We start from the raw sequence: 57,671 nt of genomic DNA on the forward strand, positions 1-57,671 counted from the left end.
GCGTGAACGGCAGCCGCAGATGCGCGGTCGCCAGCACCTTGCCCGAGGAATAGCCGTGGTCGCTATAGTGACGACGCCGGCATCCTCGCCGTCGGCCAGAACCCGCGCATTCGCCGCGGCCGGCATGCCGATGCGCGCTGTGGTGAACGACCAGCGTTTCAGCCCATCCAGATCAGCGTCCTGCACCAGCACCTTCAAAAACTCGCGCGAGCGCGGCCCGCCAACCTAAATTCATCCCGCTCTAGGAAACAGCAACGAGATGACCGTTGCCAAGATCCTTCAGGGCCAGTTTCGGCGGGTGTTCGCCGATTTTTCGAGTCGGGCTCGGGATCTCCTGGTCGAGACGCGCGAAACGCGGCCGGCGCTTTGCCGGATCGGGCACCGGCACGGCCTCGATCAAGCGCTTCGTGTAGGGATGGCGCGGGTTCGAAAAGACCTGGTCGCGGGTGCCCATTTCGACGATCTGGCCGAGATACATGACGGCGACACGATCGGAAATGTTCTCGACCACCGCCATGTCGTGCGAGATAAAGAGATAGGCGATGCCGAATTCGCGCTGCAGTTCCTTCAGCAGGTCGAGCACGCGGGCCTGCACCGACACGTCGAGCGCCGAAACGCTCTCGTCGGCGATGATGAGTTTGGGCCTGAGTGCCAGAGCGCGCGCGATGCAGATGCGCTGGCGCTGGCCGCCCGAGAATTCGTGCGGATAGAGCTCCATCTGGTCGGCCGACAGGCCGACGCGCTCGAACAGCGCCGCCACAAGCTGGCCGCGCTCTTCCTTCGAGGCAATGCCATGGATCAACAGCGGCTCGGCAACGAGGTCGCCGACGCGCATGCGCGGGTCAAGCGAGGCATAGGGATCCTGGAAAATCATCTGCACGTCGCGGCGAACCGCCTTGCGCTGGTCACGGCCAAGGCCCGCCAGATTGCGCCCGCCGATCACGATATCGCCGTGGTAGGGCACAAGCCCGGCCAACGCCTTGGCGGTGGTCGACTTGCCGCAGCCGGATTCGCCGACCAGCGCCAGCGTCTCGTGCGGCGCGATCGAAAAGTTGACGCCTTCGACGGCGTGGACACGGCGGTTCACTTGGCCGAAGAAGCCACCGCGCAGGTCGAAATGGACATGGAGATCGTTGACCACCGCCACGCTTCCGGGCATTTCCACTTCGACGGATTTTTGTTCGGCGGACTTTTGGCGGCCGACGCCGGTTCCGATGCGCGGCACGGCAGCGAGCAGCTCGCGCGTATAGTCGGCTTGCGGCCTGGCGAAAATATCGGCGGCTGTTCCCTGCTCGACCATGCGGCCGTGCCGCATGATGACAACGCGATCGGCCATTTCGGCCACCACGCCCATGTCGTGGGTGATGAGGATGATGCTGGTGCCGTGTTCGCGCTGCAGATCGCGCAGCAGTTCCAGCACCTCGCCTTGCACGGTGACGTCGAGCGCCGTCGTCGGCTCGTCGGCGATCAGCACATCCGGTTTCAGCGCCACCGCCATGGCGATCATCACGCGCTGGCGCATACCGCCGGACAGTTCGTGCGGAAACTGTTTTAGCCGGCTTTCGGCTTCCGGGATGCGGACGGCCTTCAGCGCCTCGATGGCGCGCCGGCGCGCCTCGGCGCGTGACAGGCCGGTATGGGCCTCGATGGATTCGACCAGCTGCCGGCCGATCGACAGCACCGGATTGAGCGATGTCATCGGCTCCTGGAAGATCATCGCGATGCGGTCGCCGCGAATGCCGCGCATCCGACGCTCATCGAGCCCAGCCAGATCGATGTCACCTCGATCGATATCGCGAAGCCGGATCGTGCCGGATTCTATCCGGGCGGCCGGCTGCGGCAGCAACTGCATGATCGCCAGCGCCGTCATCGATTTGCCGGAACCGGATTCACCGGCAATGCAAAGCGTCTCGCCGCGCGAAAGCGAGAACGATAGCTCTGATACCACCGGCCGCTCGCCATCTTCGCCACGCACGCTGACGGTCAGGCCGGAGATTTCCAGCACCGGTCCGGCCGTGACCGAAACGGCCGGGGCAAAAGCCCCGGTCCGCTTGCTGGTTGCGCCTTTGCTCATTCGAAGACGCAGCGCGGGAAGTAGAACGACACCACCCAGTTCGGCATGTCGACAATCTCGCTGATCCGGAGATCGCCGCAGACCGAAACCAGCATGTAGGCCTCGACCGGGTCCATTGCGTAGCGGCCGGCAAGCAGGTCGATCATCTGGGAGACCGCTTCCCTGGCGCCCGTCATCAGGTCCGGTCCGATGCCGGTCGTCACCTCATAGCCCTTGGCATCGAGATGGCGCGTCACCGGGCCAGGCGTGGTGAAGCGCGGTGTCTTCAGCCTGATATCCTTAATCAGGTCGAGCTTGAGCACGACATCCATCGGGCTTTCGATCGCCGTGCCGCACACTTCGCCGTCGCCCTGCGCGGCATGCGTGTCGCCAACCGAAAACAGCGCACCGGCCACCTCCACCGGCAGATAGAGCGTGGTCCCGGCCGCGAGATCGCGGATGTCGAGATTGCCACCGACGCGCCTTGGCGGCACCACCGAGTGGAGGCCCATTTCAGCCGGCGCGTTGCCGATGGTGCCGGCAAACGGTTTTAGCGGCACCCGCGCATGTTTGCCGAACAGTGCCGGCTCGAGCGAGACGGCGTCGTATGTCCAGATGTTCAGCGCCGGCTCCGAAAAATTGTCGGCGAGCAGCCCGAACCCCGGAATGTTCGCCGTCCAGCCGAAGCCGGACGGCTTGAACATCTCGATCGTCACCTTCAGTGCATCGCCCGGCTCGGCACCTTCGACATAGATGGGCCCGGTGACGGGGTTCACCTTGGCGAAGTCGAGCAAAGCGACGTCGGCAACGGTGCTGTCGGCCTGAAGCTGGCCACCCGACGAATCGAGGCACTGGAACTCGATCGTCGAACCGGGCGCCACCCGCTCAGTCGGGACAAAGGAATTGTCCCAGCCGAAATGGTGATGGCGCCCATGGATGGTGTAGTCGCAGTTATTGCACATCGGTCACATACACATTGTCATAATTGATCGGGATATGGACGGGATCGACATAGAGATTGTCGGCGCCACCCATCCGGGCCGATTTCATGGTGAAACGCTGCTCGTTGAAGACCGGCGCCCAGGGCGCGTCTTCCATGATCTTGCCGTAGATCGCGCTCCACATCTTGGCACGTTCGCCTGATTTGGCCGGATCGACGATCGAGTCGGCCTCCGCCGCCTTGGCGTCGAGATCCTTGTTGCAGTACCACGACCAGTTCCAGCCGCCCGGAACCGCGCCGGCGCAGCCGAGGATCGGCCCGTAGAAGTTCGACGGATCGGGGAAATCGGCGATCCAGGCCATGCCGCCGGACCAGATCATCGGCGCGCCGGCCTTGTCGCCGCCCGCCGCGATGACATTGGCCTGCGCGAGCGACTGGATGCTGGCCTTGATGCCGATCGCCGCCAGATCCTGCTGGATCGCCTGGGCGATGCGCGGGTTGGGATCGGTGTTCATGGCGAACAGCTGCGTGTCGAAACCATCGGGATGACCGGCCTCGGCAAGCAATGCCTTGGCCTTGGCCACGTCATAGGGATAGCCCTTGAATTCCTTGTCGTAGCCGGGCATCGACGGCGGCAGCGGCTGGTTGGCCGGCACCGCACGGTTGTTGATCAACTGGACGATACGGTCCTTGTTGATCGCCATGTTGACCGCTTGCCGTACCTTCACATTGTCGAAGGGCGCCATGGTGGTGTTCATTGTGATGTAGCCGGTGTGCAACTGGCCGCCCTCGACGACGCGGGCCTTCTGCTCGGGATCGGCCATCACCTCCTGGAACTTGGCCGGCGGAATGCCGTCGCCGGGAATGTCGATCTCGCCCTTCTGCAGCCGCAGCAGCGCCACGATCGGCTCCTGCCCGATCTCGAAGGTGACTTTGTCGAGATGCGGCAGGCCCTTGTGCCAGTAATCCGGGTTGCGCTCGAAGACGACGCGCTGGCCGAGCGTCCATTCGGCGAGCTTGAAAGCCCCGGTGCCGACCGGATGCTTGCCGAAGTCCGCGCCGTATTTCTCGACCTCCTCCTTCGGCACGACATGCGAGAAGTTGATGGCCATGACATGCAGGAAGGTGGCGTCGGGCCGGGTCAGTTCGAACTTGACCGTGTAGGGATCGACGACGGTGACGCCCGCCAGGCTTTCCGCCTTGCCTGCAGCGACTTCGTCATGGCCCTTGATCGAGCCGAAGAAGCCGGCGCCGGGGCTCTGCGTCTTCGGATTGGCGACGCGATCGAGCGAATATTTCACGTCGTCGGCGGTCATCTCGCGGCCATTGTGGAATTTCACCCCTTGGCGCAGCTTGAAAGTGAAGGTCTTGCCGTCGGGCGCTATCTCATAGCTCTCGGCGAGGTCGGGCCGCAGGTTGGTGGTGCCCGGCTCGTAGTCCATCAGCCCGTCGAACAGGCTCTTGATCATCGACCAGTTCTGCCAGTCATAGCCGATGGCCGGATCGAGCGTGGCGACGTCGTCCTTGTAGGTGATGGTGATCGCGCCGCCCTGCTTGGCGTTCGGGTCGACGGCGTCCTCGGCGCGTACGCTTGTCATGCCGAGCATCAGCGCGAGCGCCGATACCGCAAGGGTGGATGTCAAGAATTTCTTCATCTCATGTTCCCTTTCTCTGGTTGTTACCGGTCTTTTTTGGTTTTCATCTAAGCTTGATGCGCGGATCGATGAACGGTGCGACCGTGTCGGCCAGGAGATTGCCGAGCACGATGGCCAAGGCTGAAACCAGGGTGACGCCCATGATGATCGGAATGTCGACGCGCTGGATGGCCTGCCAGGCAAGCTGGCCGATGCCGGGCCAGCCGAACACGCTTTCGACCACCACAATGCCGCCCATGAAGATGCCGATGTCGATGCCGATCATGGCGATGACCGGCAGGATGGCGTTGGGCAGGGCGTGGCGGAAAATGATGGCGCCGCGCGCAAGGCCCTTGGCACGGGCGGTCCGCATATAGTCCTGGCGCAGCACGTCGATCATCGACGAGCGCATCATGCGGGCGTACCAGCCGGCGCCGAGGATCCCCATGGTCAGCGAGGGCAACACCAGATGGCGCCAGGTGCCGTAGCCGCCGATCGGAAACCAGCCGAGCCGCACGGCGAATACATAGAGGAGCAGCAGGCCGACGACGAATTGCGGCGCCGAGACGCCGACAAAGGACGCGACCATCAGCGTCTGGTCGGTGGCGGTGCCGCGCCTGACGGCGGCAAGCAGGCCCATCGTCAGGCCGATCGCCAGCTCGCAAAGGATGGCGCCGACCATCAAAAGCAGGCTTGCCGGGAGCCGCGAGACGATGAGCTCCGTGACCTCGGAACGCTGGATGTAGGAGCGACCAAGATCGCCGCTGAGCAGGCTGGTCAGATAGTGCCAGTACTGGATGAAGAAGGGCTGATCGAGGCCGAGCTGCCGGCGGATGTTCTCGACCGTCTCGGGCGTGGCGCTACGGCCGGCGATCTGTCGGACGGGATCGGCGGGCAGCAGGTAGAGCAACGCAAAGGTGATCAGCGAGACGCCGAGCAGGATGAGCAGCGATTGAATGACGCGGCGGCCGAGATAGGCGATCATGCCCGCCCCCTTTGCGTCGGATCGAGGATGTCGCGCAGCGCATCGCCAATGAGATTGAAGGCCAGCGCCAGCGCCAGGATCGCCGCACCCGGAAAGAAGACCAGCCAGGGCGCTGCCTGGAAATAGGTTTGGTTCTCGAAAATGATGTTGCCCCAGGATGCGGTCGGCGGCTGCACGCCGATGCCGAGATAACTGAGCGTTGCTTCGAGCAGCACCGTGGTCGAGATGCCGAGCGTGCCCCAGACGATGATCGTCGGCAGCAGATGCGGCAGGATATGGCGAAACAGGATGCGTGATGCGCTGGCCCCGATCGTACGCTCGGCGTCGATGAACTCGCGCTCGGCGAGCGAGCTGGTCTCGGTATAGATGACCCGCGCGGTCTGCACCCAGTTCACCAGTGCGATCACCATGGCAACGATCCACAGGCTCGGCTGGAGCACCGCCGCCAGGCAGATGGCGAGCAGCAGCGCCGGAAAGGCCATCATCAGATCGGTGAAGCGCATCAGCGCGCTGCCGATCCAGCCGCGGAAATAACCCGCGGTGACGCCGACCAGCGTGCCGATCAGAAGCGCCACGCCGTTGGCGACGATGCCGATGATCAGCGAGGTGCGTGCGCCGAAAAGGATGCGGGTCAGGAGATCGCGGCCGAGCAGATCCGTGCCCAGCCAGAAGCTGGCATTCGGCGGCAACGGCGCGCCTTCAAGCGTCAGTCCGTCGAACATCTGCTCGTTCGGATCGTAGCCGGTCAACCACGGCGCCAGGACGGCGCCAGCCACGACGATGGCAACGATCACCAGGCCGAGCAGCGCCAGAGGGCGCTTGACCAGGCGCCGCCAGACGCCAGCGCGTGGCTTGACCGGCATGCGCCCGGTTGCCGGAAGATCAGGCGCGATGGGACTGGTCATCGCCGCCTTCTTCCGTCATCGCCACGATCCTGCGCGCGGCCTCCTCGACGCTGATCTGCCAGCTCATCGCCAGCGACCGGAGCTGCGCATAGGCGCGGCCGTCCTCGGCGCCTTTCGACAAGGCCTCCACCGCGCGCACGATGGTCTGGCGCTCCGCGACGCGCAGGCGAAGCGACGATATCTCGCTTGCCAAGAGCTTGCGCGCCTCGAAACTCTGCCGGGCGATCAACAGGGCGCTGTAGACGCCGGCATTGCCGACCGGCTTCAGCAACTGGGCGTCGGCGTTGTGCGACAGCGCCCACTCGATGCGGCCCGGCGCTTCGGAGCCGATCAGCGCCACCAACGGCATCGGCGCCTCACCCGGCGCCCATGGGAATTGTTCGTCGAAGCCGAGATCGGCATCGAAGAAGACGAAGTCCGCCGCCAGCGCCTCGGCCGGCAGTTCCGGCCAGCAGCCGATCGCCTCGAGGCCGATGGCCGACAATTGCCGCGTGATCGCCTGCACCGTCGGATGCGGACGATGCAGGACAAAGGCCCTGGCGCCGCCGAGATTCGGGATGCGCGGGACCTTGCTCACGAGACAACCCTCAAGCGTGGGCGGCCGAACGTCTCGGTCCGGTCATAGCGGGACAGATAGGGATCGGGCGCGACACCCTTGGTCATCGTGACGGTCTTGAACGCGGTGCCCTCGATGCGCCCGATCTGCACCGGCAAGGTGGCGTGCTGGGTTTGCGGATCGATGGAGATGTCGCCGAGCGGGGTTCGAAACGAGGTTCCGGCAAAAGCCTTGGGAAGGTCCGGCCATTGTGCGCCGGGATTGCGGGCGAGGATTTCGGCAAGCGTCCGCACCGAGGCATAGGCGGCCGCCTCGAAGGACGAGGCAGGCATGACAGAGGGCGCCGAAACGCCCTGGCGATCCGCTGCCGAGATATCGTGAAAGTAGGGCCCGACGGAAAGATGGCCATTGCCTGCATCATTGAGCGCCGGCAACTCGCATTCGGTGAGATTGCAGGACAGGATGGGGCAGCGCTCCGGCCTGAAATGCGGGTCGCGTTCGGCGAGTTCGGCATAGGCCGCGATGAAGGCATAGGACGAGGAGCCGATCAGGTTGTTCAGGATGAAATCCGGCCGGGTCGCCTGGATCTCGGCGATCAGCCTGGAGACATCGGCCTCGCCGAGCGGCAGATAGCGCTCGCCCAAAACCTTGCCGCCGGCGTCGGCGATCAGGTCGCGGGCGACACGGTTAGTCTCCCAGCCCCAGATATAGTTGGAGCCGAGCAGGAAGCCATTGGCGCCGAAGCGCGGCACGACATGGGCCAGCAGCGGGACGAGATGCTGGTTTGGGCAAGCGTGCATGTAGACGACATGCTCGTTCGCTTCGAAGCCCTCATAGGGACAGGCATACCAGAGCGTGCCGCCGGCGCGCTCGAGGATCGGAATGACCTCCTTGCGGCTCCATGACGTGATGCAGCCAATGATGTGGCGCGCGCCGCTGTTGGCCAGAATGTCGGCGCAGCCCGTCGCGTAGCCATCGATATTGCCTTGCGGGTCGCGCTCCACCGGAACGAATTCGATCGGGATGGCGGGATCGGCGTTGATGTCGGCGATGGCCGTCATCGCACCGGAACGGCAGGATTCGGACAGCAGGCGGTAGTTGCCCGACCGCGAGTAAAGGATGCCGATCTCGATACGCCGTCCCAAGCAAATCCCCAAAAATAACAATGCCCCGCAGCCGCCGCCGCGGAAGGCGAGGCATACGAGGCATTTTTGCCGCCCGGCGGTCGGAGCCGGTATTTTCCCCAATAGCGTATTCGGTACGGCTGGTCAGTCAAGCGGGAAAGTGAGGGCCGGGAAAGTGACCTGGTTGCGTCTGGTTGCGCGAGCGGCCTCGCCGAGAATTCGTCCTATCTCAGCGGTGGGCGCGTTTCTCGTCCGTCGCCGCCCGGTCGATCGCCAGCCCATCCATCGACAGGGAGACACCAAATTTTTCGCCAGCGTCCTCGGGCGTGTAGTAACCCAAGGCGACATCCCTCAGCACCAGTTCCGGATCGCGCGCCAGGGGATCGCCATAGCCGCCGCCGCCCGGCGTGCCGACGCGCACGCGGTCGCCGGCCTTTAGGGCGATGTCCTGCTCCTTGGAAAGGTGCGGCGGCACATGTTCCTTGCCATCGCGGAACACGGTAACCGTGTTGACCGCGCCGTCCTTGCCGCCGAGCGCGCCCTGCGGGCCGAAACGGCCATGATCCATGACGAAGGAGGCGCGGGCATCGCCGCGCAGGATCTCAACCTCGTAGGCGAGGCCAAAACCGCCGCGATGCTTGCCGGCGCCGCCCGAGCCTTCGCGCAAGGCATAATGGCGGTAGAGCACCGGAAAAGCCTGCTCCATGATTTCGACCGGCGGCGATTTTGAAATGCCGATGGTCGAGCAGCCATTGGTCAGGCCGTCATGATCGGCATTGCCGCCATAGCCGCCGCCGGAGATCTGGTACATGACGTAATCGCGACCGCGCGCCGGATCGTTGCCGCCGAGCGCGAAATTGCCGCTGGAGCCGGCCGGGGCCGCCGTCACCTTGTCCGGCAAAGCTTGCACCATCGCTGCGAACACCGCCTCGGCGATGCGCTGCGAAACCTCGGCCGCACAGCCCGATACCGGGCGCGGATATTTTGCGTCGAGGAAGGTGCCTTCCGGCCGCTTGACGATCAGCGGCTCGAAGGCGCCGGCGCTGATCGGCACATCAGGGAAAATATGGCGCATGGCGAGGTAAACCGAGGACAAGGTCGTCGCCAAGACGCTGTTCATCGGCCCGGCGCAAGGTTTTGACGAGCCTGAGAAATCGAAGTTGAGCGTGTCGCCGTGTTTCTCGACGGCAAGCGCGATGGTCAGCGGCTCGTTCACCACCCCGTCGGAATCGACGAAGGCCTTGGAATGGTAAACGCCGTCGCGAATGGCTGATATGTTGGCGCGCATCTGCTCGGCCGCGCGGCGGCGCAGTTCGGCGATCGCTTCGACAACTGTTTCGCTGCCGTAACGATCCAAGATTCCGTTGAGCCGGTCCTGACCGATCAGCAGGGCCGCTGCCTGCGCACGGATGTCGCCGATGCGCTGGTCGGCGACCCTGATGTTAGAGCAGATGATGGCGTAGATCTCCGGGTCAAGCACGCCCTTCTTGAACAGTTTCACCGGCGGCAGCCGAAGGCCCTCCTGCTCGACCGCCGTTGCCGAGGCGGAAAAGCCGCCCGGCACCGAGCCGCCGATATCGGGCCAGTGGCCGGTGTTCGACAGCCAGCAGAAAATCGTTCCGTCCCGGTAGACCGGCATGGCGAAGCGCACATCCATCAGATGGGTGCCACCGAGATAGGGGTCGTTGACGATGTAGATGTCGCCGGGCTCGGGCGGCAGGCAGCTTCCGTCGGCGATCATCTCGATCACCTTTTTGGTCGAATACTGCATCACGCCGACGAACACCGGCAGACCTTGGCTGCCCTGCGCGATCAGCGACCCATCGACGGCCGAATAGATGCCGTCGGAGCGGTCGTTGGCCTCGGCGATGACGGGCGAAAAAGCGGCGCGCGAAAAGGTCAGGTCCATCTCGTCGCAGACCTGCTGCAGCGCCGCCTGGATGACCGAAAGCGTAATGGTGTCGAGTTTTGCCATCTCAGGCCTCACCGATGTCGATGATGATGTTGCCGTCGGCGTCCGAGCGCGCCCGGTCGCCGGGCTCGAGCACGGTGGTCGCGTCCATCTGTTCGAGAATCGCCGGCCCCTCGATGACCGCGTCGAGCGGCAGCTTCTCCCTGCTGTAGACCGGCGTGTCGTGCCAGCGCCCGCCAAACCAGACCGGCCGGATTTCGCGCCGCGCTTCGGCCAGCGTTTCGGCGCGCCCTGCCGGGTCGATCAATCGTGACAGATCGATCGCCGGCCGCACGCCGGTCACCGAGGTGTTGAGGTTGACCAGATTGGCGCGGATTTCAGGCAGCTCGACCTTGAAGCGGGCGAAATAGGCCTTTTCAAGCAGTTGCTGCAATGTTTCGCGTGTCACCGCCGACGAAGGCAGCGGCACGTTGATGATGTGGGTCTGGCCGACGAACTGCATGTCGGCGGAATGCGTGACGCAGATCGTCTCCGGCTTTACCGCTTCCTTGCCGATCAGCTCTTCGCCTTCGTTTCGGTGCCGTTCCAATACCGCATGCAGCTGGGCTTCGTCGAGCCCTGCCACCGGCTGGTTGACCGTGTTGACGAAATCGTGCCTGAGATCGGCGACGACGCAACCGAGCGCATTGGTGATGCCCGGCCGCGCCGGCACCAGCACTTTGGGCAGACCGAGCTCGCGCGCCAGCGCCGTCGCATGCAGGGGCCCGGCGCCGCCGAAGGCGAACAGCGCGAAATCGCGAGGGTCGTGGCCGCGCGACACCGAGACCATGCGGATGGCGCCGGCCATCTTGATGTTGCCGAGCCGCAGCACGGCGCCCGCCGCCTCGACGCCGGACAGGCCGGTGGGACGGCCGATCCTGTCCTCGAATATCCCGGTGACGTGTTCGACGGTGACCGGATTTTCGACCGCGAGCAGCTTTTTCGGCGCCAGCCGGCCGAGCACCAGATTGGCATCGGTGATGGTCGGCTCGCTGCCGCCGCGCCCGTAGCAGATCGGGCCGGGATTGGCGCCGGCGCTTTCCGGGCCGATCTGGATCAGGCCGGCCGCATCGACGCGAGCGATCGAGCCGCCGCCGGCGCCGACCGTATGCACCGCCACCATCGGCACATGGATCGGCATCGCATATTCGATCTCGATCTCGTTCGACACCGCCGGTTCGGCATTGCGGATCAGCGCCACGTCGGTCGAGGTGCCGCCCATGTCGTAGGTGACCAGGTTTTTGAAGCCGGCGCGCTTCCCGGTATAGGCGGCGGCGATGACACCGGAGGCCGGGCCGGACATGACGGTCTTGGCCGACTCACGTGTGACAAAGCGGGCCGAGATCATGCCGCCATTGCCGTTCATGATCAGGAAGTCGCGGGCGTAGCCTTTTGATCCCAATTCCTTGCGCAGCCGTTCGACATAGCGTTCGAGGATCGGCTGCACCGAGGCGTTGACCGAAGCGGTCACGCCGCGCTCGAATTCGCGTGCTTCCGACAGCAGCGCATGGCCTGTCGTGATGTAGCTATTCGGCCAAAGCTCGGCGGCGATCTCGGCAGCGCGCCGTTCATGCACGGGGTTGGCGTAGGAATGCAGGAAATGGATGACGAGGGATTCGCAGCCGGCCTCGATCAACTGGGAAATCGCCGCGCGCATCTCGGCTTCGTCGAGCGGGATGCGCACTGCGCCCGAGGCTTCGATGCGCTCCGACACTTCGAGCCGCAGATTTCGCGGAATGATCGGGACGAAGCTGCCTGTCATGCCATAGGGCTGCGGCCGCGTTCGCCGGCCAAGCTCGATGACATCGCGAAAGCCGCGGGTGGTGATCATCCCGGTTTTGGCCAGCCGGCGTTCGAGCACTGCGTTGGTGGTGGTGGTCGTGCCGTGCACGATGAGGTCGATGCCGCGGATGGGGAAACCGGTGGCACCGAGCGCCGAAACGACGCCGAAGGCCTGGTTGTCGATGGTGGTCGGGGTCTTGGCGATATGCACCCGGCCGCCGTCCCGGCCGTCGATCAGAAGCAGGTCGGTAAAGGTTCCGCCGACATCGATGCCGGCGACGACGCTGCCGAGGGAATCCAGCGTCTGCGCCGAAAAATTCTCTTTCATTGTCGAAACCCGAAATATCAGGACTACCGATATGTGCCAGTTTGGAAAGGTGTTTCACGCTGGCGTCTTGACGCAAATATCATTTGTATACTAATAAATTCGGGACACAAGAGCTTACCGCTTGGCAGTGTGCAAACGGGCACGCCGGGACCTGATCGGTTCGGGCGCGCAGGAGAAGGTTTGGCGTCAGCGCCCTCGGGTTGGCCAGAAGGTTAGATTTGATGAACACCACATCCGCGCTCAACACCGCCGGCGCCCGGCCGCAGCAGTTCCCAATTCCGGCCAATGTCTATGCCGAAACCGTCGTCTCGGTGAAGCACTATACCGACCGGCTGTTTTCGTTCCGCATCACCCGGCCGCAGTCGCTGCGTTTCCGCTCCGGCGAATTCGTCATGATCGGCCTGCCAAATGCCGAGAAACCGGTGTTCCGCGCCTATTCGATCGCCAGCCCTGCGTGGGACGACGAACTGGAATTCTTCTCGATCAAGGTGCCGGACGGCCCGCTGACCTCGCAACTGCAGAAGATTCAGATCGGCGACACCGTCATCATGCGGCAGAAGTCGACCGGCACGCTGGTGGTCGACGCGCTGACCCCGGCCAAGCGCCTGTTCATGATCTCGACAGGCACCGGCATAGCGCCCTTCGCCAGCCTGCTGCGCGATCCAGACACCTATGAAAAATTCGAGCAGGTGATCCTGACCCACACTTGCCGCGACAATGCCGAACTCACCTACGGCCAGGAGCTGGTTGCGGAGCTGGAGAACGACCCGCTGATCGGCGAGCTGACCGGTGGCCGCGTCACGCTCTACAATTCGACGACGCGCGAAACCTCCAAGCGCATGGGCCGCATCACCGCGCTGATCGGTTCGGGAAAATTCTATACCGATCTCGGCATCGACAAGCTCGACCCCGAGACCGACCGCATCATGATCTGCGGCTCGATGCATATGCTGAAGGACGTCAAGGAACTGGCCGAAAACCTCGGCTTCCAGGAAGGCTCGCTGCATCATCCGGCGAGCTTCGTCGTCGAGCGCGCCTTCGTCGGCTGAGACGGCGGGGCGCTTCGGCGCCCGCCTCAAGCGGGTTTGACCATACGGTCAAAAATCTGCTGCTTTCGCGGCCTTTTTCAACTATGACCGCTTGAAGGACTCGTGAAGCGCTGCTTCGCGGGCTATTCTCGGTGGACGTCGCTGAACAAAGGGGCAGGAGATGAGCAGCACAATCCGCGAGGCCGGTCTCGGTGCCGACAGGTTGGGCGCGCCCAAGGTCACGCCGCTGCCGGCGCGCACTGCCGCCAACGCGCCGGTGTCGCAAGCGCACGGCATTGCCCGCAACCCCGGCATGAAGCTCGATCTCGGCTTCATGGAATCGATGCGCAGCGTCAACCGCTCGGCGCTGGAACGGCGTGTCGCCAGTCTGACCAAACGACGCTCGATCAAGGCCGACAACCAGGCCGCCTGGCTGCTGCGCGCCGTCGCCTGCATGGACCTGACCACGCTGAACTCGAACGACACCGACGAGCGCGTGCGCCGGCTCTGCGCCAAGGCGGTCAATCCGTTCCGCCGCGACATCGTCGAAGGCCTCGGCATTACAGGTGAAAAGATCCGCCCGGCGGCGGTCTGCGTCTATCATCCCTTCGTCGCCACCGCCGTCGATGCGCTGCGCGGCAGCGGTATCCATGTCGCCGCCGTATCCACTGCGTTCCCGCACGGCCTCACCCCGCTGTCGACGCGTCTGCAGGAGATCGAAGCTTCGGTGAGCGAGGGCGCCGACGAGATCGACGTCGTCATCGCGCGCGGCCTGGTCTTCGGAGCGAAATGGCAGGAACTCTATAACGAGATCGTTGCGATGCGCGCCGCCTGCGGCGAGGCGCATCTCAAGGTCATTCTCGGTACCGGCGATCTCGCCACGCTGCGGAACGTCATGCTGGCGTCGATGGTGGCGATGATGGCGGGCGCCGATTTCATCAAAACCTCGACCGGCAAGGAAAGCGTCAACGCGACATTGCCCGTCGGCCTTGCCATGGTGCGCGCCATCCGCGCCTATTTCGAGGAGACCGGCTATCTCATCGGCTTCAAGCCGGCCGGCGGCATATCCACGGCAAAGGCGTCGCTCGATTGGCTGGTGCTGATGAAGGAAGAACTGGGACGGCGATGGCTGGAGCCGGACCTGTTCCGCTTCGGCGCGTCGAGCCTTTTGACCGACATCGAGCGCCAGCTCGAACACCATCTGACCGGCCACTATTCGGCCAATCATCGCCACGCGATGGCGTGAGCGCCCCACTCTCCCCCCTTGTGGGGCGGGTCGCGGCGAAGCGGCGGGGTGGGGGTCAAAGGAATAGGTCAGCCCGTGCAATGAACCAAACCATCAGCCATTTACCCCCACCCCGATCGGCTTTGCCGATCGACCCTCCCCACAAGGGGGAGGGTAAAGGAGGCGCTCCATGAACATTCTCGAACGCTATCACGCCATGGACTACGGCCCGGCGCCGGAGGCCCGCAACGGGGCCGACGCGTGGCTTGCTGCGCGCGATTTTTCCAAAGCGCTGTTCATCGGCGGCGACTGGAAGGCGGCCAGCGGCGGCAAGACTTTCGACACCAGCGATCCCGCCTCCGGCAAACTGTTGGCCAAGGTCTCGGATGCCGGTGCTGCCGATATCGATGCGGCGGTTTCGGCCGCCACAAAAGCGCTGCCTAGATGGAGCGCCAGCTCCGGCTACAGCCGAGCCAAAGCGCTCTACGCCATCGGTCGCGCCATGCAGCGCCACCAGCGGCTGTTCGCGGTGCTGGAATCGATCGACAACGGCAAACCGATCCGCGAAAGCCGCGACATCGACGTGCCGCTGGCCATCCGCCATTTCATCCACCATGCCGGCTGGGCGCAGGCGCTGGACAAGGATTTTCCGGATCAGAAGGGCGTCGGCGTCGTCGGCCAGATCATCCCGTGGAATTTCCCGCTCTTGATGCTGGCCTGGAAGATCGCGCCGGCGCTGGCCGCCGGTTGCACCGTGGTGCTCAAGCCGGCCGAGTTCACCCCGCTCACCGCCATCCTGTTCGCCGAGATCTGCGAACGATCAGGCGTGCCGAAGGGCGTCGTCAACATCGTCCACGGCGGGCCGGAGGCGGGTGCGGCAATCGTTAATCATCCCGGCATCCAGAAGATCGCCTTCACCGGCTCGTCCGAGGTCGGCAAGATCATCCGCAAAGCCACTGCCGGGTCGGGCAAGAAATTGTCGCTGGAACTTGGCGGCAAGTCGGCCTTCGTCGTCTTCGAGGACGCCGATCTCGACAGCGCCGTCGAGGGACTGGTCGACGGCATCTGGTTCAACCAGGGCCAGGTCTGCTGTGCCGGCTCGCGCCTTTTGGTGCAGGAAGGCGTCGCCGAAGCCTTCATCGCCAAGGTCAAGACCCGGATGAGCCGGCTGCGCGTCGGCAGCCCGCTCGACAAGAACACCGATATCGGCCCGCTGGTCGACCTGACCCAGCTCGATCGCGTCAAGGGCCTGGTCGCCGAAGGCGCCAAGCAAGGCGCCGTCTGCTGGCAGCCGGACGTGGCGCTGCCGTCCTCCGGCTATTACCATCTGCCGACGTTGGCGACAGGCGTTTCGCCGGCCAACATCCTGGCGCAGGAGGAGGTGTTCGGCCCGGTGCTGGCGACCATGACCTTCCGCAACACCGAGGAAGCGATCGAGCTCGCCAACAACACGCGCTACGGCCTGGCCGCCTCGGTGTGGAGCGAGAACGTCAACCTTGCGCTGCACGTCGCGCCGCAATTGAAGGCCGGCGTCGTCTGGGTCAACGGCACCAACATGTTCGACGCCGCCTGCGGCTTCGGCGGCTACCGCGAGAGCGGTTTTGGCCGCGAAGGCGGGCGCGAGGGCATGTTCGAATATCTCTCGGCAAAACTGCCGCTCGGCGCGGCCATCAAGCCGGCAATGGCTACGACACAGCCTGTCGAGCAGGCGGAAGGCGACACTATCGATCGCACGGCAAAGCTGTTCATCGGCGGCAAGCAGGTCAGGCCGGACGGCAATTATTCGCTTGCCGTCGCCACCGCCAAGGGCAAGCTTGCCGGCGAGGTCGGTCTCGGCAGCCGCAAGGATATCCGCGACGCCGTCGCGGCTGCACGTGCCTGCAAGGGCTGGCCGGAGGCGACCGCCTACAACCGCAGCCAGGTGCTTTACTATCTGGCCGAAAACCTGTCCGGCCGTGCCGACGAGTTTGCGGCGCGTCTCACAGAGCTGACCGGCGCCACCGCGAAGGCGGCGCGCGGAGAGGTCGACCAGTCGATCGAGCGGCTGTTCCTCTATGCCGGCCTAGCCGACAAGTTCGAGGCCCGCGTCCACCAGCCGCCGGCCCGCGCCGTCACTTTGGCACTGCATGAGCCGGTCGGCGTCGTCGGCATCGTGGCACCCGACAATGCGCCCCTGCTCGGCCTGATCTCGCTGGCGGCGCCGGCGCTCGCCATGGGCAACACCGTCGTCGCGGTGCCATCGGAAAAATATCCGCTGCTTGCCACCGATCTCTATCAGATCATCGAATATTCCGACGTTCCGGCCGGCGCCATCAACATCGTCACCGGCCGTAGCGCCGAGCTCACCGGCGTGCTGGCCAAGCACGACGATGTCGACGGGCTCTGGGTGTTCGCCGATGCAGAGACCTGCGCCAAGACCGAAGCCGACTCTGTCGGCAATCTCAAGCGCGTCTGGACCGGCAACGGCCGCAGCCTCGACTGGGCGTCGACCGAGGCCGCCGGCGATGCCTTCCTGCGCCGTGCCGTCGAGGTTAAAAACGTCTGGGTGCCCTACGGCGATTGAACCCGTGTGTAGATTGCGATTGTCGACGTCGGCGCCGCCCCTCATTGCCCTGCCGGGCATTTCTCCCCGTATAGTGACGGGGAGAAAGAAGCTGGGCGCAGCCTCGGCGCACATTCTGCAACATTAGAATTTGGCGAACCATCGATGACAGCGCTCCTCTCCCCGTCACTATACGGGGAGAGGATGCCGGCAGGCAGGTGAGGGGCAGCGCCAATGCCGGAAAAGGTGAGGGGTAAATTCAAACCTGAATCGATTGCCCTGGCCCAAGAGATCTCCGGGCTTGACGGCAGAAAAGATGTTCTTTACCGAGAAAAAACATTTGCCCCTAAGCGAACAGCAATACAGGCGGCATGATAGTGCCCATCTGGCACATTGCGCCTTGGCCGCGTGCCAGTAAGAACCGGCGGCCACAGAGGAGAAAAGCATGGCGGATCTGGCAGGCAAGATCGTTGTCGTCACGGCGGCGGCACAGGGCATCGGCCGGGCGAGCGCGCTGGCTTTCGCCAGGGCGGGCGCTGTCGTCCATGCCACCGACATCAATGAGGTGATGCTAGCCGAACTTGGCAAGACGGCTGGCATCAAGACCCGCAAGCTCGACGTGCTGAACGACGAGGCCGTGACGTCGGCCTTCGCCGAGATCGGCGCCGTCGATGTGCTGTTCAACTGCGCCGGCTTCGTCCATTCGGGCTCGATCCTCGAGATGAAGGACGCCGATCTCGACTTTGCTTTGGATCTCAATGTCCGCTCGATGATCCGCACCATCCGCGCCGTGCTGCCCGGCATGCTGGAGCGCGGCGACGGCTCGATCATCAACATGGCGTCGTTGGCGGGCTCGACCAAGGGCGTGCCCAACCGCTTCGTCTACGGCCTGACCAAGGCGGCCGTCATCGGCCTGACCAAATCGATTGCCGCCGATTATGTCGGCAAGGGCATACGCTGCAACGCCATCTGCCCGGGCACGGTCGAAAGCCCGTCGCTGCAGGACCGCATGCACGCGCAGGGCGACTACGAGGCGGCCCGCGCTGCCTTCATCGCCCGCCAGCCCATGGGCCGCCTCGGCACGCCCGAGGAAATCGCCGATCTCGCCGTCTATCTGGCCGGCGCCACCTATACGTCGGGGCAGGCTTATAATATCGACGGTGGCTGGTCGATTTAAGCTCACCTCAATCAAGGAGAGAATTCTATGAAACTGCTGCGCTATGGCGAGGCGGGGAGCGAACGCCCCGGCCTGCTCGATGCGGATGGGACGATCCGTGACCTCTCCGCCCATGTCACCGACATTGCCGGCAAGGCGCTCGACCCGGCATCGCTTGAGACATTGTCGAAGCTCGATCCGAAATCGCTGCCGGCGGTTCCCGGCAAGCCGCGCATCGGCGCCTGCGTCGCTGGGACCGGCAAGTTCATCTGCATCGGCCTGAACTATTCCGACCATGCCGCCGAGACCGGTGCCACGGTGCCGCCGGAGCCGATCATCTTCATGAAGGCGAGCTCGGCCATCGTTGGACCGGACGACGACGTGCTGATCCCGCGCGGCTCGGTGAAGACCGATTGGGAGGTCGAGCTTGGCGTGGTTATCGGCAAGACCGCGAAATATGTCACCGAGGCCGAGGCGCTGGACTATGTCGCCGGCTACTGCGTCGCGCACGACGTTTCCGAACGCGCCTTCCAGGCCGAGCGTCAGGGCCAATGGACCAAGGGCAAGTCCTGCGACACCTTCGGGCCGATCGGCCCGTGGCTGGTGACCAAGGACGAAGTGAAAGACCCGCAGAACATCCCGATGTGGCTGAAGGTCAACGGCAAGACGATGCAGAACGGCTCGACCAAGACCATGGTCTATGGCGTCGCCTATCTCGTCTCCTATCTCAGCCAGTTCATGTCGCTGCATCCGGGCGACATCATCTCGACCGGCACGCCGCCCGGCGTCGGCCTCGGCATGAAGCCACCGGTCTTCCTGAAGCCCGGCGACGTTGTGGAGCTCGGCATCGAAGGGCTGGGCATGCAGAGGCAGACGTTCAAGGCGGATTTATAGGGGCTCTTCCTTCTCCCCTTGTTGTGGGAGAAGGTGGATCGGCGCGCAGCGCCGAGACGGATGAGGGGTGCTGAAAGAAACGCGGCGAGAAAACATCGAAGGATTTTTAGTCGCTTACGCCTTCAGCGTAGCGATCCTTCCAACACCCATCATCCGACCGAGCTTCGCTCGGCCACCTTCTCCCAAAGGGGAGAAGCGGAGTCGGCACCAGCTACTTCAACACCTTCCCATCCGCCCCGAACCGGTACGTCTTTGCCGGATCCGGCGTCGCATAAAGCGTGGCTCCCGGTTCGGCGTTGTAGACGCCGAAGATGCGCACGGTGATCAGCCCGGCCTTCTCGCAGTCGAGATAGAGGTTGGTGTCGGCGCCGAGATGCTCGGCATGGACGACCGTGCCTTTCCAGGCGCCGGATTTCGCATCGACGGTCAGGTGCTCGGGACGGACGCCGATGGTCTTCGCCGTCTCACCAAGCCTGGCGCCGTCGACGAAATTCATCTTCGGTGAGCCGATGAAGCCGGCGACAAACTCATTCGCCGGCGAATTATAGAGCTCCATCGGTCCGCCGATCTGCTCGATCTTTCCGGCGTTGAGCACGACGATCTTGTCGGCCAGCGTCATCGCCTCGACCTGGTCGTGGGTGACATAGATCATCGTCGCCTTCAGCCGGCGGTGCAATTGCGCGATCTCCAGCCTGGTGTTGACGCGCAGTGCTGCATCGAGGTTCGACAAAGGCTCGTCGAACAGGAAAAGCTTGGGCTCGCGCACCACGGCGCGGCCGATGGCGACCCGCTGGCGCTGGCCGCCTGACAGCTCGGCCGGCCGCCTCGAGAGATAGGGTTCCAGCGACAGCATCGAGGAGGCGATGCCGATGCGGCGGTCGATCTCGGCCGCCGGCGTGCCCGCCTGCTTGAGGCCGAGGCCCATATTGTTCTTCACCGTCAGATGCGGGTAGAGCGCGTAGGTCTGGAACACCATGGCGATGCCGCGTTTGGCCGGCGGGCTTGCGGAGATGTCCGCCCCGTCGATGACCACGCGGCCCGAGGTCGAATCCTCCAGCCCGGCGATGACCCTGAGCAGCGTCGACTTGCCACAGCCGGAGGGGCCGACGAAGACGACGAATTCGCCATCGGTCACTTCGAGGTTGATGCCCTTCAGCACCTCCACCGGCCCAAAAGCCTTCTTCACATTCTCGATGTTCAGCGAGCCCACGGCTTCGTTCCTGTACTAGAGTTTGACTGGTCTAGAGTCTGATTGGGGCGCCGCTGCGAACGCTCTCGTCGGCGGCAAGGCAGACGGCGAGCGACTTCACCGCGTCGTCCATATGGCGGGTGAGGTCCAGATCCTCGCGGACCGCTCTGAGCAGAAAAGCCTGTTCGAGGTCGCAGAGATCCTGATGGCCGGGTTCGCCTTCCATCGACAGTATCTCATCCGGCTTGGCGAACTTGCCGTCCGCGCCGGTCGCCGCACTGTGCAGGCGGATGGTCGAGGTCTTGGTATGGGTGTCGATGTCGTCGGATTTAACGCCCTCTTTCATGACGATCGACACGCAGCCATTTGGCGAGATCACGTCCTTCACGAAGAAGGCTGTCTCCGAGATCATCGGCCCCCAGCCGGCCTCGTACCAGCCGACCGAGCCGTCGTCGAACAGCACCTGCAGGTGACCGTAATTGTACATCGTGGGCGCTATCTCGTTGGTCAGCCTCAGCCCCATGCCGCGCACCTCGACCGGCCGGGCGTCGGTGATCTGCAGCATGACGTCGAGATAATGGACGCCGCAATCGACGATCGGCGACGTCGTCTGCATCAACTGCTTGTGCGTCTCCCAGCCATGGCCGGAGGATTGCTGGTTGAGGTTCATGCGGAACACGTAGGGGCCGCCGAGCTTTCGCGCTTCGGCGATCAGCCTGACCCAGGACGGGTGATGGCGCAGGATGTAGCCGATCACGAGTTTTTTGCCATTGGCCTTGGCTGCTGCAACCACGCGTTTCGCATCCGCCACCGTCGTCGCCAGCGGCTTTTCGACAAAGACATGGCAGCCGGCCTCGAACGCCTTGACCGCATAGTCGGCATGGCTGTCGGAATAGGTGGCGATGCAGGCGACATCGGGGCTTTCGTCGCGCAGCGCCTCGTCGAAGGAACGCCTGATATCATACGCGGAAAGCCCGGCCGGCAGCGGCACGTCCGAACGGTTGATCAGCGCCGCGATCTCAAACCCCGGATTGGTGTGATAGGCCAGCGCATGGCTGCGGCCCATATTGCCAAGCCCGGCAACGACGACGCGAAGAGGTTTTTCGGCGCTCACTTGACCGCTCCCGAAGTAATGCCGCGGATCAGTTGCCGCGAGAAGATGACGTAGAGGATCAGCACCGGCATGATCGCCAGCGACAACGCGGCCAGGATAGCGTTCCAGTTGGTGACGAACTGGCCGAGGAACAGCTGGGCGCCGAGCGTGACCGTCTTGGTCTCCTCCGACGGCGCCAGGATCAGCGGGAACCACAGATCGTTCCAGATCGGGATCATGGTGAAGACTGCGACCGTTGCCATCGATGGCCTCACCAGGGGCAGCACCAGCCGGAAGAAGATGGTGTATTCGGACAGGCCGTCGATGCGCCCGGCATTCTTCAGATCGTCGGACACCTGCTTCATGAATTCCGACAGGATGAAGACGGCGAGCGGCAGGCCTTGCGCCGTATAAACCAGGATCAGCGCGGTCAGCGTGTTGACCAGCCCGCTCGCCACCATCAGCTGCAGGATGGCGACGGTGCCGAGGCGGATCGGGATCATGATGCCGAGCGCCAGGTAAAGTCCCATCAGCGAATTGCCGCGGAAGCGGTACTCCGACAGCGCGAACGCGGCCATCGCGCCGAACAGTAGCACGAAGAACAGCGAGGCGACGGTGACGACAAGACTGTTCTGGAAATAGTGGATGAAATCACCCTGCCCGATCACCGTGGTGTAGCCGATCAGGTCGAAGGTTTTCGGGGTTGGCGGCGCCAGCGGTGTACCGAAGATCGCGCCGCGCGACTTGAACGAATTGACGATGACGATGATCACCGGAAACAGTGCGATCACCGTATAGGTCAGCAGCACCGCATGAGCGCCGATGGTGCGGGGCAGGGAATGGGTTGCGGTGCTCATCTCGACCCCTCAGAACTGGTAGCGACGCAGGCGCGTCTGGACGAGGAACAGGTAGACGCAGACACCGCCCAGGATGATCAGGAACATCATCGTGGCGATCGCCGCGCCCATATTGGGATCGCCGACTTGCAGCTGGAAGCCGAAGAAGGCACGGTACAGGAAGGTCCCGAGGATATCGGTCGAATAATTCGGCCCGGCCAGCGCGCCTTGCGCGGTGTAGATCAGGTCAAAGGCGTTGAAATTGCCGACGAAGGTCAGGATCGAGATGATGCCGATCGACGGCAGGATCAGCGGCAGCTTGATCTTCCAGAACTGAGACATGCCGGTGACGCCGTCGCATTCGGCCGCTTCGATCACCTCCTCGGGAATGGACAGCAGTGCCGCATAGATCAGCATCATCGGGATGCCGACGAACTGCCACACCGAGATCAGGCTGAGCGTGGTCAACGCATATTGCTCCTTGCCCAGCCACGGCGTGAACAGGCTTTTGAGGCCGACGAGATCCATCAGGTTCGGCGCCACGCCCCACAGCGGCGACAGGATCAGCTTCCAGGCGAAGCCGACGATGACGAAGGACAGGATCGTCGGCACGAAGATGGCTGTACGGTAGAAGGCGGAGAATCTCAGCCGCGGGCTGGACAGCAGTGCGGCCAGCAGGACGCCGATCGGATTCTGCACGACCATGTGGATGATGAAGAACCAGACGTTATTCCGCAGTGCGTTCCAAAAATTGACCGACCAGTTGGGATCGCCGAACAGCCTGCGGAAATTTTCCAACCCGACGAAGACCTGAGCCTGGTCGATGTTGCGAAACAGCGAGAGCTGCAGCGTACCGGCCAGCGGCAGGATCATGATCGCCGTATAGACCAGCACCGCCGGCGCCAGGAAGACGACGATATGCCAGCGGAACGGTCGTTTCGGTGCTGCGGCCATGCGTTCGGTCCCCGCCGATCAGGTTCTTGCGATTGCTATCAACGGCAGCGCTGCCCCTCACCCTTACCGTCTCCCCGTGAAAGACGGGGAGAGGGGGGCGTCAGCGCCGGAGCTTCTCCCTTCTCCCCGTCTCTATACGGGGAGAAGGTGCCGGCAGGCGGATGAGGGGCGGCGCCGTCGGTCGCAGTCGATGCTATCGAAAAAAGCAGAACCGTCCACTTGCAACGGCACTGCTTCCTATCCGAGCGCTTACTTCGCCGGTTTATACCAGCTGTCGAGGCCGTCCTGCAGCTTCTTGGCGGCAGCTTCCGGCGTCACGGTGCCGTTGATGACGTTGGCCGATTCAACCCACGTCTCGTTCTCGAGGTTCGGCGTGCCGCGCGACAGGATCTGGTAGGTCGAGCGGATCGTCGACTTGCACTTGTCGCGCCAGGAGACGAATTCCTGCGCCAGCGGGTCTTCCATCTTCACCGGAGTGTTGTTCAGGCTGAAGAAGCCCGGCAGCGCGTTGGCGTAGATGGTGGCGAAATCCGGCGAGGCGACCCAGGTCAGGAAGGTCTTGGCCGCATCCGCATTCTTCGACGCCGCATTGAGGCCCATGCCGATGTCGGTGTGGTCGGAGATGTAGCAGGTGTCGCCGGCCTTCTGCACCGGCGGCGGGAACGCACCCATTTTGAACTGCGCCTGCGTGTTGAACAGGCCGATTTCCCACGAGCCGGCCGGGTAGATGGCGGCGCGGCCGAGCGTGAACAGGTTCTGGCTGTCCGGATAGGTCTGCGCCTCGAAGCCGTCGCCGAGATAGGGCTTCCACTTGGCCAGTTCGGCAAACGGCGCGACCCACTGCGGATCGGTCAGTTTCTGCTCGCCCTTGATCAGCGCCAGACGGCCTTCCTCGCCTTTCCAGTAGTTCGGGCCGATGTTCTGGTAGCCCATGGTCGCGGCTTCCCAGAGATCCTTGGTGCCCATCGCCATCGGGATGTAGGTGCCGTCGGCCTTGATCTTGTCCAGCGCGGCGTAGAACTCCTCAGTCGTCGTCGGCACCTTGATGCCGAGCTGGTCGAAGGCGTCCTTGTTGTAGATGAAGCCGTGGATGACGGAAGCCATCGGCACGCAGAAGCTGGCCTTGCCGTCGTCGGTCTGCCAGGCGGCTTTGGCGACGTCGGAAAAATTCTCCATGCCGGGCAGCGTCGAGATGTCGGCGAGGTTGCCCTTCTTGAAGAGTTCCAGCGACTTGTCGAACGGTCGGCAGGTGATCAGGTCGCCCGCCGAGCCGGCGGCGAGCTTGGCGCCGAGCGCGGCGTCATATTCGGTCGGCGCCGACGGCGCGAACACCACCTTAATGCCGGGGTTCTTGGCCTCAAAAGCCGGGATCAACTTGTCCTTCCAGATGGCGAGGTCATCGCCGCGCCAGCTCTCGATGTTGAGCGTTACATCCTGGGCATAAGCCATTCCGGCGGAGCCGAGAATGCTGGTGCCAAGAAGAAGTGCCGTCAGTAGTTTCGTTGTCATGCTCAGTCTCCCTGTTGACCTTTTTCAGGTTCGGTTTTGAGAACAGAGGCTTTCTGCCCCATGCTCCCCTCGATCGCGGAAAGCGCCGGGCGCAGCTTCTGGCCGGTCCCTTCCAGTATCTTCTCGGCCGCATCGGCGCTGGCGGCGCCGGCGGCGAGCAGAATGGCGGTCTTGACGCCGCCGCCGCTCTTCTCCAGCAGGCGCGCCGCATCCTCCCTGTCGCGCCCGCTGATGGCGGCGACGATGCGTGCGGCGCGGTCGCGCAGCTTGATGTTGTCGGCCAAGAGGTTGACCATGTAGCCGTCATGCACATGGCCAAGATGGATGGCGGCCAGCGTCGACAGCATGTTGAGCGCGATCTTCTGGGCGGTGCCGGCGCCCATGCGCGTCGAGCCGGCGATCAGCTCCGGCGGTGTCTCGAGCAATATGGCGATATCGGCCAGCCGAAGCAGCGGCGCATCCTTGTTATTGGCGATGGCGATGGTTGCCGCGCCGCGGCGTCTGGCGTCCTCGATCGCTCTGACCGCATAGGGTGTCGAGCCGCTGGCCGAGACCGCGATCAGGCAGTCGCCCTCGCCGATGCCGGCAGCGGCAACCGCTGCCGAGGCGTCGTCCGTGTCGTCCTCCGGTCCGCCGGCCAGTGTCTTGAAGGCATCGTCGCCACCGGCAATCAGGACGGCAATACGGTCGCGCTGAATGCCGAAGGTACCCGGCAGCTCCAGCGCATCGGCCAGCGCCATCAGGCCCGAGCTGCCGGCTGCCGCGTAAGCGAGCTTGCCGCCGTTGTTCAGCCGGCTGGCGATGATTTCGGCTGCTTTGGCGATGGCAGAAATGGCGCCGTGCACCGCCTTGGCGGCCTCGATCTGCGCATTGGCCAAAGAGGAAAGGATGGCGTCCGGGGCCTGGATGTCCAGCCCCTCGGCATTCTGGTGAAGCGCTTCGGTGCGCGTTTCGGCCATCCGCTTTCCTCCAATCCAGAAAACCATACCAAAAAAATACCACTTGTCCACACGCATTAGTGATTTCCCTGCCTCGGAATTGGCTTTCGGGCAAAATACGCAGGTTTTTCAACCAGATGCGGCTTAATCTTTTTGAAACGGAAATTAAGCCTTGGCTATTGGTATTTTATTGGTATTATCCGCCGGGAGGAGAAATCGCGTGAATTTCGTGCTTGGCATCGATGGCGGCGGCACCAGCTGCAGGGCGGCCCTTGCAACAGTGGACGGCACCGTCGTCGGCCGCGCCAAGAGTGGTGCGGCCAACATCCGCACCGATCTAACCGGCGCCAGGGCCAACATCGTCGAGGCGGCAAAACAGGCCTTTGTCGCCGCCGGACAAGACCCCGAAATGATCCCGCAGACCCCGGCCATCCTCGGCCTCGCCGGCGCCAATGTCGGCACCTACAGGCAGCAGCTCGAAGCAATCCTGCCGTTCAGCATCAGCCGTGTCGAGACCGACGCCGAGATCGCCCTGGAAGGCGCGGTCGGCTCCGGTGACGGCGCCATGGCCATCCTCGGCACTGGCACCGCCTACATGGCGCGCAAAAACGGCAAGTCGCGCGCCATCGGCGGCTGGGGTTTTCAGGTCGGCGACCAGGGCAGCGGCGCCCGCATCGGCCGCGACCTGCTCGAACAGACGCTGCTCGCCTATGACGGCATCCGCCAGGTATCGCCGCTGACGCAGGCCATGCTCGCCATCTTCCGCGACAATCCCGAGGATTTGGTCGAGTTCACCACCAATGCCAAGCCCGGCGATTTCGGCGGCTTCGCGCCCAAGGTCTTCGACCATGCCGCCAAGGGCGACATCGTCGCCAACTGGATCCTCGATAAGGCGGTCGCCGATGTCGAGGCCGCACTCGGCGTGCTCGATCTCGGCGACGACGATCCGCTGTGCCTGCTTGGCGGGCTGGCGACGCTCTATGCACCACGCCTGTCGGCGCGCTACCGGGCGCTGCTGAAGCCACCGCTCGACGATGCGCTGGGCGGTGCGGTGCAGATGGCGGTTCGTGTTTTCTCGAGGACTGCGGAGGCGGCACGATGAGCGAAGCCGCCGACCAGATCTTCGCGACCCTGAAACACTCGGCGCAAAGCGGCGCACCGCTCTATCTGCAGCTCAGGAAGAGCATCGAGGACGCGGTCAATCGCGGCCTGATCGGACCGGGCGATGCGCTGCCTTCCGAGCGCGACATCGCCAGCAAGGCGGACATTTCGCGCGTCACGGTGCGCAAGGCGGTGCAGGACCTGGTCAAGGGCGGCATCCTCGTCCAGCGCCACGGCTCCGGCACGTTTGTCGCACCGCGCATGGAACGCGTCGAGCAATCGCTGTCGCGGCTGACATCCTTCACCGAGGACATGGCGCGGCGCGGCATGGCTGTCCGTTCGGCCTGGCTCGATCGCGGCCTCTATGCGCCCTCTCCGGACGAGATGATGGTGCTTGGCCTGTCGTCGAACGAGCTGGTGGCACGCGTAGCGCGCCTGCGCATCGCCAACGATACGCCGTTGGCGATCGAACGCGCCGCACTGTCGGCCAGCGTGCTGCCGGACCCGGCAGGAATTGGGTCGTCGCTCTACGCTGCGCTGGAAACAACCGGCAATCGACCGGTTCGGGCGGTGCAGCGCATCTCCGCCGCCAATCTCGGCGACGATGACGCGCGCCTGCTCGAAGTGCCGCCAGGCATTGCCGGGCTGCACATCGAGCGTATTTCCTATCTGGCGAGCGGCAAGGTTATCGAATTCACCCGCTCCATCTACAGAGGCGACGCCTATGATTTCGTCGCCGAGCTCCGGCTGAGCGGGCCGGGCGAAGAGGGCCGGCCATGAGCGCGACGACGACCCAAAAGCGGACCACCCATATGCGGCGCGAGATCGAGGAGATCCCGGAGGCCACCGCGCGCCTGCTCGACGGCTCGGCAGCGGTGCTGATCGAGGCCGGGCGCGGCATTCGCGAGCGCGATCCGCAGTTCGTCGTCACCGTGGCGCGCGGCTCCTCCGACCATGCCGCCACCTTCATGAAGTATGCGGTGGAGCTGACCGCCGGCCTCGCCGTCGCTTCGGTCGGCCCATCGATCGCCTCGATCTATGGGGCCAAGCTCAAGCTCGGCGGCTCGGCTTGCCTGGCGATCTCGCAGTCGGGCAAGAGCCCGGACATCGTCGCCATGGCGCAAGCCGCGAGAGCCGGCGGTTCGCTGACGGTCGCCATCACCAACACCGCCGATTCGCCGCTGGCGCGGGCCTCCGATTATGCGATCGACATTCTGGCCGGCCCGGAACGCAGCGTCGCCGCGACGAAGACCTTCGTCAATTCGGCCGTCGCCGGCCTCGCTTTGATGGCGCATAGCACCGGCGACGACAAGTTGCTGGCGGCGCTCGCCCATTTGCCGGAACATTTCCGCAAGGCGATCGCCTGCGACTGGATGGCGCTGGCCAGCGCCCTTGAGACGCCGAAATCGCTGTTCATCCTAGGTCGCGGTCCGTCCGCTGCGATCGCCAATGAAGCAGCGCTTAAGTTCAAGGAAACCTGTGCCATGCACGCCGAGGCCTATAGTGCTGCCGAAGTGATGCATGGCCCGCTGGCACTGGTCGGGCCTGATTTCCCGGTGCTGGCGCTCGCCGCCCGCGATGCTTCCGAGCCGTCGGTTGCCGAGGCCGCCGACAGCCTGGCGGCCAAGGGCGCGGCCGTCTTTGTGACCTCGGACAAGGCGAAAAGCGCTCAGCACCTGCCGCATGTCGCCACCGGCCATCCGCTGACCGACCCGCTGGCGCTGATCGTGTCCTTCTATGGCTTCGTCGAGGCCTTTGCCCGCCATCGCGGCCTCGATCCGGACACGCCGCCCAATCTGCGCAAGGTGACGGAAACCATATGAGCGACCGTTTTGCCCTGACTGGGGCCCGGATATTCGACGGCGACGACTGGCACGACGATGCCGCGCTTGTCGTGCGTGACGGCCTCGTCGAAGCCATCGTTGCCGTCGGCGCCGTTCCATCCGGTGTCGAGCGTATCGAAACCGGCGGCGGCATGCTTGCGCCGGGCTTCGTCGACCTGCAGGTTAATGGCGGTGGCGGGGTCATGCTCAACGACCATCCTGATGTCGCCTCGATCGAAACCATCTGCCAGGCGCACGCGCCGTTCGGTACGACCGCGCTGTTGCCGACGCTGATCACCGACACGCCTGAGATCACCGCGGCGGCGGTTGCCGCCGGAGCGGAGGCCGGAAAGCAAAAGGTGCCTGGCTTTTTGGGCCTGCATCTCGAAGGCCCGCATTTGTCGATCGCCCGCAAAGGCGCGCATGATCCGGCGCTGATCCGGCCGATGCTGGATGCCGACCAGGCGATGCTGATTGCGACGCGGAAAACTCTGCCGGTACTGTTGGCCACGATCGCGCCGGAATCCGTCGACACCGTACGCGTTTCGGCGCTCGCCGAGGCCGGCATCGTCGTCAGCCTCGGCCATTCCGACACCGGCTATGCCAAGGCGCGCGCGTTCGCCGATGCCGGCGCAACAATGGTCACCCATCTGTTCAACGCCATGAGCCAGATCGGCAATCGTGAGCCGGGGTTGGCGGGTGCCGCCATCGATACGGACACGTTGTTTGCCGGCATCATCGCCGACGGCATCCATGTCGATCCCGCCACCATGGCCATCGCGCTGCGCGCCAAGCAGAGTCCGGCAAAAATTTTCCTGGTCACCGACGCCATGGCGACGATCGGCACCGACATGACCTCGTTCACGCTGAACGGCCGCACCGTCTACCGCAAGGACGGCAGCCTGCGGCTTGGCGACGGGACGCTGGCCGGCGCCGATCTCGACATGATCTCCGCCGTGCGCTTCGTCCACCGCATTGTCGGACTGGACCTTTCGGAAGCGCTGCGCATGGCTTCGTTCTATCCGGCGCAGGCGATCGGCCAGTCGCACCGGCTCGGGCGTTTTGCCAAAGGCACCGCCGCCGATATCGTTGCGCTGTCGGACGAATTGGACGTCAGGGGCGTCTGGATAGAAGGCGACAGGGTTTTCGGGGTCGGCGCCAACTGGGTGTAACCTTAACGTCAGCCGGCTTTGGCCGGAGCGTAGAGGTCCTTGTAGCTTTCGCGCAGCAGGTTCTTCTGCACCTTGCCCATTGTGTTGCGCGGCAGTTCGTCGACGAAGATCACCCGCTTCGGATGCTTGTATTTCGCCAGCCGTCCGGCGATGTCATCGACGATCTCGGCAGCGGTGATGGTCGAGGCCGGCGTCCGCACCACGATCGCGGTGACGCCCTCGCCGAAATCCGGATGGGCAACGCCGATGACAGCGCTTTCGGCGACGCCGGGCAGCGCGTCGATCTCGCTCTCGACCTCCTTCGGGTAGATGTTGTAGCCGCCGGAAATGATCAGATCCTTGCCGCGCCCGACGATGTGGACATAGCCGTCGGCGTCGATCAGGCCGAGATCCCCGGTGATGAAGAAGCCGTCACCACGGAATTCCGCCTTGGTCTTTTCCGGCATGCGCCAATAGCCGCCGAAGACATTGGGGCCCTTCACCTCGATCATGCCGACCTCGCCCTGGGCAAGTGTTTCGCCGCTCTCGGGGTCGGCGATGCGCAGCGCGACGCCGGGTAAGGGGAAGCCTACCGTGCCGGCGCGCCGCTCGCCATCATAGGGGTTCGACGTGTTCATGTTGGTCTCGGTCATGCCGTAGCGCTCGATGATCGAATGGCCGGTGCGCTCGCGCCAGGCCTTGTGCGTCTCGGCCAGCAGCGGCGCCGATCCGGAAGCGAACAGGCGGATGTTTTTCGCCGCTTGCCGGTTCAAGCCGTCCTGCTGCAACAGGCGCACATAAAAGGTCGGCACGCCCATCAGCGCCGTGGCCCGCGGCAGCAGCGAGACGATGCGGGCCGGGTCGAACCTGGTTTCGAACAGCATCGAGGCGCCGGCCATCACGATGACGTTGGTGGCGACGAAGAGGCCATGCGTGTGGAAGATCGGCAGCGCGTGGATCAAGACGTCTGCGGCAGTGAAGCGCCACTGGTCGACCAGAACCCGCGCATTCGAGGCGAGGTTCTCATGGCTGAGCATGGCGCCTTTCGAGCGGCCGGTGGTCCCCGACGTGTACAGGATCGCCGCAAGATCGTCGGGCCCGCGCACCACGTCGCGGAAGTTCGAAGACCGCCGCGAGGCCTGATCCATCAACGAGCCTTCGCCATTGCCGCCGAGCGTGGCTGCGATAGCGCCCGATCTCTCCGCCAAGGCCCCGATATCGGCTGCCCGTGCCGGATCGCAGACGACCAGCCGCGGCTCGGCATCGCCGAAGAAGTATTCGAGCTCGGTCAGCGTATAGGCGGTGTTGAGCGGTAGGAAGACCGCACCGGCACGCAGGCAGGCGAGATAGAGCAGGATCGCCTCGGGGCTCTTCTCGACCTGGACGGCGACGCGGTCGCCGGGGTCGACGCCCAATTGCAGAAGCGCATGTGCCAGTTGCGCGGACTGCGCCAGCATATCGCCATAGGTGATCGAGCGCCGGTCATCCGTCTCCATCAACAGACGCTCGGGGTCCGGCATCCCGGCGCGGAAAGCGTCGAACAAATGGTTGCTCATGCATCCCTCCGAGTCTGGGCAGCCGCCGGAAGCGGCGGTGCGGCCGGTCTCGCCGGTTTCGGCAGCAGGCGGCGCACAGCGGGCGCGGCCGCCACATCGTTCCTGGCGGCGAACAGCTCGTGGTTCTTCTCGATATCGTCGAGCTTGTAGCGATAATTGACCATCAGGCCATGCGCCTGACGTAAGGCGCGGGGCGACAGGTCGCCGAAAAGGTCGATGCGCTCCAGCCGCGCGCCATTGCCGAGATGGAACCGGGCGACCGGATCGATCACCTTGTCGGAGGCGCTGCGGGCTTCGAGGAAATACTGTGCCGCAAGAGGAAGCAGGGCCTGACCCACGCGGTCGCGCATGGCAGCATCCGCGTGCCAACCCTGGTTGGCGACGAGGTCCAGCACTTCGGCGGCGGAGGGGATGGTTTCGGCCTGCTCGGCCAGCCAGCGGGCAAAGCCCGGCACCGGGGACAGTGTGACGAAATCCGTCAGGCCGGGAAGGTCGCGGCGCAGGTCCTCGACCACCTGCTTGATCAGGAAGTTGCCGAACGAGATGCCGCGCAAGCCCTCCTGGCAGTTCGAGATGGAATAGAACACTGCCGTCGTGGCCTGCCGTGGCTGCACCAGCGGCCGCTCGTCGGCAAGCAGCTCGGCGATTGTCGTCGGCATCGCCCGGGTGAGCGCGACCTCGACGAAGATCAGCGGCTCGTCACCGAGCTGCGGATGAAAGAACGCATAGCAGAGCCGGTCGTCGGGTTCGATCCGGCGGCGCAGATCGTCCCAGGTGTGGATGGCGTGCACCGCCTCGTAGCGGATGATTTTTTCCAGAATGTTGGCTGGCGTCGACCAGTCGATCCGCCGCAGCACCAGGAAGCCGCGGTTGAACCATGACGACAGGAGGTGCGTGAAGTCGGCATCGACGATGGCGAGATCGGGCGATGTGGGCAGCCACGCAAGCAGGTCCTGGCGCATGCGCACCAGCGTCTCGATGCCGCCGGGCGCCAGGTTCAGGCGGCGCAGAAGCTCCTGTCTAGCCGGTTCGGCGGAATCGTGCAGGGCAAGTGCCGAGCGATCGTCGGGCGCGGCGCGATAGGCATCCACCGCGGCGGCAAGCTTGGCATGATCGGTGCCGAAACGATCGCGCAGCACATGCAGGAACGCCAGCCTTCCGTCGGCGCCGAGGGTGCGCCAGCGCTCAAGGATTTCCCGGGCATAGGCGACGCCCGATGCCTCGCCCTGGCTGGAAAGCAGACGGGCGCACAGACGCCCCAGGCTGTCGGCCGAGACCGGCTCGTCACCGCGAACGAGGTTAAGCATCATCCGGCCGCGATCGGCGATGGTGTTCAGCAGGTCAGCGAAGAAAGGGCTGCGGTTCATCGATCCGACCGTCGAAGAGGAGCCCTGCGGGAAGGTCCGAAGAGGCATCAGGGTGAGAAAGAGAATATGGATGTAGTTTCTGTTATGCCAATAAAATTGCCCAAAAATGGACAAAGACATTTTTGGCTGGGGGACCGTATGTCACGAGCACAAGCGCACCGGCGTCGGCCAACGAATTCCTGACCGGCTGACGAGACGGCGCGTTTGGTAACGACGCCGGCAGCGTCAGCCGGCCGCCCGGTCGGCCGCTGTCCTGATCGCCTCGATGTTCCCCCGATAGGCTTCAACGCTGCCGCCCTTGAAGATGGCTGCACCGGCGACCAGCACGCTGGCGCCGGCGGCGGTGACCAAAGGTGCCGTTTGCGGCGAGATGCCGCCGTCGATCTCGATCCGGATCGGCCGATTGCCGATCAGCGCCTTCACCCGCTTCACCTTGTCGACGACTCCCGGAATGAAGGCTTGGCCGCCAAAACCCGGATTGACGGTCATGATCAGGATCAGATCGAGCCGGTCGAGCACATATTCGACCGCCGATTCCGGCGTCGCCGGATTGAGCGACACGCCGGCCTTCTTGCCGAGGTTCCTGATCGTCTGCAGCGAACGGTCGAGATGCGGCCCGGCCTCGGCATGCACTGTCATGCCGTCGCAGCCGGCTTCGGCGAAAGCCCCCAGATAGGGGTCGGCCGGCGCGATCATCAGATGGCAGTCGAAGAAGGCCTTGGTGCGGTTGCGGATCGCCTTGATCACCGGTGGGCCGAAAGTGATGTTGGGCACGAAATGCCCGTCCATGACGTCGAGATGGATCCAGTCGGCGCCGGCCGCCGCCACCGCCTCGACCTCGTCGCCGAGCTTCGAAAAATCCGACGCAAGCACCGATGGCGCGATCAGGGTTTTTTTGCTCATGATCCGGCCTTTCCAGGCGCCCGTGGTTGCGGGCGCATCGTCTGGGTCGACTGCTAGACCATGATCCCGAAAAGGGGAAGCCGGTTGTTCCTGGCGCGATGGCGTCAGATGTCGGCACCAAGACCCCGCCGGATTGCTCCGGCGGGGTCTTGTGGGTGCGAATGGTTAGTTAAATATGCTGCTGCGCGCCGGATTCTGCTGTCGTGGAATCCGTTGCTTTTGCTCGGTAGGCACGCCACCGGAGGGCGGAAAGTCGGGCGGATAGAAAGGCGGCAGGTAACCGCCGCCTGGTATCTGCTCGTAATGGCCGGCACGGCCCTCGCAGGGGTGCAAGACCTCGACGTCGCCGACATGAGCTTCAACCTCGGGGTCTTCGAGATAGTCATCGAAGTCGACGAACCATGAGCCGAACGGCGGGACGTTGGCCGGCCTGACCAGCGCCGTCGGCGTGATCTGCACGCCGTGCATGGCGAGCGGCCCGCCGCCGGCAAGCTGTTCGGCAAGTGTCGGGGGGCGACAGGAGAAACATCCGGCGTTTCCGCGCAAATCAGGGCAAGGCGCGACGTTCCGGCACGTTTTTCCCTGATCGAATTGTCTGCTTTCCTCATAATCACGATACGTCGGCTCTTATGGTGGGTCAACGGAATCAGCGGAAAGCCCAGCGCGTCGAGCCGCTCCCGAAAGCGGTGGTCGCACCGAGTTCCCGGAAACCGCGGAGCCTCTGGATTTCCAGTCATGGGCCTTTCCTTTTCAGGGCCGCACCACGCGGCGCATCTGGGTGTCAGTCGCGAACCGACGCGGAAAGGTTCATGGGAGCCATGGCCGGAGAACCCCGGCCGGCCCAAGAAAAGGATGTTGGATGCCTTGCGCAGAATGCTTGCGCGCCGCGCAGGCTGTTCTTATATACGCGCCAAGCCGTTCGGCGCCGGAATGCCGGTTGCCGAAGCGGAATTTCTTGTGAACAGGGGCTTTCGTCGGAACGCCTGTACGGGTCCTGAGAGCCTGCTTAGCGGAGAGATTAGAAAAATGGCAAAAGTAATCGGTATCGATCTGGGGACCACCAACTCCTGCGTCGCCATCATGGACGGCAAGGAATCGAAGGTCATCGAGAATGCGGAAGGCGCGCGCACGACCCCTTCCATCGTCGCCATCAACAGCGACGGCGAGCGCCTCGTCGGCCAGCCGGCCAAGCGCCAGGCGGTCACCAATCCCGAAAACACCATCTTCGCGGTCAAGCGCCTGATCGGCCGTCGCTATGACGATCCGGTTACGGAAAAGGACAAGAAGCTTGTCCCCTACAAGATCGTCAAGGGCGACAATGGCGACGCCTGGGTCGAGGCCGGCGGCAAGAAGCAGTCGCCCAGCCAGATCTCGGCAATGATCCTGCAGAAGATGAAGGAAACGGCGGAAGCCTATCTCGGCGAGAAGGTCGAGAAGGCGGTCATCACCGTTCCGGCGTATTTCAACGATGCCCAGCGCCAGGCCACCAAGGATGCCGGCAAGATCGCCGGCCTGGAAGTGCTGCGCATCATCAACGAGCCAACTGCGGCCGCACTTGCCTACGGCCTCGACAAGAAGGAAGGCAAGACTATTGCCGTCTATGACCTTGGCGGCGGCACGTTCGACATTTCGGTGCTCGAAATCGGCGACGGCGTCTTCGAGGTGAAGTCGACCAATGGCGACACCTTCCTCGGCGGCGAGGATTTCGACATGCGTCTGGTCGAGTATCTGGCGGCCGAGTTCAAGAAGGAACAGGGGATCGACCTGCGCAGCGACAAGCTCGCCCTTCAGCGCCTCAAGGAAGCGGCCGAAAAGGCCAAGATCGAGCTGTCGTCGACGACGCAGACCGAGATCAACCTGCCCTTCATCACTGCCGATGCCACCGGTCCCAAGCACCTGACGCTGAAGCTGACGCGGGCGAAGTTCGAGAGCCTGGTCGAGGATCTCGTCCAGCGCACGATCGATCCCTGCAAGGCGGCGCTCAAGGATGCCGGCCTCAAGGCCGGCGAAATCGACGAGGTCGTCCTGGTCGGCGGCATGACCCGCATGCCCAAGATCCAGGAGATCGTAAAGCAGTTCTTCGGCAAGGAGCCGCACAAGGGCGTCAATCCGGATGAGGTCGTCGCATTGGGCGCCGCCATCCAGGCCGGCGTGCTGCAGGGCGACGTCAAGGACGTGCTGCTGCTCGACGTGACGCCGCTGTCGCTTGGCATCGAGACGCTGGGTGGCGTGTTCACGCGGCTGATCGAGCGCAACACGACGATCCCGACCAAGAAAAGCCAAGTGTTCTCGACGGCCGAGGATTCACAGTCGGCCGTGACCATCCGCGTCTTCCAGGGCGAGCGTGAAATGGCCGCCGACAACAAGGCGCTCGGCCAGTTCGACCTGGTCGGCATTCCGCCGGCGCCGCGTGGCGTGCCGCAGATCGAGGTCACTTTCGACATCGACGCCAACGGCATCGTCAATGTCTCGGCCAAGGACAAGGGCACCGGCAAGGAGCACCAGATCCGCATCCAGGCGTCTGGCGGCCTTTCGGACGCCGACATCGAGAAGATGGTGAAGGACGCCGAAGCCAATGCCGAGGCCGATAAGAAGCGGCGCGCGCTGGTCGAGGCCCGCAACCAGGCCGAGGCGCTGGTGCATTCCTCGGAGAAGTCGCTGAAGGAGTATGGCGAGAAGGTTTCCGAGGCCGACCGCACGGCGATCGCCGATGCGATCGCGGCGCTGAAGACCGCTGCCGAAGGCGACGACGCGACCGAGATCGAAGCCAAGACGCAGGCGCTCGCCGAAACCTCGATGAAGCTCGGCCAGGCCATGTACGAAGCTTCGCAGAAGGAAGCCGCGGAGGCTGACGCCAAGGCGGATGCCGCCAAGGACAGCGACGTGGTCGATGCCGATTTCGAGGAAATCAACGAGGACGACGACAAGAAGAAGTCGGCCTGAGCGGCCTGACGGCAGATTATCGCAGAAAGCCCGGCGCAAAGCCGGGCTTTTTTGCAACTCTGGCCGAAAAAGTGCGGGCCTGATCGAAAAAATGCGAGCAAGCCCGCGTCGACACTGGCATCCAGGCGCCATCGCACCTAAATCGGAACAGCGTGCCGGCAAACGACGCAACAAGGCTTCCAGACGTTGAATATCCGGACTGCAGGAAAAGATGAAAGCTGATTTCTACGAAACGTTGGGTGTGCAAAAGGGGGCCGACGAGAAGGAGCTCAAGAGCGCTTTCCGCAAGCTCGCCATGCAGTTCCATCCGGATCGCAATCCCGGCGATCATGCCTGCGAGCACAAGTTCAAGGAAATCAACGAAGCCTACGAGACGCTGAAGGACCCGCAGAAACGCGCGGCCTACGACCGTTTCGGCCACGCCGCCTTCGAACAGGGCGGCATGAATGGCAGCGCACACGGCTTCGGCGCCGGCGGCTTCGCCGACATCTTCGAGGATATTTTCGGCGACATGATGGGCGGGCGCCAGCGCCGCTCCTCAGGTGGCCGCGAGCGCGGCGCCGACCTGCGCTACAATATGGAAATCACGCTGGAGGAGGCGTTTACCGGCAAGACCGCACAGATTCACGTGCCGGCCTCGATCTCCTGCACGGAATGCTCCGGCAGCGGCGCCAAGCCCGGCACCCAGCCCGTCACCTGCTCGATGTGCAATGGCCACGGCAAGGTACGCGCCACGCAAGGGTTCTTCTCGATCGAGCGCACCTGCCCGCAATGTCAGGGGCGTGGCCAGACCATCAAGGAGCCGTGCCCGAAATGCGCCGGCCAGGGCCGCGTCACCGAGGAGCGCTCGCTGTCGGTCAACATCCCGGCCGGTATCGAGGACGGCACCCGCATCCGCCTTGCCAATGAGGGCGAGGCCGGCCTGCGCGGCGGCCCGTCGGGCGACCTCTATATTTTCCTGGCGGTCAAGCCGCACGAATTCTTCCAGCGCGACGGCGCCGATCTCTACTGCAAGGTGCCGATCTCGATGACGACGGCAGCACTTGGCGGCTCCTTCGAGGTGGCGACGCTAGACGGCACCCAGACGAAAGTGAAAGTGCCGGAAGGCACCCAGAACGGCCGCCAGTTCCGCCTCAAGGGCAAAGGCATGCCGGTGCTGCGCCAGCACAATGTCGGCGACCTCTATATCCAGACCGCGGTCGAGACGCCGCAAAACCTTTCCCGCCGCCAGCGCGAGTTGCTGGAGGAGTTCGAGCAGGTTTCCTCGAAGGATAATTCGCCGCAGTCGAGCGGCTTTTTCGCCCGCATGAAGGACTTTTTCGAAACCTTCGGCGAGCGCTGATGCCTATTCTCGCCAATCCGGTGTAGAGTGCAATCAAGGCGAGGCTTCCCTAGCGTCATCAACATCTTATACCGGCGTCCGCCTTGCCTTGAACCCCGTAGCTGCTAAGTAGCCTCTTGGGGGAGCGTTCAGGAGAACTTGCATGGCACATGGTCCCGGACTGCGAAAGGCGCTGGCGGAAAAGTTCGACGACGAACTGAAGTTCTTCAAGGGCTGGATCGACAAGCCGAAGGCGGTCGGTTCGATCGTGCCGACCAGTTCCACCACGGCCCGCAAGATGGCCTCCGTCGTCAACCCGAACTCGGGCCTGCCGGTGCTCGAAGTCGGGCCTGGCACCGGCGTCATCACCCGAGCCATCCTCGCCCAGGGCGTAAAACCTGAAAATCTCTACGCAGTCGAATACTCGCCCGATTTCGTGCGCCATCTGCGCCAGCTCTATCCCGACGTCAACGTCATCGAGGGCGACGCCTTCAATCTCGATGCGACACTCGGCGACAAGAGCGGCCTGACCTTCGATTCGGTCGTCTCCGGCGTGCCATTGCTCAATTTCCCGGTCGCCCAGCGCATCGCCTATGTCGAAAGCCTTCTCGACCGCATCCCGACAGGCCGCCCGATCGTGCAGCTGACCTACGGCCCGCTGTCGCCGATCCCGCCCGGCCGCGGCGACTACACGGTCGAGCATTTTCATTTCGTCATCCGCAACATCCCGCCAACGCAGCTGTGGATATACCGGCGCGCGGCGCATTGATCAGTATTTGGTATTTGAGACGTGCCTGGCCTATACCTGTCGGCTGACAATGGGGGCCAATGGCAGTGATCCCGAAAATTCTCGTCTTCGCTGGCTCGATTCGCGCTGGCGCCTACAGCGGCAGGACCGCCGATGTGGCGCAGAAGGAACTCGCTCTGCAGGGTGCCGAGGTAACCCGCATCTCGCTTGCCGACTATCCGCTGCCGATTCTCGACGAGGATTTGGAAAAGGAGAAAGGCATTCCTGAAAACGCCATCAAGCTTGCCCGGCAGATCGCCGCCCATGACGGGCTGCTGATCGCGACGCCCGAATATAACGGCTCGATCCCGCCGCTGCTCAAGAACGCCATCGATTGGGTGAGCCGCGTGCGAATGGATGGCGGGCGGTCGTTCAGGCCGTTCACCGGCAAGCCCGCCGGCCTTTGTTCGTCTTCCAAAGGACATTTCGCCGGGGTACGCTGCATCAACCATCTGCGCGCCGTGCTGGTGCGCTGCAAGATGGAGGTGGTGACGCCGGAATGCTCGGTGCCGGAGGGCGGCAACGCCTTCGACGAGGACGGAAATTTCAGGGACGAGAGACTGCACAGATCGATGGAGCACCTATGCCGCACGCTGATCGAAACCTCGCGCATGCTGTCGACGCGGATCGAGGCCTGATCCAGGAGCGCGCCAGCACCATGCAAGACAGGCTGATCGTCGGCCTCGACGTGCCGACGCTGAAGGACGCCGAGAAGACGGTGCGTGAGCTCGACGGGATCGTCTCCTTCTACAAGATCGGCTACCAGCTCGCCTTCGCCGGTGGCCTCGATTTCGCCCGCGAGCTCGCCAGCGGCGGCACCAGGATCTTCCTCGACATGAAGCTGCTCGACATCGACAACACGGTAGCCAAGGGTGTCGAGGCCATTGCCAGGATGGGCATGACCATGCTGACGCTGCACGCCTATCCGAAGACGATGAAGGCAGCGGTCGAGGCCGCCAGGGGCAGCGATCTTTGCCTGCTTGGCGTCACCGTGCTGACCTCGATGGACGAGCAGGACGTGATCGACGCCGGCTATGAACATGACCCGCATACGCTGGTGCTGAGGCGCTCCGAACAGGCGCTGCATGCCGGCATGGGCGGCATCGTCTGCTCGGCCGAGGAAGCGGAAGCGGTGCGCCGGATCGTCGGGCCCAACATGGCCGTCGTCACGCCGGGAATACGGCCCAAGGGCAGCGACCATGGCGACCAGAAACGCGTGGTGACGCCGGCGCAGGCGATCCGCAACGGCTCCAGCCATCTCGTCGTCGGCCGGCCGATCGTCGGCGCCGCCGACAGGCGAGCGGTCGCGGAAGCGATTCTTGACGAAATGCGCTCGGCCTAACAATTCGGAGAAGAAGCATGCCCAAGGGATACTGGATCGCCCGCGTCGATGTGCGCGATGCGGAAGGCTACAAGGACTATGTCACTGCCGCCAAACCGGCTTTCGATCGCTTCGGCGCCGTTTTCCTGGCACGAGGCGGTGCGCATGAAAAGGCGGAAGGGCCGGGCCGAGACCGCAACGTAATCATCGAGTTTCCGTCCTTGGCTGCGGCGCACGATTGCTATCACTCGCCGGAGTATCAACGCGCCGTGACGATCCGCCAGAAAGTAGCCGACGGCGAGATCGTGCTGGTCGAAGGGGTTTAGTTCGACCGCCGTGGCGCGTGGTCTCATCGGAAATGCAGGCGAGCATGCACCTGCAGCGATCAAACCGAATGCAGGATGTAAAGCTTGCGCGTTTTCTCGTGGATGGTCCATTCGCCCCGCCAGCCAAGCGGCAGAACAAGCAATTCGCCGGGTCCGACATTTTTGGCCGCGCCCTCGGGACCGTGCAGCGTCACGCGGCCTGAGACGATGTGGCAGATCTCGGAATTCGTGTCGCGGCGCGCGGTGAACCGGCCCTGCGAACATTCCCAGACACCGACTTCGATCTTGCCATCATCCGAAGCCCAGAGGGTGTTGGCTGCTTCCAGCTGATCGCCTTCCACCGAGGTGGGTTTCGGCTGGGGCTCACCGAGGTCGATATGCGCAAGGTGGGCGAAGGTCTTGAAGTCGATCATGCTGTATATCCTCGAGGTGATGCGGTTCAATGCCCGGTGATGCGGTCTGCCAGGGCCGCTAGCCGCGATGTGCGCGGCAGCCCCTTTGCTTCCCGCTCGTCGGCAATCCGATAGAGCTGATACATCGAATGGACGCCCAGCCAGCGCAGCGGCTCTGGCTCCCACTTGCGCACGGTTCGATTGACCCAGGGAAGCCGGGTCAGCTCGGTGTCGTTGTCCAGCAGAAGATCCCTCAATGTGCGTCCCGAGAGGTTCGAGGTGGAAACGCCGAGGCCGACATAGCCGCCTGCCCAGCCTATTCCGGTCTGCTTGTCAAAGCCCACTGTCGTGCACCAGTCCCGCGGCACGCCGAGCGTTCCACACCACGCATGGTCGAGCTTGAGCCCCTTGGTCTGCGGCAGAAGCGTCGTCAGGATCTTGTGCAGCTTGTCGATCGTCGCCTGCTGGGTGACGCCTCGAAGGTCGGTTTTCGAGCCGAAGCGATAAGGCACCCCGCGCCCGCCCATGGCAATGCGTCCTTCCCGGGTGCGCTGCGCGTAGCAGTATGTGTGTGCGGCGTCGCCGAGCACCTCGTAGCCATCCCAGCCGATTTCGCTCCACAGCTTGTCGGACAACGGCTCGGTGACCACGATGGCGCTGTTGAGCGCCAACCAAAGTCTCTCGTGGCCGGCAATTCCCGCAGTGAAACCCTCGGTCGCCCGCACGATCATTTCCGCGCGCACCACGCCTCGGCTGGTTGTGACCTTGCCTTTTTCGATCGACAGCACGGTTGTCTGTTCATAGATCGGCACACCGAGGCGCTCCACTGCCTTGGCGAGCCCCTGCACTAGTTTTGCGGGCTGAACCCGCGCAACCTTCTTGATGACGAAGGCGCCGCGCGCGTTGTGCACCGCTATGCGCCGACGCATCTCGGCTGCATCGATATACCCCACACGTTCGTCAGTCAGCTCCCAGGACCTGGCATGGGCATACATCGCCTTGGCGCGCTGCTCCTGCGCCTCGTTGGTTGCGACCAGCAGTTCGTCGGTGCGGCGAATGTCGGCGTCGATGCCTTCGGTTTGCGCGACCGATATGACCTCGTCGACCGTGCCCATCATTGCCGCCTGCATGGCAACGACTCCAGCGCGCGACGATGCCCTCTCATATTTTTCGCGCGACCATGAGAACCCGCCGGACAGCCAGCCGCCATTGCGTCCCGAAGCACCGAAGCCGGCGAACTCCTTCTCGACGATGACAATGTTGAGGTGGGGCGCTGCCTGCTTCAGATAATAGGCGGTCCAAAGGCCGGTATAGCCGGCGCCGACGATGCAGACGTCGGCCATGATATCGCCCTGCAGCGGCGGCCGATAGCCGGGCACGCCGCCGATGTCGGCATACCAGAATGAAACGTCGCCGTTCTTCTTCACGTCCATTGTCGAGATTTTCCCAGATAGGATTCAGGTCAGCGTGAAATCGGCGTTTTCGTCGTCCGCCAACAGCTTCACGTCGGTGCCCGCGAACACGAGATCAACCTCGTCGCCGATGGCGAAGGTCTCGGCGTCCAGCGAAGAGCGCACGATCGCCTTGGAGGTGTCGGCCAGCACGACCTCGTATTTGGAGCCCGATCCGAGATAGATGGCCTCGCCGATGCGCCCGGGCAGGGTGTTTCGACCCTGTCCGCCCTTCCCCCGTCTGGCGAGGCTCAGCTTCTCCGGCCGCAGCAGCATCACGGGTTTGGCGCCGTCGGCAAGGCGTTTGGCGGCAGCCACTTTCCGCCCTTCTATGTCAATGGCGGTCTCGTTCCCGGAGGTGGAGGCTGCGCCGCGCAGTATCGTCGAGTCGCCGACGAATTTTCCGACGAACAAGGTCTCGGGCTCGTCGTAGAGCTGGCGACCGGTGCCGATCTGCTCGATGCGTCCCTGGTTGAACACGGCGATGCGGTCCGAGAGGACCAGGGCCTCCTCCTGGTCGTGCGTGACATAAACGAAGGTGGTGCCCAATTCGCGGTGGATCCGTTTGATTTCGAGCTGCAGCCATTCACGGAGCTTCTTGTCGAGCGCGCCGAGCGGCTCGTCCATCAGAAGCAGCGGTGGGTCGAATACGATGGCACGCGCCAGTGCGACGCGCTGCTGCTGGCCGCCGGAGAGCTCGCTGGGGAAGCGGTGGCCGAAATCCGCCATCTTCACCATGTCCAGCGCCTTGCGCACCCGGGCCTCGCGATCGGGATTGGCGATGCCACGCAAGGTGAGGGGATATGCGACGTTCCTGCTGACCGTCATGTGAGGAAACAGCGCGTAGTGCTGGAAGACCACGCCGATGTTGCGTTTATGCGCCGGTACGCCGATGACGCTCTTGCCGCCGACATCAAGCGAACCCGAACTGACCTCGGTGAAGCCGGCGATGACGTTGAGCGTGGTCGTCTTGCCCGAACCGCTGGGCCCAAGCAGCGTCATGAACTCCCCCGGCTTGATGCCTAGCGAGACTTTATCGAGAGCGATGAAGCTGCCATAGTGTTTGCTGACGGATTTGAGATCGATGGCTGCGCCGCGAGTGGATGGTGAGGCCATGTCAACGTCTTCCCTGTCTCGAACCGATCAACAGCCCCGCCCCGATCACCAGCGACGTAGTGATGAAGAGCAGCGTGCCCACCGCCGCAACGGTGGGATCGGCGTCCCGGGTAATGCTCGAGAATATCTGGACCGGCAGTGTCTTCAGATAAGGGCTGGTGATGAACAGCGCGACGATGATCTCGTCGAATGAGGTGACGAACGCAAACAGCAGGCCCGACAGGATGCCCGGCGCGATCAGCGGCAACGTCACCGTCCTGAACGCCGTCAGCCGGGTTGCGCCGAGGCTGGCCGCAGCAGTTTCCAGCCGTTTGTCGAAGACTTCCAGGCTGGCGGAGACGGCGATGATGACGAAAGGAACGGCGAGCATGGTGTGGGCAAGCACGAAGCCGGTCATCGTGCCGACCAACCGCGTATCGAGATAGACCGCATAGATTCCAACGGCGAGCACCACCCCCGGCACGACCATTGGCGTGATCAGCAGCGCGCGCAGCACGCCGCTGACGCGGCTTTTCATGCGATCGAGGCCGAATGCCGCCAGCGTGCCGATGACGGTGGCGAACACCGCCGTGACAACGGCGACCTTGAGCGAACCGATCAGGCTCGCCGACCATTCGGGGTTGGTGAAAAAGTTCTGGTACCACTGCCAGGAAAAGCCGGATGGCGGAAAGGCCAGCGACTTCTTGTCGTTGAACGACATCGGCACGACGACGATTGTCGGTGCGACCAGCCAGACCGCGACGAGCAGGCAGTACAGACCGAGCAGGATTCGACCGGCCTGTTTCATCAGCGTCTCGAGCCCGTCTTGTGCGGTTGCCTCGACAGCGGTGCTGCGAGCGCGAGCAGGACGAAGGTCGCGATCAACAGCACCACACCCATCGCACCGCCGCGGCCCCAGTTTAGCAGGCTGAGCACCTGGTTCTGGATCAGGGTCGAGAGCATGGTCGAACGCGGACCGCCGAGCAGCGCGGGGGTGATGTAGAACCCGAGCGCAAGAATGAACACGATGATGGCGCCTGCGTAGACGCCCGGAAGCGAGAGCGGCAGATAAACCTGGGCAAAGGCGCGCGCCGGGCTCGCGCCGAGGCTCCGTGCCGCCTGCATGAGCCGCAGGTCGATCGTTTTCATCACCGAATAGAGCGGCAGGATCATGAACGGCAGCAGCACCTGCGCCATGCCGATCACCACGCCTGTCTGCGTGCGGATCAGCTTGACCGGACCAAGGCCGCCTGCCCGGATGGCGGAGTTGATCACGCCGGAATCCTGCAAAAGGATGACCCATGCCAGGGTGCGCACCACACCGCTCACCCAGAACGGCACCAGCACGCACAGGATGAGGACGAGCCGCATCTTGGGCCCGACTGCGGTCATCACATAAGCATAGGGATAGCCGGCAATGAGACATACCAGCGTCACCCAGGCGGAGATCGCGAAGGTGCGCTGAAGTACGGTCAGGTTGACCGGTGTGCCGAAGAACCAGGCATAGTTCTGCCATCCCCATTGCGGCTCGGAAAAGCTGCGCAAGGTAACGATGGCGAGCGGCAGACCCAGGCAGATGACGAGCAGCAGCAGCGCCGGCGCGACGAGCCAGAAAGCCTGTCCACGAAACCAGCGCCGCCGGTCGTCTGCGGCGACAGCCGGAACAGTGTTCCGGCTGTCGATTGCTCTCGTTGCCACGGTGGCGGACCTAGTTGCCCGCCATCAACGCGTTCCACTTTTCGTTCGCTACCTCGAAGTTCTCCACCCAGAACTTGATGTTCTGCTGGTAACCGAGCTTCAGCTTGTCCGGCGTGTTGGTCATGAACGCCGCTGTGATCTCGTCCACTTCGGGCTTCGCGTCCTTGTGGATCGGGGTATACGAGGTGGTTTTTGCAAGCGTCTCCTGCGCGCTCTTGCCGACATAGGCGTTGATCAGCGCATGCGCCGCGTCGGGGTCCTTGACGCCCATCGGAATGGTCATCTGGTCCATCACGACCAGCCAGTCCTGCCACGCCGGCGTGTACTTCGCGCCGTTCTTCACCGCAGTCATGGCACGTCCGGTCCACATCGCGATCATGTCGGCTTCGCCGGATTCGGCGAGCTGCTGGGAATCGGCTCCGGTCTTCCAGAAGATCGTGTCCGGACCGAGCGACCTCACCTTCTCGATCGCCTTGTCGATATCGGCAACCGTCATGTTTTCCACCGATCCGCCGGCGGCGAGCAATGCCTGCTCGATCATGCCGCCGGAGAGATCGCCGCTGCCCTCCAGAGCGCGCGAGCCCGGGAACTTCTCGATGTCGAAGAAATCCTTCCAGCTCTTGGGCGGGTTATCCTTGTACTTTTCGGTGTTGTACATCAGCACCACGCCATAGTTCATGGCCGGCACACTGCATTCGCTGATCTGGCCCTCCGGAATGTTGGACGTATCGATCTTCGAGAAGTCCAGCTTCTGGAACAGCTTGCCACAATAGACGTAGGGCGGGAAATCGCCGGTATCGACAACGTCCCAGGTGACATTGCCGGACTCGACCTGCGCCTGCAGTTTCGAGATTTCGGTTGGCCCGTCGCTGAGCAGCGTCACTCCGGACTTGTCGACGAACTCCTTCAGCGCGGCGATCTGACCATCCTGGTAAATGCCTCCATACGAGACGAAGGTAAGCGTCTTGCCCTTCAGCGAGCCCTCGGCCACCTCGCCCGCCACGGGCTTGCTCTGTGCAAGCGCTGCGGTGGTGATCATCAACAGCCCGAGTGCGGCCACCTGTCCGATCTTGGTCTTCATAGTTTTATCTCCCATTTATGTGCACCCGCATTAGTTCGGTTCGCCCGGCTGCGAGGCTTGTCCGGGCGTGTATCGATTGAGTTCCGCCGCGCCGCTGGTCGGGGGCGCGATGATCCAGAGCACCTGCGCCGGCGTCTTGCCGATGTTTGCCGTGCGATGCGGCGTCGAGGTTGCGTATTCGATGCTGTCGCCCTCGTTCATAACGAAGCGCTCGTCTGCCAGCGTCAGCTCGACTGTTCCCTTCAGAACGACGAACATCTCGTGCTTGCCGCCATGCGTGTAAGCATCGTTACCGGTCGAACCGCCGACGTCGAAATCCCCCGAATAAACCTCGAATTCATGGATCGGCCGCCGCGACAGCAACGTCTTTCGACAGCCGTGGCTGATCGGCAGCAGTGGGCGGTCGCCTCTGGTGAGCACCTTGTGGAACCCACCTTCGGTCTGCTCGAACAGGTCGTTGATGCCGAGATCCAACGCAGCCGCGATCCGCATCAGGGTGCTGGCGCTGGCGCCGCTCAGATTGCGCTCGAGCTGGCTGATGAAGCTCGCCGTCGTGCCGACCATGTCGGCCAGCTGGCGAAGCGAAATGCGTCGGGCCGTGCGAATGGCCTTAATCCGCCCACCGACATGCTTCGCCTTGTCCGCGTCCGCCGCTGCCAGCGCGGCCACGTCCGGGGATGTCGCAAGGTCGACTTTCACCGAGTGCCTCCTTCACTTAACACCCTATTAAGTGAGGTGCCGGAACGCAAGCGATTTGTCGAGATACGATACGATCCCGGGTCGCCGAGGGCAGCTTCACGCAGGATTTCTGCTCAGCACGCGGCCATTCGGTTAAAACGGCTCGCCGCGGTCTCGGCCATCGCATCGGCGAGGCCCATCTCCCATTGCGTGCGGCAATAGGCGCGGAAATCGAAGCAGGGCAGGCCGGGGCAGACCTCGAATTCGATGAGATGGACGCTGTCGTCGGCTTCGACCCGGAAATCGATGGAAAATACATCTCGCAGGCCGAGCCCGGTCATCAGGCTTTGCGCGATCCGTCGGATCTTTGCATCGGCTCGCGGCTGGCTGGCGGCGACCGGCAGCAGCTCGGGCTCGGCGTATGTCCCCGCCTCCCTGGCAGCCTCGCCGGTGTCGCCATAGAGCGCCAGGCTGTCTGCCATGGTCTGGAAATCACCGCCCGAATCGACAAAGGCGACGCCGAGCGCCTCGACGCCGGTGTCCGGCTTGAGGCCGAGATAGCTCGCGCGCACATTGCGCCCGGCTACATAGGGCTGCACGACGACGTCGTCGCGATAGGCGGCGAACACACGCCGGCTAAGTTCCAGCGCATGGCCGAGATCGGCACAGCGCGAGTCCGGCCAGATGCCGATCTTGGCGCCGAGCCGGTTCGGCTTGACAAACCAGCCTGCCGGCGAAGCCGGGGGCTCGACCAGCCAATGACCGTCGCGGGCTAAACCGGCTTGCGGCACCGGCAGGCCGAGTGCACCGAGCACGGCGCCGGAGCGGAACTTGTCCTGGCACAGCGCAAACAGCGCGTCATCGGCACCGATCACCTTCAGGCCATTCAGCCGTGCCAAAGCAGGTGCGGCGCCGCCACGGAAATAAGAGATGCCGTCGGTCAGCGTCCAGACAAGCGTGGACTTTGGCCCCTCGCCGGCGAGAGCGCTCGCGGCATCGTCGAGCGCCACTGCAACAAAGGACAGGCCGCGTGTCAGGCAGGCCGCGGCCAGCGCATCGAACTCAGAGGCGATGTCGGTCGATTGCGCCAGATACGAGGCGATTTCGGCGGCGCGCGCCGCCACGTGGCCATCGGCGACCAGCCGGTCGAAGCAAGCCTTTTCGGGCTCGTAGACAAGGATCAGCTTCGGCTTGCGGCTTGACATGGGATGAACGATTCCCGGGGATGAACGGGTCCTGGCAGCGCGATTGCCTACCATCGCACGGCGAATGTATCAGGCCTTCGCGGAAAACCGACGTCAGCTGGACGCCTGCACGACAGTGCTGGTGCGATCTTCTTGTTTGACCATGATCTTTTCCGAACCAAAGGTTCGGATCATGGTCTAGGCGATCAGCACGCGCGGCTCGAAGCGGCCGTTGACTGGAATGTCGAGCAGAAATGTCATGCCGGCTTGCGGGTCCAGCAGGCGCTGCTTCTCATTCTTGCCCGACCAGGCTGAAGTCACCGCCAGCCGGTCGGCATTCCTGCCGACAAAGGCCGGGCAAGACGGTTGCGTCACCTGCATCGCGACCGAACGGATGAGCTTGCCGTCAGGCCCGTAGGCTTCGATGACGCTGCCGCCCCAGCAGGCGTTCCAAAGAACACCGTCGCGATCGAGCACCGAACCGTCGATATAGCCCTTGGCCTTGCGATGATCGACGAAGATCTTCGGTTCGCCGACTGGCAGGCCGGTCGCTGGATTGCAGGCGACGCGCATCAACAGGCCGGTGCTGGTATCGGTGTAACAGGCGACCGTTCCGTCCTCGGAAAAGCAGATCGAATTCGACACGGTGATGTCCGAATAGAGCCGACGCAGCTCCCCCTTGAAGAACCAGTAGATCGAGCCGGCGGCCTTTTCCTCCCCCTTGCCCATCGTGCCGACCCAGAAGGCGCCGCAGGGATGGACGCGCGAATCATTCGAGCGCGTCACCGGATTGTCGGCCTCGATCGCCGTGTGCAGCGTCATCTTGCCGGTCGCGACGTCGCGGACATGCAGGCCGGTTTCGGTAGCGATCAATTGTCTGTTGTCATCGATGACGGCGATGGCGCTGGCCATCTGGCCAAGCTCGTGGATTTTGACCGCACCGCCGGAAAGGTGCTTTTCCAGAAGCTGGCCGTTGACGATGTCGAACCAGTAGAGCGTATCAGTGGCGGGGTCATAGCTCGGGCCTTCGCCGAGCTGGCAGACATGGTCGGAAAGAACAGAAACGATGGCTTCGTTCATCGCCCTGCTCCAAACGCCGCATCCCAGGCGACGACTGCGGCCTGTGCTCGCGTTGCCACCTCATCCACGTTCATACCAGGCTTGAACAAGCTGGAGCCGAGGCCGAAGACGCCGACGCCAGCAGCTTTGTAGCCGGCAAAGTCCTTTTCCGACACACCACCGACCGCGCCGACCAGCATATCGGAAGGCAAAACCGCGCGCATCGCCGCGATGCCGGCCGCGCCGAGCACGCTGGCCGGGAAGAATTTCAGCGCCGAGGCGCCGAGCCGGACCGCCTGGAAGGCCTCGGTCGGCGTGAACACGCCGGGCATCGTCACCATGCCGTAATTCATCGCGCGACCCATGACCTCGGCATCGATGTTGGGGCTGACCAGCAGCCGCCCGCCGGCCTTTTGCAACCCGTCGACATCGGCCGCGGTCAGCACAGTGCCGGCGCCGACCAGTGCCGTCGCCGGCAGCGCGTCCGCGATCCTTGCGATCGAGGCGAAGGGCTCCGGCGAATTGAGCGGAACTTCGATCGCTTCGATGCCGGCCTCGAAGATCGCCCGGCCAATGGCCACCGCCTCGTCCGGCTTGAGGCCGCGCAAGATGGCGACAAGGCCGCGCTCGAGCTTCGGAAATGGTGCGGTCTCGGTCATGCGGCAACTCCGCTTCCAGCAATCATGCCATTTTCGCGCGCCGCGTCGATCAGGCCCGCACGCACCGCCTCGTCGGCATCGACGGTCCGAACCGCGAGTCCAGCGAGGCCGAGCGCCTCCGTGTACAGCGCGCCGAGCGCGCCGGAAGCGACCAGCACGACCGACCCGCCTTTCCCATAGCGCCGGCTGGCCGAGGCGATCTCGCCGCCGATCAGCAGGCCGGACAGGCAAGCAGCGGCATCGTCGGGCTTCAGGTCCTGAAGCAGGCCAGCGGCGCGGATCGAGAACAGTCTCGACGTGACATCGCCGCCGTCGGCAAGCGCTTGCTCGGACCAGCGCCGGAAAAACGGATTGCCTGGTGCAACCGGCTGGGGCTGCTCGCCCAGCGAATGGCGCAGGATCGAATGCGCCGCCAGCACCGAAAACAGCTCGCCGGTCGGCCACGTGCCGAAACCGGCAACAGCGCCGTCCTCGACCAAAACCCATTTCGAATGGGTCCCGGGCATGCAGACGAGATGACGGCCCTTTGCCGGCAAACCAGCGCCGGCCAGCTGCGTTTCCTCGCCGCGCATGACGTCGGGCGCATCGGCCTGGCGCTGGGCAAGCCCCGGCACGATACGGATGTCGCGGCGCTGGCCGGGGATGCGCGCAGCGCCGGCAAGGATGGCGCCGATCGGCGCCGGCACGGTGACATAGGGCGCCTCCAGCCAGCCCTGGCGCGAGCCGGCCATGCCGCAGATGATGACGGGCATCGCTTCCGGCGCGCCCATCGCCGCCAGATGTCCTTCGAGGACGGTCGAAAACCCGGCGGCCTGCGCAGTGATCAGCCCGTCGTCGCCGCGGCGCTCGGCAAGGACGTTTCCGGCCTCATCGATCAGCCAGACCCGGAGACGGGTTGTGCCCCAATCGACGGCGGCAACGGCCGGCACCTTGTTCGGAAATCCTGGGCTCACAGGAAGCCCCCATCGACGATCAACATCTGTGCGGTCAGCATCCGCGAGGCGTCCGACGCCAGGAACAGCACTGTGCCGACAATGTCTTCCGGCTGCATCACCTGCTTGATGCATTGCTTGGCAACGTGGGCGGCGAGCGCCTGTTCGGTGACCCAGAGCTCCTTCTGCCGCTCGGTGATCACCCAGCCGGGTGCGATCGCATTGACGCGAATGCCGTCGGCGCCGAGCTTGCCGGCAAGCCCCTTGGTCAGGCCGACGATGCCGGCCTTGGCGGCGGTATAGGCCGGCATGTCGGGGTGGTTGATCAGAAACGACGTCGACGTGAAGTTGATGATCGAGCCGCCGCCGGCGCGCTTCATGCCCGGCGCTACCGCCTGTGCGGAGAAGAAATGCGGACGTAGATTGATTGCCTGGTTGTTGTCCCAGAACTGCACTGTGACCTCTTCCACCGCGTGGCGATCATCAAGTGCTGCATTGTTGACCAGCACGGTGACGTCGCCATGCGCTTCGGCCGCCTTGGCGGCTGAAGCCCGCAGCGCCTCGACATCGCGTATGTCTGTCTTGAGATAGAGAGGCCGGCGGCCGAGATCCTTCTCGATGCGGTCGGCCAGCGCAAGGCTCGGGCCATCGGCGATGTCGATGAAGGCGACCTTCGCTCCCTGGCGGGCAAAGCCCTCGGTCAGCGCCGCGCCGATGCCGGAGCCGCCGCCGGTGATCAGCACCGAGGCACCTTGAAGGTCGGCAAAGCGTGCCGATGGCATCATTTTTTTCTCCCTGCGCATGAACCCGGAAATCGGTTTCGATTTTCGGAAAGGATCATGCGCAAAATCAAAGTGCTACAGCGTCCTTTGCGCGTCCAAAAGGACGCGCGGCGCTGTAGGCTCAGTCGGCGCGCATCCTAGCCAGCCCGGTCGGGGGAGCAAGGGAGAAAAACCGATTCCCGATGCTTATGTCAGACAAAAAGACGATCACGCCCCACTACGCATCCTTGCAGCGGCGGCCAACCCCACGAAGGCATCGAGCGCACGCACAGCCTCGCTTTGTCTGCAACTGGCCGACAGACGCCCCCGCTTGCAGCAGGCAATCCTCAAAATGTCGCGATTGGCAGATGACCGGCGAGGTTGTAAGGGCAAGCACAGCTGCCCATCCGATCCGCCGGAGATCCGCCATGCCTCTGAAAATCGCCGTCCAGATGGACCACATCTCCACCGTCTCGATTGCGGGCGACACGTCTTTCGCGCTGTCGCTGGAAGCGCAGCGGCGCGGCCACCGGCTGTTCCATTATACGCCCGACCGGCTGTCGCTGCGCGGCGGCAAGGTGTTTGCCCGCATCGAGGAAATGCAGGTCCGCGATGAGAAGGGCAATCACTATTCGCTCGGTGAAGAGGTCCGCACCGACCTGTCGGAGATGGACGTCGTCCTGCTCAGGCAGGATCCGCCGTTCGACATGAACTACATCACCACGACGCACATCCTCGAGCGCATCCATCCCAAGACACTGGTGGTCAACGACCCGGCGTGGGTGCGCAACAGCCCGGAAAAGATCTTCGTCACCGAATTTCCCGACCTGATGCCGGAAACGCTGATCACCAAGGACCCGCTGGAGGTCGCCGCCTTCCGCAAGGAGTTCGGCGACATCATCGTCAAGCCGCTCTACGGCAATGGCGGCGCCGGCATCTTCCACCTGCACGAGGCCGACCGCAACCTTGCTTCACTGCTCGAAATGTTCGGCCAGTTGTTCCGCGAGCCCTATATCGTGCAGCGTTATCTGAAGGAAGTGCGGGCCGGCGACAAACGCGTCATCCTGATCGATGGTGAGCCGGTCGGCGCCATCAACCGGGTGCCGGCCGAGCATGATTCACGCTCCAACATGCATGTCGGCGGCCGCGCCGAAAAAACCGAACTGACGGCGCGCGAACGCGAGATCTGCGCCCGCATCGGCCCGTCGCTGAAGGAGCGCGGTTTTATCCTCGTCGGCATCGACGTTATCGGCGACTACATGACCGAGATCAACGTGACGTCGCCGACCGGCGTGCGCGAGGTGCAGCGTTTTGGCGGCGCCGATATTGCGAGCCTGTTCTGGGACGCGGTCGAGGACAAACGCAAGTAGCGCACGCTTGGCGGAACAGCGTTTTTCCGACCCAGAGCGCCGCGACGCCATCAGATTGTAACGTTCAATTGTTCCCGTAATGTTCTTGCCTTTGCCCAAAATCTGTGGTTGTCTCCGGTAACGCCGTTCGCGGCATGATCGCATGGGCTTCGGGCGAGCCCATGTCCGGGGGCTGAAAAATGGTTGCGCGGGTCCGTACGGTCGCTTTCCAGGGCATCGAGGCCGTGCCGGTCGACGTGCAGGTGATGATCGCACCGGGCAAGGTCAACATGCACATCGTCGGTCTCGGCGACAAGGCGGTGGCCGAGAGCCGGGAGCGGGTGCAGGCGGCGCTGCATGCGTCGGGCCTGTCGATGCCGTCGAAGAAGGTCACGGTCAATCTGGCGCCGGCCGACCTGCCCAAGGAAGGCAGCCATTACGATTTGCCGATCGCGCTCGGCCTGATGGCGGCATTGGGCGCCATTCCGGGCGACATGCTGGCCGGCTATGTCGTGCTTGGCGAGCTGTCGCTCGACGGCACCATCGCCGCGGTGGCCGGCGCGCTGCCGGCGGCGATCGGCGCCAATGCCGAAGGCAAGGGCTTGATCTGTCCTTTCGCCTGCGGCCCGGAAGCGGCGTGGGCCGGCAAGGATTTCGACATTCTGGCGCCGCACAGCCTGATCGCCATCGCCAATCATTTTCGCGGCACGCAGGTTCTGTCGCGGCCGGAAGCCGGCATCCATGCCGCGGCGCGCGACCTGCCTGATCTCGCCGACATCAAGGGCCAGGAGACCGCCAAGCGGGCACTCGAAGTGGCGGCGGCCGGCGGTCACAATCTGCTCATGTTGTGCTTCATTAATCCAGTGAAAGCGGCGGGTTCGACCGTCCATTGTGCCAACTGACACCACCTTCATCGAGGCTTCCAATGGTCGATTCCGCGCCGAATGCCTGAACCAGCACTGGTTCCTCAGCCTTGCGGATGCGGCCGAAAAGTTGGAGGATTGGCGCAAATACTACAACGAGGTGCGCCCACATGGCGAAATCGGCCACAAGGTTCCGATCTCGTTGATCAATCCCGATGGCGCCACCAGCCCGCCATCGTGAAACAGCCGGAAAACTCCACCTTCCGGCGGTCCAAAGAATGGTATCGGATCACCAGAACACGAGGCTTTAATCCCCACCAGATGAAAGTTCCGTGGCAGGTCACAACGTAAGCCGAGCGCCCGCATATTCCGACGACGCCGATGCAGTCTCAGACGAGGGGATGACTTCTAACGTCGAAAAATTGTTCAGTGCTTCCCACGGCTGGACCGCTTGCAGATAGAGGGTGCTGGCAGTAAACTAGAACTGGGCATGCTACATCGGCACAGTAGTATTCGGCCCGTGCTATGGGAATGGGAGCGCCCCATGGACCCGAGAGGCAATTGGCTCAATTGTGTAGCGGCGTTTGTCGTGGCCGCCTCGTTCAGCGGCGGTCAGGCTTTTGCAGGTCTTGTTGCTGATTCATCTAAGTTCTGGGCTTTTCCGCCGGGGGGCCCGAAGGTCATTCCGGTCTGCTGGGAAGATGGCAACGGGGATACGTCCCATCAAGAACTTGTCCGGCTCGCGATCGAGGAAAGTTGGCAGTCCGCTTCGGCGGTGCGCTTCGAAGGGTGGCGGGGGTGCGAGACCGAGAGCCGCGGGGTAAGGATTCATGTCGACGATATATCCCCGCACGCGAGGCGCATCGGGCGGGCGCTTGACGGCCTGCCGAACGGGATCGTGCTCAATTTCGAATTTCGGGAATTTGCACCGACCTGCAGCCTCAGCGAAGACACCCGGAGGCGCTGCATTTACGCTACTGCGGTCCATGAATTTGGCCACGCCCTCGGCTTCATTCACAGCGAGTACCGAGTCGATGTGCCGCCCACGTGTCAGGCTCTCCAAAACGACGTAGGCGCGCCTCCAACCGAGGTTCCGGTCTTGATCACGCCGTTCGATCCGGACTCCGTGATGAGTTTCTGCGGGAAAGTCTGGCTGAATGATGGGCGCTTAACCGAATTGGACCGAAGGGGAGTGGCGTCGGTTTATGGCGAGCCTTCAAAGTCGAAAGACGAGAACTCGACCATCGGTTGGCAGTCTAGGCGGGATCCTAATAAGAACATTGGGGCACAGATAAGCGATCTCTATCTCACGTTGTTCAATTTGTCGCAACTGCCCACTCGTGCGTCAGTCAACTATCAATCAGGCCCGTTCGACATCGAGCAGCATTATCTGAACCAAAGGTTGTACTTCGGAACGGATTTCACTGTTGAGATGCATGCCCTCGCGTGCGACCTGAATCCGCAGTTGTGCACGCGGGAGAAAGTTTTGGCGCCGAACGATTTGCTCGGCGATCACACCAAACACGTGGGAGGTTTTCTCCCCTCACACGGCGAATGGATGATCCGCCCGTTCGAGGGAATCTACGTCCCTAACGTCTCGTTTGCGCGCAGCATCGACATCGCGACAGTTACAAAAACCCGCGACCAAAACATTGAAGACATATTGGAGTCGACTCAAGGATGCGAACACGTCGACGAGCAGTGCCTTGATCTAGTGGCGCGCCTCAATCGAGGGCTAGATATCAAAAAAGATTTCGGCGGCATCATCCGGGTGCCGACGCTCGCGCTGACTTCGGTCATCGATGTATCGTGTGACGCTGGGCTGTGTGCTGGAGGATTTGATCCGGAAACGGCTCGCATTGCGGCAGAACGTCTGGGCACGACCGCGAAACCGCCGTCGATGGACCCTCCCGGCACGAAACCTGCGGGGGCTCCGGTTCCCCGGGGCGTCAGCGGGAGCGACATTGTTCGGGATCCGACGAAGGCGGTCAAAAGCCTTAATCCAAATCTCTGGGGTGGTATCTCAAAATCCCTTCCCTTCAGCCTCGAAGCCGAGAGTTTGTTTTCGAGCCAGAGGTCGGTCTTCGACTTCATCAGCTTTCCCTGGGTCAGTTCCGATTACCCCGTGGAGTTCCAAAGACGGGTTGAGATCGGAATCGTTGAGGTCGGATTGCGCGCGCGCCATTGCGATTTGTCCGACGACAGCAAACTGCGGGTCTGGTCGGTCAGGTTGCCTGCGGTGACGCCCATCGCGCCGGCTCCGCTGGATATCCGAGACGCTCCTGGGGCGATGAACTGTGCCAGCGGCCCGCCGGTCCGCGGAACGGCTTCGGACCACGGAATGCATGTCGTCGGCATCATTGGAGCCCAGGTCAACGGGGCAGGAATCGCGGGGCTCAATCCTTTTGCGAACATACGAGCGCTCGAATACAAGAGCGATCAACTGAAGAAAAAGGAATATCAGAACGCCTTCGCGGCCGAGATCGAAAACCTCTTCTTCCAGGACGACGTACGGGTCGTCAATATGAGTTTCCGGTACGAGCCGGACGTCGAAGTTCCCGAGGATGAAACTTCGCTTCGCCCAACAACAGATCGTTTGCAGGAGATCATCGAGAAGCTCGGAAAAGACGTGCTTTTCGTCGCGGCCGCGGGACATTCGAGTTCCGGAATGGACCTCAGCAGGTTCTGCAACGTCTACCCAGCTTGCTTGAACCTCCCGAACGTCATCTCGGTCGCCGCCCTCGAGCCGGTCGGACCGGATTCGAGGATAATGGAACGTGAGAATTTCGGGGAGCAGGTTTCGATCGGGGCGCTCGGAACGAATATCCTTAGCACGGGGAGCGCGAACAACTATGTAGTACTGAGCGGTTCGTCCATGGCCGCTCCGCAGGTCACCGCAGTCGCCTCGCTGCTCTTTGCAAAGGCAAGGAACGCCACCCCGGTCCAAGTCAAGAACCGTATCCTAGGTTGCGCAAAGCCGACTAGGAGCCTCATCCGCAAGGTCTGGAGCGGCGTCTTGGACGCGACTTGCGCTCTCGACAAACCGGATCAGGGGCGGCTCGTCTTGGAAAATCCCAAAGATATTTTGTACGGAACCATTATCGGAGGCATAGGCATCGATGGCAGCCCGCTAAGGCGGGCGACATTCCTCGATCTGGCCGTGGACGAAGAGATCAGGCCGAGCTGGAAAAACATCTACGCGCTACACCGCGACCCGATGGGCTTGGGTCGCTTAATCCTGTTCACCGCTAGACAGCCCAATGCGCAGATGTCGGAGTTGCTCCGTCGTCCGGAGCTGGTTCCCGCGCCAGAGGTCGAGCAGTCGATTCTGTTTCGGGACGAAACGGGCGCAGATTCGAAGATCGAACTTAGCCGCATCGTGTCATTCGTAGGCCCTCTAAACTAAGGAGCGGTGAATGGGAAAGTATGGTTGGGCTTTGCTCACGGCAATGTTCGCGCTGACTGGGGTCGCCCACGCACAACCGGGTCCCGAGCCAGCTGGGGATCGGGAGGTTCTCAATCGAACGTTCTCCGAGTTCGAGGAAATTGGGTCGAACGGCAGCTTCATCGCGCGGACAGACGCCAGAAACCCCCGGGGGGACGCGTTCCGCCTGTATTTCGACGAGATCAAGACGACGTCCGACCGCGGCTTCGTCGTTCGCATCATCGGGGCCGAAGGTATATTGACCGAAATTCCCGGCGAAGAGTTCACGAAGGCTGAAGTTTACGCCTCGCATATCTTGGTCGGATCGGACGTGACGGTTGAAGTCGAGGCGCCATCGAAGCCGAGCGGCTTGTCGTTCCGCTTGGCCACGCTCCACTACGAGGCGCCAAGCGGCGAGCCGCTGTCGGTTACAGAGCCGGATCAGCGACGCAAGACGCGTAACCTGCCCGAAGCGTCGCCAATGCGGATCGCGGCTCGATCCGTCGCGAAGCTCACGTTCCAAGCGGAGGACGGCCTCGAATACCTCTGCAGCGGCTTTTTGATTGCGCCGTCTCGGCTTCTGACGAACGAACATTGCATCAATACGGAGCAGCGGTGCAATACGGCCCTAGCTATTTTCGGCTATCTGGATGACAGTGCCAACGTCGAGCAGGTTCGCTGCAGCTCGATTTTGCGGGTCGATGCAGGGCGCGATCTCGCGCTGCTTCAGTTGGAGGCCTCAGCAGGCAGCCGATGGGGTGTCCTCTCGTTGGCGAAAGCGCCGCCTGGACTGGAAGCTTCGCTTTACATACCGCAGCACCCGG

General features: G+C 63.4%; 49 protein-coding genes and 3 pseudogenes (1 of these 52 cut by a window edge). 21 read left to right on the forward strand and 31 right to left on the reverse strand.

The genetic code is table 11. The features are described from left to right. Positions 1 to 241: 241 nt before the first annotated feature. The 9 genes from ACWTU7_RS12940 to ACWTU7_RS12980 all read right to left on the reverse strand — a co-directional run bounded on the left by ACWTU7_RS12940 (position 242) and on the right by ACWTU7_RS12980 (position 12,258). Positions 242 to 2,074: an ABC transporter ATP-binding protein gene (locus ACWTU7_RS12940; protein ID WP_455838813.1), complete on the reverse strand. Its 1,833-nt coding sequence runs from the start codon at positions 2,072 to 2,074 to the stop codon at positions 242 to 244. After that, on the reverse strand, positions 2,071 to 3,015 hold the full coding sequence (locus ACWTU7_RS12945; protein WP_455838814.1) for an acetamidase/formamidase family protein: 945 nt from the start codon (positions 3,013 to 3,015) through the stop codon (positions 2,071 to 2,073). Before ACWTU7_RS12945 ends, ACWTU7_RS12940 begins: the two co-directional genes overlap by 4 nt. Further along, positions 3,005 to 4,648, reverse strand: a complete 1,644-nt coding sequence (locus ACWTU7_RS12950; RefSeq protein ID WP_455838815.1) for an ABC transporter substrate-binding protein — start codon at positions 4,646 to 4,648, stop codon at positions 3,005 to 3,007. The genes ACWTU7_RS12945 and ACWTU7_RS12950 overlap by 11 nt, the downstream gene beginning before the upstream one ends. Positions 4,649 to 4,691: 43 nt before the next feature. Then, on the reverse strand, positions 4,692 to 5,612 hold the full coding sequence (locus tag ACWTU7_RS12955; RefSeq protein WP_455838816.1) for an ABC transporter permease: 921 nt from the start codon (positions 5,610 to 5,612) through the stop codon (positions 4,692 to 4,694). Further along, a complete protein-coding gene (locus ACWTU7_RS12960) occupies positions 5,609 to 6,517 on the reverse strand; it encodes an ABC transporter permease (RefSeq protein WP_455838817.1) in 909 nt (302 codons plus the stop codon). The genes ACWTU7_RS12955 and ACWTU7_RS12960 overlap by 4 nt, the downstream gene beginning before the upstream one ends. Continuing rightward, entirely contained in the window at positions 6,495 to 7,094 is a 600-nt protein-coding gene (locus ACWTU7_RS12965; RefSeq protein WP_455838818.1) for an ANTAR domain-containing response regulator, read from the reverse strand. The genes ACWTU7_RS12960 and ACWTU7_RS12965 overlap by 23 nt, the downstream gene beginning before the upstream one ends. Further along, complete coding sequence (locus ACWTU7_RS12970; protein ID WP_455838819.1) at positions 7,091 to 8,218, reverse strand: transporter substrate-binding protein; 1,128 nt, start codon at positions 8,216 to 8,218, stop codon at positions 7,091 to 7,093. Before ACWTU7_RS12970 ends, ACWTU7_RS12965 begins: the two co-directional genes overlap by 4 nt. A 208-nt stretch (positions 8,219 to 8,426) precedes the next feature. Beyond that, the gene (locus ACWTU7_RS12975) at positions 8,427 to 10,172 is read right to left on the reverse strand and encodes a hydantoinase B/oxoprolinase family protein (RefSeq protein WP_455838820.1); all 1,746 of its coding nucleotides are present in this window, start codon (positions 10,170 to 10,172) and stop codon (positions 8,427 to 8,429) included. Position 10,173: 1 nt separating this feature from the next. After that, complete coding sequence (locus ACWTU7_RS12980) at positions 10,174 to 12,258, reverse strand: hydantoinase/oxoprolinase family protein (protein ID WP_455838821.1); 2,085 nt, start codon at positions 12,256 to 12,258, stop codon at positions 10,174 to 10,176. A 221-nt stretch (positions 12,259 to 12,479) separates the two neighbouring features. Between ACWTU7_RS12980 and ACWTU7_RS12985 the strand changes: the two genes are divergently transcribed. The 6 genes from ACWTU7_RS12985 to ACWTU7_RS13010 all read left to right on the forward strand — a co-directional run bounded on the left by ACWTU7_RS12985 (position 12,480) and on the right by ACWTU7_RS13010 (position 19,103). Beyond that, positions 12,480 to 13,307 (forward strand): ferredoxin--NADP reductase, encoded by an 828-nt coding sequence (locus ACWTU7_RS12985; RefSeq protein ID WP_455838822.1) that lies wholly within the window; start codon positions 12,480 to 12,482, stop codon positions 13,305 to 13,307. Positions 13,308 to 13,467: 160 nt separating this feature from the next. Then, positions 13,468 to 14,532, forward strand: a complete 1,065-nt coding sequence (gene deoC / locus ACWTU7_RS12990; RefSeq protein ID WP_455838823.1) for a deoxyribose-phosphate aldolase — start codon at positions 13,468 to 13,470, stop codon at positions 14,530 to 14,532. Positions 14,533 to 14,701: 169 nt separating this feature from the next. Next, positions 14,702 to 17,074: an aldehyde dehydrogenase family protein gene (locus ACWTU7_RS12995; RefSeq protein ID WP_455838824.1), complete on the forward strand. Its 2,373-nt coding sequence runs from the start codon at positions 14,702 to 14,704 to the stop codon at positions 17,072 to 17,074. Positions 17,075 to 17,287: 213 nt separating this feature from the next. Then, positions 17,288 to 17,428 carry a hypothetical protein gene (locus ACWTU7_RS13000; protein ID WP_455838825.1) on the forward strand — a complete coding sequence of 47 codons (141 nt, stop codon included), beginning with the start codon at positions 17,288 to 17,290 and terminating at the stop codon, positions 17,426 to 17,428. A 70-nt stretch (positions 17,429 to 17,498) separates the two neighbouring features. After that, the gene (locus ACWTU7_RS13005; RefSeq protein ID WP_127208421.1) at positions 17,499 to 18,230 is read left to right on the forward strand and encodes an SDR family oxidoreductase; all 732 of its coding nucleotides are present in this window, start codon (positions 17,499 to 17,501) and stop codon (positions 18,228 to 18,230) included. Positions 18,231 to 18,257: 27 nt separating this feature from the next. Next, entirely contained in the window at positions 18,258 to 19,103 is an 846-nt protein-coding gene (locus ACWTU7_RS13010; protein ID WP_455838826.1) for a fumarylacetoacetate hydrolase family protein, read from the forward strand. A 211-nt stretch (positions 19,104 to 19,314) separates the two neighbouring features. Here the strand turns inward: ACWTU7_RS13010 and ACWTU7_RS13015 are convergent, their stop codons facing one another. From ACWTU7_RS13015 to ACWTU7_RS13040, 6 genes are all read right to left on the reverse strand, one after another. Continuing rightward, entirely contained in the window at positions 19,315 to 20,313 is a 999-nt protein-coding gene (locus ACWTU7_RS13015; RefSeq protein WP_029347813.1) for an ABC transporter ATP-binding protein, read from the reverse strand. Between the two features lie 31 nt (positions 20,314 to 20,344). Further along, positions 20,345 to 21,406 (reverse strand): Gfo/Idh/MocA family protein, encoded by a 1,062-nt coding sequence (locus ACWTU7_RS13020; protein ID WP_455838827.1) that lies wholly within the window; start codon positions 21,404 to 21,406, stop codon positions 20,345 to 20,347. Further along, positions 21,403 to 22,242: a carbohydrate ABC transporter permease gene (locus tag ACWTU7_RS13025; RefSeq protein ID WP_029347818.1), complete on the reverse strand. Its 840-nt coding sequence runs from the start codon at positions 22,240 to 22,242 to the stop codon at positions 21,403 to 21,405. Before ACWTU7_RS13025 ends, ACWTU7_RS13020 begins: the two co-directional genes overlap by 4 nt. Positions 22,243 to 22,251: 9 nt before the next feature. Beyond that, complete coding sequence (locus ACWTU7_RS13030) at positions 22,252 to 23,175, reverse strand: carbohydrate ABC transporter permease (protein ID WP_029347819.1); 924 nt, start codon at positions 23,173 to 23,175, stop codon at positions 22,252 to 22,254. Positions 23,176 to 23,424: 249 nt separating this feature from the next. Further along, on the reverse strand, positions 23,425 to 24,684 hold the full coding sequence (locus tag ACWTU7_RS13035) for an ABC transporter substrate-binding protein (protein WP_029347821.1): 1,260 nt from the start codon (positions 24,682 to 24,684) through the stop codon (positions 23,425 to 23,427). 2 nt (positions 24,685 to 24,686) lie between these two features. Further along, positions 24,687 to 25,643: an N-acetylmuramic acid 6-phosphate etherase gene (locus ACWTU7_RS13040; RefSeq protein WP_455838828.1), complete on the reverse strand. Its 957-nt coding sequence runs from the start codon at positions 25,641 to 25,643 to the stop codon at positions 24,687 to 24,689. A 199-nt stretch (positions 25,644 to 25,842) separates the two neighbouring features. Here ACWTU7_RS13040 and ACWTU7_RS13045 point away from each other — a divergent pair, with 199 nt between their 5' ends. Genes ACWTU7_RS13045 through nagA form a run of 4 tightly spaced genes read left to right on the forward strand, consistent with a single transcriptional unit; the run spans position 25,843 to position 29,718 of the window. Then, complete coding sequence (locus ACWTU7_RS13045) at positions 25,843 to 26,724, forward strand: BadF/BadG/BcrA/BcrD ATPase family protein (protein ID WP_455838829.1); 882 nt, start codon at positions 25,843 to 25,845, stop codon at positions 26,722 to 26,724. Next, positions 26,721 to 27,503, forward strand: coding sequence for a GntR family transcriptional regulator (locus ACWTU7_RS13050; RefSeq protein ID WP_127316943.1), 783 nt, complete (start codon positions 26,721 to 26,723; stop codon positions 27,501 to 27,503). Before ACWTU7_RS13045 ends, ACWTU7_RS13050 begins: the two co-directional genes overlap by 4 nt. A gap of 32 nt (positions 27,504 to 27,535) precedes the next feature. Beyond that, positions 27,536 to 28,546 (forward strand): SIS domain-containing protein, encoded by a 1,011-nt coding sequence (locus tag ACWTU7_RS13055; RefSeq protein ID WP_455838870.1) that lies wholly within the window; start codon positions 27,536 to 27,538, stop codon positions 28,544 to 28,546. Beyond that, positions 28,543 to 29,718, forward strand: coding sequence for an N-acetylglucosamine-6-phosphate deacetylase (gene nagA / locus ACWTU7_RS13060; protein WP_455838830.1), 1,176 nt, complete (start codon positions 28,543 to 28,545; stop codon positions 29,716 to 29,718). Before ACWTU7_RS13055 ends, nagA begins: the two co-directional genes overlap by 4 nt. An 8-nt stretch (positions 29,719 to 29,726) precedes the next feature. Here nagA and ACWTU7_RS13065 read toward each other — a convergent pair whose 3' ends face one another. The 4 genes and pseudogenes from ACWTU7_RS13065 to ACWTU7_RS13080 all read right to left on the reverse strand — a co-directional run. After that, entirely contained in the window at positions 29,727 to 31,253 is a 1,527-nt protein-coding gene (locus tag ACWTU7_RS13065) for a malonate--CoA ligase (RefSeq protein WP_455838831.1), read from the reverse strand. Further along, complete coding sequence (locus ACWTU7_RS13070; protein WP_455838832.1) at positions 31,250 to 32,620, reverse strand: malonyl-CoA decarboxylase; 1,371 nt, start codon at positions 32,618 to 32,620, stop codon at positions 31,250 to 31,252. The genes ACWTU7_RS13065 and ACWTU7_RS13070 overlap by 4 nt, the downstream gene beginning before the upstream one ends. A 225-nt stretch (positions 32,621 to 32,845) precedes the next feature. Further along, positions 32,846 to 33,523 (reverse strand): ribulose-phosphate 3-epimerase, encoded by a 678-nt coding sequence (gene rpe / locus ACWTU7_RS13075; protein ID WP_287337391.1) that lies wholly within the window; start codon positions 33,521 to 33,523, stop codon positions 32,846 to 32,848. A gap of 228 nt (positions 33,524 to 33,751) precedes the next feature. Next, a pseudogene (locus ACWTU7_RS13080) lies at positions 33,752 to 34,033 on the reverse strand (hypothetical protein); the annotation flags it as partial. 516 nt (positions 34,034 to 34,549) lie between these two features. Here ACWTU7_RS13080 and dnaK point away from each other — a divergent pair. From dnaK to ACWTU7_RS13110, 6 genes are all read left to right on the forward strand, one after another. After that, on the forward strand, positions 34,550 to 36,466 hold the full coding sequence (gene dnaK, locus ACWTU7_RS13085) for a molecular chaperone DnaK (protein WP_065006542.1): 1,917 nt from the start codon (positions 34,550 to 34,552) through the stop codon (positions 36,464 to 36,466). A gap of 211 nt (positions 36,467 to 36,677) precedes the next feature. Further along, positions 36,678 to 37,808, forward strand: a complete 1,131-nt coding sequence (gene dnaJ, locus ACWTU7_RS13090) for a molecular chaperone DnaJ (RefSeq protein ID WP_029347835.1) — start codon at positions 36,678 to 36,680, stop codon at positions 37,806 to 37,808. 142 nt (positions 37,809 to 37,950) lie between these two features. Further along, positions 37,951 to 38,556 carry a phospholipid N-methyltransferase PmtA gene (gene pmtA, locus ACWTU7_RS13095; RefSeq protein ID WP_455838833.1) on the forward strand — a complete coding sequence of 202 codons (606 nt, stop codon included), beginning with the start codon at positions 37,951 to 37,953 and terminating at the stop codon, positions 38,554 to 38,556. Positions 38,557 to 38,615: 59 nt separating this feature from the next. Beyond that, positions 38,616 to 39,212: an NADPH-dependent FMN reductase gene (locus ACWTU7_RS13100; RefSeq protein ID WP_029347838.1), complete on the forward strand. Its 597-nt coding sequence runs from the start codon at positions 38,616 to 38,618 to the stop codon at positions 39,210 to 39,212. Positions 39,213 to 39,232: 20 nt separating this feature from the next. After that, on the forward strand, positions 39,233 to 39,916 hold the full coding sequence (pyrF, locus tag ACWTU7_RS13105; RefSeq protein WP_455838834.1) for an orotidine-5'-phosphate decarboxylase: 684 nt from the start codon (positions 39,233 to 39,235) through the stop codon (positions 39,914 to 39,916). A 17-nt stretch (positions 39,917 to 39,933) separates the two neighbouring features. Then, on the forward strand, positions 39,934 to 40,221 hold the full coding sequence (locus ACWTU7_RS13110) for a DUF1330 domain-containing protein (protein WP_029347841.1): 288 nt from the start codon (positions 39,934 to 39,936) through the stop codon (positions 40,219 to 40,221). A 59-nt stretch (positions 40,222 to 40,280) separates the two neighbouring features. On the opposite strand, the gene ACWTU7_RS13115 is transcribed toward ACWTU7_RS13110, so the two are convergent. The 12 genes from ACWTU7_RS13115 to ACWTU7_RS13170 form a co-directional block, all read right to left on the reverse strand. After that, positions 40,281 to 40,634: a cupin domain-containing protein gene (locus ACWTU7_RS13115; protein WP_455838835.1), complete on the reverse strand. Its 354-nt coding sequence runs from the start codon at positions 40,632 to 40,634 to the stop codon at positions 40,281 to 40,283. Between the two features lie 26 nt (positions 40,635 to 40,660). After that, positions 40,661 to 42,046, reverse strand: coding sequence for an NAD(P)/FAD-dependent oxidoreductase (locus tag ACWTU7_RS13120; RefSeq protein ID WP_455838836.1), 1,386 nt, complete (start codon positions 42,044 to 42,046; stop codon positions 40,661 to 40,663). A gap of 24 nt (positions 42,047 to 42,070) precedes the next feature. Next, positions 42,071 to 43,180 (reverse strand): ABC transporter ATP-binding protein, encoded by a 1,110-nt coding sequence (locus ACWTU7_RS13125; protein WP_455838837.1) that lies wholly within the window; start codon positions 43,178 to 43,180, stop codon positions 42,071 to 42,073. 1 nt (position 43,181) lies between these two features. Next, positions 43,182 to 43,967, reverse strand: a complete 786-nt coding sequence (locus tag ACWTU7_RS13130; RefSeq protein WP_455838838.1) for an ABC transporter permease — start codon at positions 43,965 to 43,967, stop codon at positions 43,182 to 43,184. Next, positions 43,967 to 44,857: an ABC transporter permease gene (locus ACWTU7_RS13135; protein WP_455838839.1), complete on the reverse strand. Its 891-nt coding sequence runs from the start codon at positions 44,855 to 44,857 to the stop codon at positions 43,967 to 43,969. Before ACWTU7_RS13135 ends, ACWTU7_RS13130 begins: the two co-directional genes overlap by 1 nt. A 10-nt stretch (positions 44,858 to 44,867) precedes the next feature. Then, positions 44,868 to 45,938, reverse strand: coding sequence for an extracellular solute-binding protein (locus ACWTU7_RS13140; RefSeq protein WP_029347850.1), 1,071 nt, complete (start codon positions 45,936 to 45,938; stop codon positions 44,868 to 44,870). 30 nt (positions 45,939 to 45,968) lie between these two features. Then, on the reverse strand, positions 45,969 to 46,637 hold the full coding sequence (locus ACWTU7_RS13145; RefSeq protein ID WP_455838840.1) for a helix-turn-helix domain-containing protein: 669 nt from the start codon (positions 46,635 to 46,637) through the stop codon (positions 45,969 to 45,971). Positions 46,638 to 46,750: 113 nt separating this feature from the next. Beyond that, on the reverse strand, positions 46,751 to 47,821 hold the full coding sequence (locus ACWTU7_RS13150; RefSeq protein ID WP_455838841.1) for a D-alanine:D-lactate ligase-like protein: 1,071 nt from the start codon (positions 47,819 to 47,821) through the stop codon (positions 46,751 to 46,753). A gap of 177 nt (positions 47,822 to 47,998) precedes the next feature. Next, on the reverse strand, positions 47,999 to 48,880 hold the full coding sequence (locus ACWTU7_RS13155) for an SMP-30/gluconolactonase/LRE family protein (RefSeq protein ID WP_455838842.1): 882 nt from the start codon (positions 48,878 to 48,880) through the stop codon (positions 47,999 to 48,001). Then, a complete protein-coding gene (locus ACWTU7_RS13160; protein ID WP_455838843.1) occupies positions 48,877 to 49,518 on the reverse strand; it encodes a 2-dehydro-3-deoxy-6-phosphogalactonate aldolase in 642 nt (213 codons plus the stop codon). Before ACWTU7_RS13160 ends, ACWTU7_RS13155 begins: the two co-directional genes overlap by 4 nt. After that, positions 49,515 to 50,471, reverse strand: a complete 957-nt coding sequence (locus tag ACWTU7_RS13165; protein ID WP_455838844.1) for a 2-dehydro-3-deoxygalactonokinase — start codon at positions 50,469 to 50,471, stop codon at positions 49,515 to 49,517. Before ACWTU7_RS13165 ends, ACWTU7_RS13160 begins: the two co-directional genes overlap by 4 nt. Continuing rightward, a complete protein-coding gene (locus ACWTU7_RS13170; RefSeq protein WP_455838845.1) occupies positions 50,468 to 51,235 on the reverse strand; it encodes an SDR family NAD(P)-dependent oxidoreductase in 768 nt (255 codons plus the stop codon). Before ACWTU7_RS13170 ends, ACWTU7_RS13165 begins: the two co-directional genes overlap by 4 nt. A gap of 404 nt (positions 51,236 to 51,639) precedes the next feature. On the opposite strand from ACWTU7_RS13170, the gene gshB reads away from it, so the two are divergent. The 5 genes and pseudogenes from gshB to ACWTU7_RS13195 all read left to right on the forward strand — a co-directional run. Next, complete coding sequence (gshB, locus tag ACWTU7_RS13175; RefSeq protein ID WP_455838846.1) at positions 51,640 to 52,581, forward strand: glutathione synthase; 942 nt, start codon at positions 51,640 to 51,642, stop codon at positions 52,579 to 52,581. 179 nt (positions 52,582 to 52,760) lie between these two features. Next, positions 52,761 to 53,408 (forward strand): annotated as a pseudogene (locus tag ACWTU7_RS13180) (magnesium chelatase domain-containing protein); the annotation flags it as partial. 46 nt (positions 53,409 to 53,454) lie between these two features. Further along, positions 53,455 to 53,664: pseudogene (locus ACWTU7_RS13185) on the forward strand (integrase core domain-containing protein); the annotation flags it as partial. Between the two features lie 303 nt (positions 53,665 to 53,967). Further along, entirely contained in the window at positions 53,968 to 56,829 is a 2,862-nt protein-coding gene (locus ACWTU7_RS13190; protein WP_455838847.1) for a S8 family serine peptidase, read from the forward strand. A gap of 10 nt (positions 56,830 to 56,839) precedes the next feature. Beyond that, positions 56,840 to 57,671, forward strand: partial view of a trypsin-like serine peptidase gene (locus ACWTU7_RS13195; RefSeq protein ID WP_455838848.1) — the 5' portion only. The gene runs 260 nt beyond the window's last position; the window shows 832 of its 1,092 coding nt (coding positions 1-832); its start codon is at positions 56,840 to 56,842; its stop codon lies beyond the right edge, outside the window.

It is taken from the genome of Mesorhizobium sp. BHscii, from assembly GCF_053848065.1.

Coding starts and splice junctions, on each gene's coding strand:
- ACWTU7_RS13155 (WP_455838842.1), bottom strand. CDS start 48,880: ATGAACGAAGCCATCGTTTCTGTTCTTTCCGACCATGTCTGCCAGCTC.
- ACWTU7_RS13005 (WP_127208421.1), top strand. CDS start 17,499: ATGGCGGATCTGGCAGGCAAGATCGTTGTCGTCACGGCGGCGGCACAG.
- ACWTU7_RS12975 (WP_455838820.1), bottom strand. CDS start 10,172: ATGGCAAAACTCGACACCATTACGCTTTCGGTCATCCAGGCGGCGCTG.
- ACWTU7_RS12985 (WP_455838822.1), top strand. CDS start 12,480: ATGAACACCACATCCGCGCTCAACACCGCCGGCGCCCGGCCGCAGCAG.
- dnaK (WP_065006542.1), top strand. CDS start 34,550: ATGGCAAAAGTAATCGGTATCGATCTGGGGACCACCAACTCCTGCGTC.
- ACWTU7_RS12995 (WP_455838824.1), top strand. CDS start 14,702: ATGAACATTCTCGAACGCTATCACGCCATGGACTACGGCCCGGCGCCG.
- ACWTU7_RS13125 (WP_455838837.1), bottom strand. CDS start 43,180: ATGGCCTCACCATCCACTCGCGGCGCAGCCATCGATCTCAAATCCGTC.
- pyrF (WP_455838834.1), top strand. CDS start 39,233: ATGCAAGACAGGCTGATCGTCGGCCTCGACGTGCCGACGCTGAAGGAC.
- ACWTU7_RS13130 (WP_455838838.1), bottom strand. CDS start 43,967: ATGAAACAGGCCGGTCGAATCCTGCTCGGTCTGTACTGCCTGCTCGTC.
- ACWTU7_RS12950 (WP_455838815.1), bottom strand. CDS start 4,648: ATGAAGAAATTCTTGACATCCACCCTTGCGGTATCGGCGCTCGCGCTG.
- gshB (WP_455838846.1), top strand. CDS start 51,640: ATGCCTCTGAAAATCGCCGTCCAGATGGACCACATCTCCACCGTCTCG.
- ACWTU7_RS12955 (WP_455838816.1), bottom strand. CDS start 5,612: ATGATCGCCTATCTCGGCCGCCGCGTCATTCAATCGCTGCTCATCCTG.
- ACWTU7_RS13110 (WP_029347841.1), top strand. CDS start 39,934: ATGCCCAAGGGATACTGGATCGCCCGCGTCGATGTGCGCGATGCGGAA.
- ACWTU7_RS13150 (WP_455838841.1), bottom strand. CDS start 47,821: ATGTCAAGCCGCAAGCCGAAGCTGATCCTTGTCTACGAGCCCGAAAAG.
- ACWTU7_RS12980 (WP_455838821.1), bottom strand. CDS start 12,258: ATGAAAGAGAATTTTTCGGCGCAGACGCTGGATTCCCTCGGCAGCGTC.
- ACWTU7_RS13170 (WP_455838845.1), bottom strand. CDS start 51,235: ATGATGCCATCGGCACGCTTTGCCGACCTTCAAGGTGCCTCGGTGCTG.
- ACWTU7_RS13030 (WP_029347819.1), bottom strand. CDS start 23,175: ATGGCCGCAGCACCGAAACGACCGTTCCGCTGGCATATCGTCGTCTTC.
- ACWTU7_RS13055 (WP_455838870.1), top strand. CDS start 27,536: ATGCGGCGCGAGATCGAGGAGATCCCGGAGGCCACCGCGCGCCTGCTC.
- ACWTU7_RS13025 (WP_029347818.1), bottom strand. CDS start 22,242: ATGAGCACCGCAACCCATTCCCTGCCCCGCACCATCGGCGCTCATGCG.
- ACWTU7_RS13140 (WP_029347850.1), bottom strand. CDS start 45,938: ATGAAGACCAAGATCGGACAGGTGGCCGCACTCGGGCTGTTGATGATC.
- ACWTU7_RS12940 (WP_455838813.1), bottom strand. CDS start 2,074: ATGAGCAAAGGCGCAACCAGCAAGCGGACCGGGGCTTTTGCCCCGGCC.
- ACWTU7_RS13160 (WP_455838843.1), bottom strand. CDS start 49,518: ATGACCGAGACCGCACCATTTCCGAAGCTCGAGCGCGGCCTTGTCGCC.
- ACWTU7_RS13035 (WP_029347821.1), bottom strand. CDS start 24,684: ATGACAACGAAACTACTGACGGCACTTCTTCTTGGCACCAGCATTCTC.
- rpe (WP_287337391.1), bottom strand. CDS start 33,523: ATGAGCAAAAAAACCCTGATCGCGCCATCGGTGCTTGCGTCGGATTTT.
- ACWTU7_RS12960 (WP_455838817.1), bottom strand. CDS start 6,517: ATGACCAGTCCCATCGCGCCTGATCTTCCGGCAACCGGGCGCATGCCG.
- ACWTU7_RS13120 (WP_455838836.1), bottom strand. CDS start 42,046: ATGGACGTGAAGAAGAACGGCGACGTTTCATTCTGGTATGCCGACATC.
- ACWTU7_RS13100 (WP_029347838.1), top strand. CDS start 38,616: ATGGCAGTGATCCCGAAAATTCTCGTCTTCGCTGGCTCGATTCGCGCT.
- ACWTU7_RS13115 (WP_455838835.1), bottom strand. CDS start 40,634: ATGATCGACTTCAAGACCTTCGCCCACCTTGCGCATATCGACCTCGGT.
- ACWTU7_RS13070 (WP_455838832.1), bottom strand. CDS start 32,620: ATGAACCGCAGCCCTTTCTTCGCTGACCTGCTGAACACCATCGCCGAT.
- ACWTU7_RS13000 (WP_455838825.1), top strand. CDS start 17,288: ATGCCGGAAAAGGTGAGGGGTAAATTCAAACCTGAATCGATTGCCCTG.
- ACWTU7_RS13010 (WP_455838826.1), top strand. CDS start 18,258: ATGAAACTGCTGCGCTATGGCGAGGCGGGGAGCGAACGCCCCGGCCTG.
- pmtA (WP_455838833.1), top strand. CDS start 37,951: ATGGCACATGGTCCCGGACTGCGAAAGGCGCTGGCGGAAAAGTTCGAC.
- ACWTU7_RS12945 (WP_455838814.1), bottom strand. CDS start 3,015: ATGTGCAATAACTGCGACTACACCATCCATGGGCGCCATCACCATTTC.
- ACWTU7_RS13040 (WP_455838828.1), bottom strand. CDS start 25,643: ATGGCCGAAACGCGCACCGAAGCGCTTCACCAGAATGCCGAGGGGCTG.
- nagA (WP_455838830.1), top strand. CDS start 28,543: ATGAGCGACCGTTTTGCCCTGACTGGGGCCCGGATATTCGACGGCGAC.
- deoC (WP_455838823.1), top strand. CDS start 13,468: ATGAGCAGCACAATCCGCGAGGCCGGTCTCGGTGCCGACAGGTTGGGC.
- ACWTU7_RS13065 (WP_455838831.1), bottom strand. CDS start 31,253: ATGAGCAACCATTTGTTCGACGCTTTCCGCGCCGGGATGCCGGACCCC.
- ACWTU7_RS13050 (WP_127316943.1), top strand. CDS start 26,721: ATGAGCGAAGCCGCCGACCAGATCTTCGCGACCCTGAAACACTCGGCG.
- ACWTU7_RS13190 (WP_455838847.1), top strand. CDS start 53,968: ATGGACCCGAGAGGCAATTGGCTCAATTGTGTAGCGGCGTTTGTCGTG.
- dnaJ (WP_029347835.1), top strand. CDS start 36,678: ATGAAAGCTGATTTCTACGAAACGTTGGGTGTGCAAAAGGGGGCCGAC.